This window comes from Virgibacillus siamensis (assembly GCF_900162695.1).
Classification (GTDB): domain Bacteria; phylum Bacillota; class Bacilli; order Bacillales; family Amphibacillaceae; genus Lentibacillus; species Lentibacillus siamensis_A.
In genome coordinates, this window is the sequence record NZ_FUIH01000006.1 from 172,673 (window position 1) to 230,343 (window position 57,671).

62 protein-coding genes, 1 riboswitch and 1 other annotated feature (1 of these 64 cut by a window edge) are annotated in these 57,671 nt (G+C 42.1%); of the genes, 39 read left to right on the forward strand and 23 right to left on the reverse strand.

The features are described from left to right. The 4 genes from B1K71_RS01765 to B1K71_RS01780 form a co-directional block, all read left to right on the forward strand. Positions 1-206 carry the 3' portion of an iron chelate uptake ABC transporter family permease subunit gene (locus B1K71_RS01765; protein ID WP_077324301.1) on the forward strand. It extends 745 nt beyond the left edge of the window, so 206 of the gene's 951 nt are visible here — the last part of the coding sequence; the start codon falls outside the window, past its left edge; the stop codon is at positions 204-206. Next, positions 200-958, forward strand: a complete 759-nt coding sequence (locus B1K71_RS01770) for an iron ABC transporter ATP-binding protein (protein WP_077324302.1) — start codon at positions 200-202, stop codon at positions 956-958. Before B1K71_RS01765 ends, B1K71_RS01770 begins: the two co-directional genes overlap by 7 nt. 15 nt (positions 959-973) lie before the next feature. Further along, on the forward strand, positions 974-1,912 hold the full coding sequence (locus B1K71_RS01775) for a siderophore ABC transporter substrate-binding protein (RefSeq protein WP_083954082.1): 939 nt from the start codon (positions 974-976) through the stop codon (positions 1,910-1,912). 247 nt (positions 1,913-2,159) lie between these two features. Further along, positions 2,160-2,879: a SurA N-terminal domain-containing protein gene (locus tag B1K71_RS01780; protein WP_077324303.1), complete on the forward strand. Its 720-nt coding sequence runs from the start codon at positions 2,160-2,162 to the stop codon at positions 2,877-2,879. A 70-nt stretch (positions 2,880-2,949) separates the two neighbouring features. Here the strand turns inward: B1K71_RS01780 and hisC are convergent, their stop codons facing one another. The 9 genes from hisC to hisZ form a co-directional block, all read right to left on the reverse strand. After that, positions 2,950-4,011, reverse strand: a complete 1,062-nt coding sequence (gene hisC / locus B1K71_RS01785; protein ID WP_077324304.1) for a histidinol-phosphate transaminase — start codon at positions 4,009-4,011, stop codon at positions 2,950-2,952. Then, complete coding sequence (gene hisIE / locus B1K71_RS01790; RefSeq protein ID WP_077324305.1) at positions 4,001-4,642, reverse strand: bifunctional phosphoribosyl-AMP cyclohydrolase/phosphoribosyl-ATP diphosphatase HisIE; 642 nt, start codon at positions 4,640-4,642, stop codon at positions 4,001-4,003. The genes hisC and hisIE overlap by 11 nt, the downstream gene beginning before the upstream one ends. After that, positions 4,642-5,406 carry an imidazole glycerol phosphate synthase subunit HisF gene (gene hisF / locus B1K71_RS01795; protein ID WP_077324306.1) on the reverse strand — a complete coding sequence of 255 codons (765 nt, stop codon included), beginning with the start codon at positions 5,404-5,406 and terminating at the stop codon, positions 4,642-4,644. The genes hisIE and hisF overlap by 1 nt, the downstream gene beginning before the upstream one ends. Then, positions 5,396-6,118, reverse strand: coding sequence for a 1-(5-phosphoribosyl)-5-[(5-phosphoribosylamino)methylideneamino]imidazole-4-carboxamide isomerase (hisA, locus tag B1K71_RS01800; protein WP_077324307.1), 723 nt, complete (start codon positions 6,116-6,118; stop codon positions 5,396-5,398). The genes hisF and hisA overlap by 11 nt, the downstream gene beginning before the upstream one ends. Further along, entirely contained in the window at positions 6,115-6,720 is a 606-nt protein-coding gene (gene hisH / locus B1K71_RS01805) for an imidazole glycerol phosphate synthase subunit HisH (protein ID WP_077324308.1), read from the reverse strand. Before hisH ends, hisA begins: the two co-directional genes overlap by 4 nt. An 80-nt stretch (positions 6,721-6,800) precedes the next feature. Further along, positions 6,801-7,385 carry an imidazoleglycerol-phosphate dehydratase HisB gene (gene hisB / locus B1K71_RS01810; RefSeq protein ID WP_077324309.1) on the reverse strand — a complete coding sequence of 195 codons (585 nt, stop codon included), beginning with the start codon at positions 7,383-7,385 and terminating at the stop codon, positions 6,801-6,803. Continuing rightward, positions 7,378-8,664, reverse strand: a complete 1,287-nt coding sequence (gene hisD / locus B1K71_RS01815; RefSeq protein ID WP_077324310.1) for a histidinol dehydrogenase — start codon at positions 8,662-8,664, stop codon at positions 7,378-7,380. The genes hisB and hisD overlap by 8 nt, the downstream gene beginning before the upstream one ends. Before the next feature lie 5 nt (positions 8,665-8,669). Next, positions 8,670-9,296, reverse strand: coding sequence for an ATP phosphoribosyltransferase (gene hisG / locus B1K71_RS01820; RefSeq protein WP_077324311.1), 627 nt, complete (start codon positions 9,294-9,296; stop codon positions 8,670-8,672). After that, positions 9,278-10,534, reverse strand: a complete 1,257-nt coding sequence (gene hisZ / locus B1K71_RS01825) for an ATP phosphoribosyltransferase regulatory subunit (protein ID WP_175631800.1) — start codon at positions 10,532-10,534, stop codon at positions 9,278-9,280. The genes hisG and hisZ overlap by 19 nt, the downstream gene beginning before the upstream one ends. 111 nt (positions 10,535-10,645) lie before the next feature. Between hisZ and B1K71_RS01830 the strand changes: the two genes are divergently transcribed. From B1K71_RS01830 to B1K71_RS01850, 5 genes are all read left to right on the forward strand, one after another. Beyond that, positions 10,646-11,440, forward strand: a complete 795-nt coding sequence (locus tag B1K71_RS01830) for a histidinol-phosphatase HisJ family protein (protein ID WP_077324313.1) — start codon at positions 10,646-10,648, stop codon at positions 11,438-11,440. 109 nt (positions 11,441-11,549) lie between these two features. Beyond that, positions 11,550-11,933, forward strand: a complete 384-nt coding sequence (locus B1K71_RS01835; protein WP_077324314.1) for a YbaN family protein — start codon at positions 11,550-11,552, stop codon at positions 11,931-11,933. A gap of 25 nt (positions 11,934-11,958) precedes the next feature. After that, positions 11,959-12,777, forward strand: a complete 819-nt coding sequence (locus B1K71_RS01840; protein WP_175631801.1) for an alpha/beta fold hydrolase — start codon at positions 11,959-11,961, stop codon at positions 12,775-12,777. Positions 12,778-12,806: 29 nt separating this feature from the next. Continuing rightward, complete coding sequence (gene murB / locus B1K71_RS01845) at positions 12,807-13,724, forward strand: UDP-N-acetylmuramate dehydrogenase (RefSeq protein ID WP_139343276.1); 918 nt, start codon at positions 12,807-12,809, stop codon at positions 13,722-13,724. Between the two features lie 180 nt (positions 13,725-13,904). Beyond that, entirely contained in the window at positions 13,905-15,593 is a 1,689-nt protein-coding gene (locus B1K71_RS01850) for a transglutaminase domain-containing protein (protein WP_077324316.1), read from the forward strand. Between the two features lie 273 nt (positions 15,594-15,866). Here the strand turns inward: B1K71_RS01850 and ehuA are convergent, their stop codons facing one another. The 4 genes from ehuA to ehuB all read right to left on the reverse strand — a co-directional run bounded on the left by ehuA (position 15,867) and on the right by ehuB (position 19,093). Further along, a complete protein-coding gene (gene ehuA, locus B1K71_RS01855) occupies positions 15,867-16,637 on the reverse strand; it encodes an ectoine/hydroxyectoine ABC transporter ATP-binding protein EhuA (RefSeq protein ID WP_077324317.1) in 771 nt (256 codons plus the stop codon). Between the two features lie 21 nt (positions 16,638-16,658). Beyond that, positions 16,659-17,369: an ectoine/hydroxyectoine ABC transporter permease subunit EhuD gene (gene ehuD, locus B1K71_RS01860; RefSeq protein WP_139343277.1), complete on the reverse strand. Its 711-nt coding sequence runs from the start codon at positions 17,367-17,369 to the stop codon at positions 16,659-16,661. Then, complete coding sequence (locus B1K71_RS01865; protein ID WP_077324603.1) at positions 17,366-18,028, reverse strand: amino acid ABC transporter permease; 663 nt, start codon at positions 18,026-18,028, stop codon at positions 17,366-17,368. The genes ehuD and B1K71_RS01865 overlap by 4 nt, the downstream gene beginning before the upstream one ends. 177 nt (positions 18,029-18,205) lie before the next feature. Beyond that, positions 18,206-19,093 carry an ectoine/hydroxyectoine ABC transporter substrate-binding protein EhuB gene (ehuB, locus tag B1K71_RS01870; RefSeq protein WP_077324318.1) on the reverse strand — a complete coding sequence of 296 codons (888 nt, stop codon included), beginning with the start codon at positions 19,091-19,093 and terminating at the stop codon, positions 18,206-18,208. A gap of 376 nt (positions 19,094-19,469) precedes the next feature. On the opposite strand from ehuB, the gene B1K71_RS01875 reads away from it, so the two are divergent. The 3 genes from B1K71_RS01875 to ytzI are packed head-to-tail and all read left to right on the forward strand — an operon-like array spanning position 19,470 to position 20,977. Beyond that, positions 19,470-20,384, forward strand: a complete 915-nt coding sequence (locus B1K71_RS01875; RefSeq protein WP_077324319.1) for a ketopantoate reductase family protein — start codon at positions 19,470-19,472, stop codon at positions 20,382-20,384. A gap of 3 nt (positions 20,385-20,387) precedes the next feature. Further along, complete coding sequence (locus B1K71_RS01880) at positions 20,388-20,825, forward strand: GNAT family N-acetyltransferase (protein WP_077324320.1); 438 nt, start codon at positions 20,388-20,390, stop codon at positions 20,823-20,825. Then, a complete protein-coding gene (gene ytzI, locus B1K71_RS01885) occupies positions 20,822-20,977 on the forward strand; it encodes a YtzI protein (RefSeq protein ID WP_077324321.1) in 156 nt (51 codons plus the stop codon). The genes B1K71_RS01880 and ytzI overlap by 4 nt, the downstream gene beginning before the upstream one ends. Here ytzI and B1K71_RS01890 read toward each other — a convergent pair. Both B1K71_RS01890 and B1K71_RS01895 read right to left on the reverse strand, forming a co-directional pair. Further along, complete coding sequence (locus B1K71_RS01890) at positions 20,974-21,954, reverse strand: ring-cleaving dioxygenase (RefSeq protein ID WP_077324322.1); 981 nt, start codon at positions 21,952-21,954, stop codon at positions 20,974-20,976. The two genes, ytzI and B1K71_RS01890, sit on opposite strands and share 4 nt — an antisense overlap. Before the next feature lie 84 nt (positions 21,955-22,038). Further along, positions 22,039-22,608 (reverse strand): M15 family metallopeptidase, encoded by a 570-nt coding sequence (locus B1K71_RS01895; protein WP_077324323.1) that lies wholly within the window; start codon positions 22,606-22,608, stop codon positions 22,039-22,041. Positions 22,609-22,754: 146 nt separating this feature from the next. On the opposite strand from B1K71_RS01895, the gene B1K71_RS01900 reads away from it, so the two are divergent. The 6 genes from B1K71_RS01900 (at position 22,755) to proS (ending at position 27,681) form a co-directional block, all read left to right on the forward strand. Then, positions 22,755-23,375, forward strand: a complete 621-nt coding sequence (locus B1K71_RS01900; protein WP_077324324.1) for a glycerol-3-phosphate acyltransferase — start codon at positions 22,755-22,757, stop codon at positions 23,373-23,375. A 13-nt stretch (positions 23,376-23,388) separates the two neighbouring features. Next, positions 23,389-23,874, forward strand: coding sequence for a DUF456 domain-containing protein (locus tag B1K71_RS01905; RefSeq protein ID WP_077324325.1), 486 nt, complete (start codon positions 23,389-23,391; stop codon positions 23,872-23,874). A 20-nt stretch (positions 23,875-23,894) separates the two neighbouring features. Next, entirely contained in the window at positions 23,895-24,731 is an 837-nt protein-coding gene (thiD, locus tag B1K71_RS01910) for a bifunctional hydroxymethylpyrimidine kinase/phosphomethylpyrimidine kinase (RefSeq protein WP_077324326.1), read from the forward strand. Then, positions 24,731-25,282, forward strand: coding sequence for a cysteine hydrolase family protein (locus B1K71_RS01915; protein WP_077324327.1), 552 nt, complete (start codon positions 24,731-24,733; stop codon positions 25,280-25,282). Before thiD ends, B1K71_RS01915 begins: the two co-directional genes overlap by 1 nt. A gap of 44 nt (positions 25,283-25,326) precedes the next feature. Further along, positions 25,327-25,869 carry a GNAT family N-acetyltransferase gene (locus tag B1K71_RS01920; RefSeq protein ID WP_077324328.1) on the forward strand — a complete coding sequence of 181 codons (543 nt, stop codon included), beginning with the start codon at positions 25,327-25,329 and terminating at the stop codon, positions 25,867-25,869. Positions 25,870-25,907: 38 nt separating this feature from the next. Beyond that, positions 25,908-26,129: a binding site (T-box leader), on the forward strand. A gap of 112 nt (positions 26,130-26,241) precedes the next feature. After that, positions 26,242-27,681: a proline--tRNA ligase gene (gene proS / locus B1K71_RS01925; RefSeq protein WP_077324329.1), complete on the forward strand. Its 1,440-nt coding sequence runs from the start codon at positions 26,242-26,244 to the stop codon at positions 27,679-27,681. Between the two features lie 488 nt (positions 27,682-28,169). Here the strand turns inward: proS and B1K71_RS01930 are convergent, their stop codons facing one another. Then, on the reverse strand, positions 28,170-28,649 hold the full coding sequence (locus B1K71_RS01930) for a glutathione peroxidase (RefSeq protein WP_175631813.1): 480 nt from the start codon (positions 28,647-28,649) through the stop codon (positions 28,170-28,172). Between the two features lie 248 nt (positions 28,650-28,897). On the opposite strand from B1K71_RS01930, the gene B1K71_RS01935 reads away from it, so the two are divergent. Continuing rightward, positions 28,898-29,905, forward strand: coding sequence for a TAXI family TRAP transporter solute-binding subunit (locus B1K71_RS01935; RefSeq protein WP_077324331.1), 1,008 nt, complete (start codon positions 28,898-28,900; stop codon positions 29,903-29,905). A gap of 72 nt (positions 29,906-29,977) precedes the next feature. Next, a complete protein-coding gene (locus B1K71_RS01940) occupies positions 29,978-31,927 on the forward strand; it encodes a TRAP transporter permease (protein WP_077324332.1) in 1,950 nt (649 codons plus the stop codon). A gap of 36 nt (positions 31,928-31,963) precedes the next feature. On the opposite strand, the gene B1K71_RS01945 is transcribed toward B1K71_RS01940, so the two are convergent. After that, positions 31,964-32,938, reverse strand: coding sequence for an oxygen-dependent tRNA uridine(34) hydroxylase TrhO (locus B1K71_RS01945; RefSeq protein WP_077324333.1), 975 nt, complete (start codon positions 32,936-32,938; stop codon positions 31,964-31,966). Between the two features lie 217 nt (positions 32,939-33,155). Further along, positions 33,156-33,257, forward strand: a riboswitch (SAM riboswitch). A 205-nt stretch (positions 33,258-33,462) separates the two neighbouring features. On the opposite strand from B1K71_RS01945, the gene B1K71_RS01950 reads away from it, so the two are divergent. The 12 genes from B1K71_RS01950 to B1K71_RS02005 all read left to right on the forward strand — a co-directional run bounded on the left by B1K71_RS01950 (position 33,463) and on the right by B1K71_RS02005 (position 43,454). Continuing rightward, positions 33,463-33,636: a YezD family protein gene (locus B1K71_RS01950; RefSeq protein WP_245799126.1), complete on the forward strand. Its 174-nt coding sequence runs from the start codon at positions 33,463-33,465 to the stop codon at positions 33,634-33,636. Positions 33,637-33,748: 112 nt separating this feature from the next. Then, positions 33,749-34,483 carry a phosphoadenylyl-sulfate reductase gene (locus B1K71_RS01955; protein WP_077324335.1) on the forward strand — a complete coding sequence of 245 codons (735 nt, stop codon included), beginning with the start codon at positions 33,749-33,751 and terminating at the stop codon, positions 34,481-34,483. A 293-nt stretch (positions 34,484-34,776) separates the two neighbouring features. Beyond that, positions 34,777-36,624 (forward strand): assimilatory sulfite reductase (NADPH) flavoprotein subunit, encoded by a 1,848-nt coding sequence (locus tag B1K71_RS01960; RefSeq protein ID WP_077324336.1) that lies wholly within the window; start codon positions 34,777-34,779, stop codon positions 36,622-36,624. A 39-nt stretch (positions 36,625-36,663) separates the two neighbouring features. Then, a complete protein-coding gene (gene cysI, locus B1K71_RS01965; RefSeq protein WP_077324337.1) occupies positions 36,664-38,397 on the forward strand; it encodes an assimilatory sulfite reductase (NADPH) hemoprotein subunit in 1,734 nt (577 codons plus the stop codon). An 85-nt stretch (positions 38,398-38,482) separates the two neighbouring features. Continuing rightward, on the forward strand, positions 38,483-39,259 hold the full coding sequence (cobA, locus tag B1K71_RS01970; RefSeq protein ID WP_077324338.1) for a uroporphyrinogen-III C-methyltransferase: 777 nt from the start codon (positions 38,483-38,485) through the stop codon (positions 39,257-39,259). Positions 39,260-39,274: 15 nt separating this feature from the next. Next, positions 39,275-40,018, forward strand: coding sequence for a sirohydrochlorin chelatase (locus tag B1K71_RS01975; RefSeq protein WP_077324339.1), 744 nt, complete (start codon positions 39,275-39,277; stop codon positions 40,016-40,018). 27 nt (positions 40,019-40,045) lie between these two features. Beyond that, positions 40,046-40,678 (forward strand): NAD(P)-binding protein, encoded by a 633-nt coding sequence (locus tag B1K71_RS01980; protein WP_077324340.1) that lies wholly within the window; start codon positions 40,046-40,048, stop codon positions 40,676-40,678. A gap of 267 nt (positions 40,679-40,945) precedes the next feature. Continuing rightward, entirely contained in the window at positions 40,946-41,143 is a 198-nt protein-coding gene (locus B1K71_RS01985) for a cold shock domain-containing protein (protein ID WP_077324341.1), read from the forward strand. 135 nt (positions 41,144-41,278) lie between these two features. Next, positions 41,279-41,968, forward strand: a complete 690-nt coding sequence (locus B1K71_RS01990; protein WP_428848849.1) for a class I SAM-dependent methyltransferase — start codon at positions 41,279-41,281, stop codon at positions 41,966-41,968. Position 41,969: 1 nt separating this feature from the next. Then, positions 41,970-42,272 (forward strand): hypothetical protein, encoded by a 303-nt coding sequence (locus B1K71_RS01995; RefSeq protein ID WP_077324343.1) that lies wholly within the window; start codon positions 41,970-41,972, stop codon positions 42,270-42,272. After that, positions 42,272-42,718, forward strand: a complete 447-nt coding sequence (locus B1K71_RS02000) for a GNAT family N-acetyltransferase (RefSeq protein ID WP_077324344.1) — start codon at positions 42,272-42,274, stop codon at positions 42,716-42,718. The genes B1K71_RS01995 and B1K71_RS02000 overlap by 1 nt, the downstream gene beginning before the upstream one ends. A gap of 76 nt (positions 42,719-42,794) precedes the next feature. Then, complete coding sequence (locus B1K71_RS02005) at positions 42,795-43,454, forward strand: TraR/DksA C4-type zinc finger protein (RefSeq protein WP_077324345.1); 660 nt, start codon at positions 42,795-42,797, stop codon at positions 43,452-43,454. A gap of 263 nt (positions 43,455-43,717) precedes the next feature. Here the strand turns inward: B1K71_RS02005 and B1K71_RS02010 are convergent, their stop codons facing one another. Beyond that, a complete protein-coding gene (locus B1K71_RS02010) occupies positions 43,718-44,503 on the reverse strand; it encodes a zinc ribbon domain-containing protein (protein WP_077324346.1) in 786 nt (261 codons plus the stop codon). A 127-nt stretch (positions 44,504-44,630) separates the two neighbouring features. Beyond that, entirely contained in the window at positions 44,631-45,977 is a 1,347-nt protein-coding gene (locus B1K71_RS02015; protein WP_077324347.1) for a S1C family serine protease, read from the reverse strand. A gap of 180 nt (positions 45,978-46,157) precedes the next feature. On the opposite strand from B1K71_RS02015, the gene B1K71_RS02020 reads away from it, so the two are divergent. From B1K71_RS02020 to B1K71_RS02050, 7 genes are all read left to right on the forward strand, one after another. After that, positions 46,158-46,844 carry a response regulator transcription factor gene (locus tag B1K71_RS02020; RefSeq protein ID WP_077324348.1) on the forward strand — a complete coding sequence of 229 codons (687 nt, stop codon included), beginning with the start codon at positions 46,158-46,160 and terminating at the stop codon, positions 46,842-46,844. A gap of 2 nt (positions 46,845-46,846) precedes the next feature. Next, complete coding sequence (locus B1K71_RS02025) at positions 46,847-48,160, forward strand: sensor histidine kinase (protein WP_077324349.1); 1,314 nt, start codon at positions 46,847-46,849, stop codon at positions 48,158-48,160. 77 nt (positions 48,161-48,237) lie between these two features. Continuing rightward, positions 48,238-50,067, forward strand: coding sequence for a translational GTPase TypA (typA, locus tag B1K71_RS02030; RefSeq protein WP_077324350.1), 1,830 nt, complete (start codon positions 48,238-48,240; stop codon positions 50,065-50,067). 256 nt (positions 50,068-50,323) lie between these two features. Then, positions 50,324-52,246: a PTS system trehalose-specific EIIBC component gene (gene treP, locus B1K71_RS02035; protein WP_077324351.1), complete on the forward strand. Its 1,923-nt coding sequence runs from the start codon at positions 50,324-50,326 to the stop codon at positions 52,244-52,246. 30 nt (positions 52,247-52,276) lie between these two features. Further along, positions 52,277-53,929 carry an alpha,alpha-phosphotrehalase gene (gene treC, locus B1K71_RS02040; protein ID WP_077324352.1) on the forward strand — a complete coding sequence of 551 codons (1,653 nt, stop codon included), beginning with the start codon at positions 52,277-52,279 and terminating at the stop codon, positions 53,927-53,929. A 12-nt stretch (positions 53,930-53,941) separates the two neighbouring features. Then, the gene (gene treR / locus B1K71_RS02045) at positions 53,942-54,646 is read left to right on the forward strand and encodes a trehalose operon repressor (RefSeq protein ID WP_077324353.1); all 705 of its coding nucleotides are present in this window, start codon (positions 53,942-53,944) and stop codon (positions 54,644-54,646) included. A gap of 128 nt (positions 54,647-54,774) precedes the next feature. Continuing rightward, a complete protein-coding gene (locus B1K71_RS02050) occupies positions 54,775-55,062 on the forward strand; it encodes a YkvA family protein (protein WP_077324354.1) in 288 nt (95 codons plus the stop codon). Between the two features lie 77 nt (positions 55,063-55,139). Here B1K71_RS02050 and B1K71_RS02055 read toward each other — a convergent pair whose 3' ends face one another. The 4 genes from B1K71_RS02055 to B1K71_RS02070 all read right to left on the reverse strand — a co-directional run bounded on the left by B1K71_RS02055 (position 55,140) and on the right by B1K71_RS02070 (position 57,591). Then, entirely contained in the window at positions 55,140-55,328 is a 189-nt protein-coding gene (locus B1K71_RS02055; RefSeq protein ID WP_077324355.1) for a hypothetical protein, read from the reverse strand. Positions 55,329-55,451: 123 nt separating this feature from the next. Beyond that, positions 55,452-56,396 (reverse strand): ABC transporter permease, encoded by a 945-nt coding sequence (locus B1K71_RS02060; RefSeq protein ID WP_077324356.1) that lies wholly within the window; start codon positions 56,394-56,396, stop codon positions 55,452-55,454. Next, positions 56,389-57,309: an ABC transporter ATP-binding protein gene (locus B1K71_RS02065; RefSeq protein ID WP_077324357.1), complete on the reverse strand. Its 921-nt coding sequence runs from the start codon at positions 57,307-57,309 to the stop codon at positions 56,389-56,391. Before B1K71_RS02065 ends, B1K71_RS02060 begins: the two co-directional genes overlap by 8 nt. A 135-nt stretch (positions 57,310-57,444) precedes the next feature. Next, positions 57,445-57,591: a YfhE family protein gene (locus tag B1K71_RS02070; RefSeq protein WP_077324358.1), complete on the reverse strand. Its 147-nt coding sequence runs from the start codon at positions 57,589-57,591 to the stop codon at positions 57,445-57,447. Positions 57,592-57,671: the final 80 nt, after the last annotated feature.

A 57,671-nucleotide genomic window follows, 5' to 3' on the forward strand; every position in this document is an offset into this window, starting at 1 on the left:
TGAATGTAGCGTATGAGTTTTTGAAGACGTACCGGCATGCTTATATTATTGCGGGTTCAATGCTAATCAGTATCATTGCATTGTTGGGAGGACAGTTCATTGTGGAAGAGGTTTTTACCTTCCAGACAACTGTCAGTGTCATTATTAACTTTGTTGGCGGAGTCTATTTTATATTTCTTTTACTAAAGGAGAATAAATCATGGTAGATATAAAGGGTGTATTTAAAAAATATAACCGGAAAAGTGTCATTGATGATGTCTCACTGAAGATTGAGAAAGGAACCATCACGTCCTTCATAGGGCCGAATGGTGCTGGCAAAAGTACGCTGATTTCGATGATCAGCCGGCTGATTACAAAAGATGCAGGTGCGATTACCATTGATGGTGAGGATATTACGACAGCGAAAAACAATGAGCTTGCCAAGAAGATTTCCATCCTGAAGCAGTCAAATGCGATCAATTTGCGCCTGACCATTCGGGAGCTGGTTTCCTTTGGACGTTTTCCTTACTCACAAGGAAGGCTTAAGCCGGAAGATTGGGAAATGGTTGATCAGGCAATTTCCTATATGGAATTGGAACCGATTCAGGATAAATATTTGGATGAACTGAGTGGCGGTCAGCGTCAGCGGGCGCACATTGCCATGGTTATTGCCCAGGATACGGAATATATTCTGTTGGATGAACCGCTCAACAATTTGGATATGCGTCATTCCGTTCAGATTATGAAGACACTGCGCAGGCTCGTAAATGACCTTAGTAAAACAATTCTGATCGTTATCCACGACATCAATTTTGCATCGTGCTATTCTGATCAAATTGTTGCATTGAAGGATGGAAAGATTGTCAAACAAGGACCGACATGCGATGTGATCGATGAATGTGTTTTAAAGGATATTTACGATATGGATATAGATATTAAAAACATAAACAACCATAAAATTTGTGTTTATTTTTCATAGAGGAGGCTGGATGAAGTGAAAAAGGTATTATTATTTTTGGTAATAAGTGCATTGGCAATATTCGCATCTGCATGCGGAAGTTCAGATGCAAGTGATGGGAAGTCAAGTGGAGATACAGAAATGGTAACGGTAAAACATGAACTCGGGGAAACGAAGGTGCCGAAAAATCCGGAAAAAGTTGTTGTGTTTGATTACGGTACGCTTGATACACTGGATAAATTGGGAATTAAGGTGACCGGTGTTCCACACGGCAGTATGCCTGATTATCTGTCAAAATATGAAAGTGATAAGTATGAAAATGTAGGAAGCTTAAAGGAACCTGACTTTGATAAACTGGCTGAAATCGACCCCGACCTGATTATCATTTCCGGCAGACAGTCCTCGTTGTATGACCAACTGCAGGAACTGGCGCCGACCATCTATTTGGGGGTTGATACAACAAAGTACATGGATTCATTTAAAGAAAACCTTGGAACAATCGGAAAAATCTTTGATAAGCAGGAAGCGATTGACAAGGAACTGAAACATATTGAAAAATCCATTGCTGATCTGAAAGAAAAAGCATCAAACATGGATAAAAAAGCACTGATTATTCTGGCTAATGATGATAAAATCAGCGCATATGGCCCGGAATCACGGTTTGGCCTGATTCATGATGTCTTCGGTGTGCCGGCAGTTGATAAAGGAATTGAAGTATCAACACACGGCATGAACGTTTCGTTTGAATACGTGGTTGAACAAAATCCGGATATCCTTTATGTAATAGACCGCGGGGCTGTTGTCGGCAGTGACTCATCAGCCAAACAGCTGGTCGAAAATGAACTCACCAAGAAGACAAACGCCTACAAAAATGATAACATCGTATACTTGGACCCGGACTACTGGTATCTTTCCGGCGGTGGATTGGTATCGGTTCAGGAAATGGTGGATGAAATAGCCGCAAGTTTGAAATAGTAAACAGATGGGGACAATCATAAGGGGTTGTCCCTTTTACATGGAATAAAACCTTAAACAGTCAGGTGTATGGAAGCCTTATTTACGGCACATTTTTGGAATGAAATGTAAATGAAATGTAAAAATACGGCTTAAACCTTGACGGGACATGTTTTACGGGCTTTTTGGCCACGTAATGATACTTGCTATTGCAAGTCCATTTATGTTTGAATAAAAGAACAATCATACGAAATGAGGGAATTTCTTAATGAAAAAGTTCATAATGCTGATGATGGCACTGCTGATTGCAGTAGTATTAGGAGCCTGCGGAGACGATTCAGCTAAAGATAAAAGTGAAGATAAGAATGCAGATAAGAAAACAGAACAAGCAGCTGATCAAAAGAAGGTAGAAATTACCGATAAGGAAAAGGTTAAAGATGATAAAGTTGTTTTAAAGGTAAACGACAATGATATTAACGGTGAACAGTACAATGCGATGTATGCACAAACAAAAATTATGATGCATCAATATGGACAGGATGTCAGCGACACGAAAAAAATAAAACAGCAGACGATGGATATTCTGGTTCAGCAGGAGCTTCTGAAGCAGGATGCGAAGGAAAAAGGGATAAAAGTATCTGATGATCAGGTACAGAAAAAGTTTGACAAAACTAAATCCCAAAACAAAGAACAGTTCTCTAAAGTTTTGGATCGCTACCATCTGACAGAAGAAGTGTACAAGAATCAGCTGGCTTTTGAACTGACACTTCAGAAGTATATTGACCAGGAAATCACAGGTACAAAAGTAACGGATAAAGAAGTAAAAGCACAGTACGATAAACTGAAAAAACAACGTAAACAGATTCCGAAGTTTAATAAAATCAAAGATCAGTTGAAGCAGCAGATGCAAACCCAGAAAGAACAGCAAAAGCTTCAGGCCAAGGTGAAAAACTTAAAAGATGAAGCACAAATCAAGGAAATGATTTAACGTAAAATGAAGCATGAATAAGCGAGATAAACAAATGGCAGCTGTCCCGTTAATTGGGGCAGCTGCCATTTTACGTGATCAATTCGTCTAATTTTTCCATTAGGTGTTGCATCTGAGCATCTGTTCCGATCGTAATCCGGAGATAATTATCAATGCCCGGTTTGCTAAAGTGCCTGACAAGAATATGCTGTTCTTTCAGGTTTGCATAAAGTTGTTCGGCAGTATGTTTATAGTGACTGACAAACACAAAGTTGGCACTTGACGGAAGAGCATGAAATCCCCGCTTTTTCAGTTCCCGGGATGTCCATTCTCTGGTTCGGATAATTTTATTGGCGGTATCCCGAAAATAATCGGAATCCGTAATCGCAGCTTTCCCCCCGGCTATCGCCAGACGGTCAATTGTATAGGAGTTGAACGAATCTTTTATCCGGGTTAGTGCTTCAATTAAATCAGGGTGGCCAAGGGCAAATCCAATCCGTAGGCCAGCAAGTGAGCGGGACTTGGACATGGTCTGCACAACCAGCAGATTGTCATAGTCATTCAACAGGGAAACTGCAGATTCCCTGGCAAAATCGACATAGGCCTCATCAACGATAACTACATTGTCCCGATTGCTTTCCAAAATGTCGCGAACCGATTCCAAATCCAAAAATATTCCGGTCGGTGCATTCGGGTTTGGAAAAATTACACCGCCTTCCGATTGAAAAAAACACTCCGGCTGTATGGTAAAGTCCCGGTTTAGTGAAACCGTTTTATATGGAATATTAAACAGTTTGGCGTAAACCGGGTAAAAACTGTAGGAAACAGCCGGGAAGCGAATTGCTTTTGACTGGCTGAAAAACGCCATAAACGAAAATGCCAACACTTCATCTGAACCGTTGCCGATGAAAACATTTTTGCTTTGCAAATTGAAGTATTCCCCTATCTGTTGACGCAAACCCTCGACCGTTGGCGAAGGATATAGTTGTAATTTACGGTTCAGTTCCCCCTGGATTGCATCACGGACCATCGGCGAAGGAGGGTAAGGATTCTCATTTGTATTCAGTTTCAGCAAATCAGGTATGTCCGGTTGTTCTCCGGGCACATAAGGTTCCGTGCGTCTGACGGTCTCACTCCAGAATTTACTTGTCATTGCTGTCAACCTTTTTTACATGACGGCTGTACAGTTCTTCTTTTATATCTTCTATCGATACATCCAAAAGTTCCATCAGCACAAGTGTGTGGTAGGTAAGATCCGCTACTTCCCATTTGATTTCATCTTTATCATTATTTTTAGCACCGATGATTACTTCACTTGTTTCTTCACCGACTTTTTTGAGAATCTTATCAATACCCTCCGTAAACAGGTAGTTGGTATAGGAACCTTCAACCGGATTTTGTTTACGCTCCCTTATTTTTTCTGCCACATCATGTATGACGGTACGGACGGAGTTTTCACCGGAAAAGAGGGTTTGATGAAAACAGGATTTCTCACCTGTGTGGCATGCTGGTCCTTTTGGTTCGACCTGTACAAGTAATGCATCTGCATCACAGTCATATTCAATCTGTTTGACAATTTGCTTGTTACCGGATGTTTCTCCTTTATTCCAAAGCTCCTGGCGTTTTCTGCTGAAGAACCACGTTTCCCTCGAATCCATTGTTTTTTGCAATGCCTCTTCGTTCATATAAGCGAGTGTAAGAACCTGACCCGTTGTTGCATCTTGCATAATTGCAGGGATAAGCCCGTTTTCATCAAAAGAAAGGTTGTTCATGTTTGTCTCCATTATTTTTCCCTCCTTACTAAAATACCTTCTTCGCTCAGATAGTCTTTAAGGCTGGCAATATTGATTTCGCTGTAATGAAATACGGATGCGGCAAGAGCGGCATCAGCACCACCTTCTTGCAGTACACTTGCAAAATGTTTCATTGTACCAGCACCACCGCTGGCAATAACTGGGATATTCACGTTTTCTGCAATCGCACGGGTTAATTCCATGTTATAGCCGTTTTTTTCCCCATCTGTATCAATTGCATTGATGACGATTTCGCCAGCACCGCGTTTTTCACCTTCGACAGCCCACGCGACTGCATCAATTCCGGTATTTGTTCTTCCGCCATTTATATATACCTGCCAGTTGTCTGCATCAACTGCTTTAGCATCGATTGATAATACAACACACTGACTGCCGAACTTCATGGCGGCATTGGTCAGAATTTCGGGGTGTTTAACTGCAGCACTGTTGATGGATACTTTATCAGCACCGGCCCGCAACGTCTGATGAATATCTTCAATGGTCCGGATTCCGCCGCCGACTGAAAAGGGAATGGCGATTTCCGCTGCAACATTTTCGACCACATCCAGAAAAATATTTCTTTCTTCATTGGATGCTGTTATATCGTAAAAAACCAATTCATCAGCGCCTGCTTGATTATAGGCCTTTGCCAGTTCAACCGGATCAGCCACGTCCCGGATATTTTGAAATTTACGTCCCTTCACAACCCTTCCTTTATCAACATCAAGGCAGGGTACAATCCGTTTAGCGAGCATTTACATCACCTTCCATTAAGGATGCAAAGTTAAGAGTTCCATCATATAGTGCTTTTCCAATAATCGCACCGTATAATTTCATTTCACTCAGTAATGCGACATCCGCTTCGGTCGTAATACCGCCTGATGCGATTACGTTCATGGAGGCTGCCTCATTAATTGTCTGCAGTTCTTTAAAATTGGGTCCTTTCAACATTCCATCTTTTAGAATATCTGTGTACACAATGGTTTGAACACCAATTTGTTCAAGCTCTTTAACAAGTTCAACAGCCTTTACATTGCTCGTTTCGGTCCATCCGTCTGTTGCCACGTATCCTTTCCTGGCATCAATGGAAACAGCGATTTTTGAACCGTATTCGGACACCGCTTCCTTCAGTAATGATTTGTCGGTAATGGCGGCAGTACCTAGGATGATGCGATCAACTCCGGCGCCAATATACTCGCGTATCTGTTTGAGGGAGCGGATTCCACCGCCCGCCTGTACCGGAATGTCAGCAGCATTGACAATTTGTGTAAGGGTGTCCAAATTAGTTGCGTTTCCTGTTTTTGCACCATCCAAGTCAACTACATGAAGATAGGATGCTTTTTTTTGCTGCCACTCACGTGCAACTTTCACAGGAGAATCATTGTAGACCTTTTCCTGATTGTAGTCACCTTGTTTGAGGCGTACGCATTTTCCATTTCGGATATCGATAGCGGGAAATAAAATCATGAAACCATCTCCCCATAATTTTTTAATAATTGCAATCCGGTTTTACCGCTTTTTTCCGGGTGGAACTGCATGCCAATAATGTTATCGGATTGAACAATAGCAGGAACAGTTCCGCCGTATTCGCTAGTGCTGACGAGATCCTCTGTATTCCCGTTGGTTACTGCGTATGAATGAACAAAATAGACATATTCATTCTGGTAAACGTTATTTAATAGTCTGCTTTTTCGATGATGCTGCAATGTATTCCACCCCATATGCGGTACTTTCACCGTATCGGGGAGGCGGCTGACGTTTCCTTTCAGCAGTCCGAGACCCTGCCAGCTGCCATTCTCAAAGCTTTGCTCGTAAAACAGCTGCATCCCAAGGCAGATGCCAAGAAGCGGCTTTCCCGCCGCGGCCTGCTGTTGAATCGTACCGGTCAGTCTTTGTTTATCCAGGGCGTTCATCGCATCTTTAAATGCACCGACACCCGGAAGAATAATCCCCGCTGCTTCCTCAATGGTCCGGTTGTCAGTTGTCAGGCATGATCCAAGTCCAATTCGCTGGCAGGCGAATTGCAGACTTTTGATATTACCCGCACCGTAATCGATGATTGCAATCATGGCGTATATCTCCTTTTCTTTTGCTGTGTTGAAGGCCCGTATTTCATCACGAAAGCTCATATATACTGTCGTAAAGCATGTCACAATGCCCCTTTTGTGGATGGTACACCCTCTATCCGCGGATTCTGGATACTCGCTTGATCAAGTGCTCTGCCAAACCCTTTGAATATGGCCTCAATCATATGGTGTGTGTTCTTTCCGTAAACAAGATTAATATGGAGTGTCAGTCTGGCATTACTGGCAAATGCCTGAAAAAATTCTTCCACCAGTTCTGTATCAAATGTGCCAACTTTATCTTTCAGTCCATCAACATGATAGACAAAATATGGCCGTCCGCTGATATCAATTGAAACGGTGGCAAGCGACTCATCCATAGGAGTGGTTACTGTGGCATAGCGTGTGATGCCTTTTTTGTCACCCAATGCTTTGTTAAACGCCTGTCCCAGGACAATTCCGATATCTTCCACGGTATGGTGCTGGTCCACTTCAAGATCTCCATTACAGGAAACTTCCAGGTCAAAGAGACCATGCCTGCTCATCAGTGTCAGCATATGGTCCATAAATCCAACACCTGTATCCACCTTGGAAGTACCGGATCCATCTATAGAAAAGGTCAGATCGACTGCTGTTTCGCTTGTATTCCGCTGAATGTGCTGTTTACGCATCATAATCTCCTTTCCTGATTTGAATGGAATTGGCATGTGCAGTAAGCCCTTCCGCTTTTGCCAATGTAATAATGCTGTCGGAAGTTTTCTGCAGTGCCTGTTCAGAGTAGTGGATAATACTTGACTTCTTCAGGAAATCATAAACCCCGAGCGGTGATGAAAATACAGCCGTCCCGCTTGTCGGAAGTGTGTGGTTGGGCCCCGCAACATAATCACCAAGCGGTTCGGGTGCATAATGACCGAGAAAAATCGCTCCTGCATGTTTAACCTGACTCAATTTTTCAAATGGATTTTCAACCATAAGCTGCAGATGCTCCGGTGCTAATTCATTAACCAGTCCAAATGCGTTTGCAAGATTATCCGCAATAATGATTTTCCCGTTTTCCTTTAGTGACTGCTGAATGATTTCCTTGCGCTCAAGCTGTGCCGCCTGTCGTATGATTGATGCTTTAACTTGTTCCGCCAGTACAGGGTCTGTCGCAATACAGATGGCACTTGCCCGTTCATCATGTTCGGCCTGGGAAAGAAGGTCGGCTGCCACATAATCAGGGTTTGCCGTCGCATCTGCTACCACACAAATTTCGCTCGGTCCTGCAATCATATCAATGTCGACATCGCCATAAACCCACTTTTTGGCTCGGGCAACAAATGCATTCCCGGGGCCGACAATCTTGACCACTTTATCAATTGATTCAGTCCCGTAAGCAAGTGCTGCAATTGCTTGTGCACCGCCAATTTTATAAACTTTGTCCACGCCCGTTAATTTTGCTGCAGTTAAAACTTCAGGGCTTATTTTTCCGTTTGCTCCCGGTGGTGTCGTAATGACAACTTTTTTTACACCAGCTAATTTTGCGGGTATAACGTTCATCAGTACTGTCGATGGATAGGCTGCTTTCCCTCCGGGTACATAGATCCCGACTTTCTCCAGAGGGGAGACTTTTTGTCCAAGCATGATGCCGTTTCCGGGATTTGTGAACCATGAATGTTCTTTCTGGTTTTCGTGAAATGCGGTAATGTTTTTATTTGCTTGTTCCAGTGCAGTCAAAAAACGATTACTGACTTTTTCTCCCGCTTCGGCAAACTCCGCTTGTGAAACGGTTAGTTGGTCAAGATTAATGCCATCAAATTTTTTGGTGTATTGAAACAAAGCGTTGTCCCCTGACGATCGAACATTTTGGATGATTTCAAGAACCGTCTTATCAATCTGTTCGTAATTTTCCGGGTCAGTTGAGACACGTTTGTTGTCTTGTCTGAACTGATCAATTGTCATCAATTTCATTTTTCTCACCCCACTACCGATTTCAGTTTATTGATGAGTGTGTGTGTCTCTTCAGATCGTGTCGTAAAACTTGCTTTATTAATAATCAGCCGTGTACTGATGTTCTCAATTTCTTCCATGATTTCAAGTCCATTTTCACGAAGCGTTGTGCCTGTCTCAACAATGTCAACAATGACGTCTGACAAACCAATCAATGGGGCAAGCTCCACAGACCCATTCAGTTTGATGGTTTCAGCCAATACTCCTTTTTTCAGGAAATGGTTTTTGGCTACTGTCGGATATTTTGTAGCGACTGTAATTTGATTGATATTGTCCAGGATTGTATCCGGTTTTCCAGCAACTGCAAACCGGCAACTGCCGATTTTAAGATCCAAAATTTCGTAAACATCTGCCTGTGATTCAAGAATCGTATCTTTTCCGGCAACACCGATGTCTGCTGCGCCATTTTCCACATATGTCGGGACGTCAACAGCTTTAACGCAGATCAGGCTGACTGTCCGATCGTCCGTATGGAAAATCAGTTTCCTGCTGTCAGGATGGAAATCAGGAAAATGGAAACCGGCATCTTCCAGAATTCTGATTGTACTGTCTGCTGTTCTGCCTTTGGCAAGTGCTATTGTGATTGGTTCCATTCTGTGTTTTCCATTCCTTTCCCGATAAGATGTACCAAGTCATGAACATTTCCGAAATCTATTTCTGTTCCTGCCATAACAAGTGAACTTTTTTCCGGTCTGAATGTTACCAGACAAGGTTGGTTCTGTTTCCGTGTTTCCGGCTTGGAAACAATAACGGAATAACCTGCTTCCCGCAGGCTGTTTGCTGCGGTCAATGCCTCCTTTTGCCGGCTGCGGCTGTAATCAATAATGATATTGTCCGCGGTTAGCTGATCCGGTTTTTGTTGTTTATGAACTGCCTGCAGGAGACTGTCAACGTCACAGGCAAAACCAATTGCAGGTAGGGCGGTGCCGAAGTGACCGGCAAGATTGTCGTATCTTCCTCCCATAAGCACCGGTTTGCCAAGCGCCGATACAAATCCCTGAAAAATGATTCCGGTGTAATAATTCATATTGTTGATCAGTCCGAAATCAAAAACAACATGATCAGTGACCGCATATGCCTCGAGCAGTTCATAAACGTTTTTCAGTTTTTCCAGCGTTTGTTTCATCGTTTCATTTAATGTTATGTTTCCCGCGCGTTCCATGACTGTTTCCGGTTTTCCATAAAGCAGCGGGATGGAATGGACAGCTTCAATCAGCTCTTTGTCAGCTTGTATGTCACCAAGACAGGCATCCAGTTCAGCAACATTTTTGGATTGAATGAATGTTTTAATTTGCTCCGTTTTTTCTTCGGGAACATTTAATTCATTGATTAGTGCTTTAAAAAATCCGGCGTGTCCTATTTCCAGTTTAAATGAGCGGAAGCCCAGGTCTTTCAGTGCGTGAACCGCAAGTGCAATAACTTCAGCATCATTCTCGGCCGTATTTTCCCCGAAACATTCGATGCCAGCCTGGGTTGTTTCTTTTCTGTCTGTCTGCTCAAAGGACTGGCGGAAAACATCCTGCACATAAAACAGCCGTGCGTCGTTTTGGGGCCGATTTTTTTCCGTAACAGCCATCCGTGTAATCGGTATTGTCATATCGGGACGCAATACGAGTACTTTGCCGGAACTGTCTACTACTTTTATCATGTCATCCCTATGAATTGTGCCGGGTATTGCAGCATATAAATCATAATCTTCAAAAATGGATGTTTGTACCTGTCTGTATCCATATGTGAAAAAGCGCTCTTTCAGGGCGGATATCGTACGGTCCCGCACCTTGAAGTCCGAAGCGCCCGTATCTTTAGAACAATCAAGTAAATATGGTTGCAAGGAAATTTACTCCTTTCTTTTACTTTATCACTTTATCGCTTTATTTAATTAAAGTTGTATAGTATTCTATAGATTAATAGAAATTCTGTCAACTGGAAAGGATGAATTTTAATGTTTGATTATCATATTCACAGTAATTTCTCTGCAGATTGCGAAGCGCCGATGGAAAGAACGGTTGAAAAAGCCATTGATATTGGATTGAAGGAAATTTGTTTTACCGACCATATTGATTATGATTATCCGGATGAATCCATTGTATTTGAGTTTGATCAGGAGGCATATGACCAAAAAATCAGGGAGGTTCAATTTAATTATGGCGACAGGATTCACATTAAAAAAGGAATCGAAATTGGTCTGCAGCCCCATTTACTGGAGAGGTATAATGAACTGCTGGAAAATAGGCGATTCGATTTTGTCATTTGTTCGATGCATACCGCGGAAGGAAAAGACCTTCATTCTGGAAATTTCTTTGCTGGAAGATCTGCAGAATCGTCCTGTGCAGCGTATTACAATGAATTGCTCTCCTGTGTGAAGGAGTTTTCCAACTATAGCATTCTTGGTCATATCGATCTGGTTAAACGGTATTTGAAAACCGAAAGCAGGGAAAACTTTCATGAGATTATTCGGGAAATATTTCAGGAAATTATTCCAAAGGGGAAGGGAATTGAACTGAATACATCCGGCAAACGATACGGTATGGAGCAGGGAATGCCAAGCCTGGATATACTGAAACTGTATAAGGAGTGTGGCGGGGAAATTCTGACGCTTGGTTCGGATTCACATGTGGAATCAACCATTGCCTATGATTTCCGGGATTCCATCGAACTTTTGAAAAAGGCCGGATTCCGTTATATCACCACATTCAATCAAGGATCACCGGAGTTTCACAAACTAAGCAAGCTGTAACATCATTTTAAAAATCTGACACAATTTTTCCGGATTTATAAAGCAAGAAAGGTAACAGGATGATATAATAGGAATGATGTATTAATTATTTTCAGTAGCTGGTGTAAACATGAAGGGATTAACAAAATTTTTATTAATTATTGCGGGATCTATTTCATTGGGACTGGGTCTTCTTGGAATTATTCTGCCACTATTGCCGACGACACCGTTATTGCTTCTCGCGGCAGCATGTTATGTCAGGAGCTCTAAACGGCTGTACGATTGGTTGATTACGAATAAATATTTTGGTTCCTATATAGAAAATTACCGGCAGGGCAAAGGAATTCCATTAAAAGCGAAAGTGACGGGCGTTACAGTGCTATGGATTACAATGGGATGTTCCATTGTATTTGTTATTCCATTGCCAGCAGTAAAGTTGCTCTTGTTCGGTATTGGTGCATTTTTTACATGGTTTATCTTAAAACAAAAAACATTGCATAGATCAGAGAAATAGGCAACAGAATAGCGGGGTCAGTTTTTTGAAGAAGAAACATATAATAAGTACAGCAGTTTTAGTAATGATTTTTATTATGGTTTTTTTGGTGACAGATGTGCCAAAAGCAGCAAAATCGGAAAACAAAATCGAAACCCCCACCGTGTTTGTCCATGGATATAAAGGAACGGTCAACTCGTTCGGCAACATGCTGAACAGGTTTGAAAACATGTATGGCTGGGGAAATAAGGCAATTGTCTACGATGTATCCCGAACAGGTCACATGACCGTTTATAATCTTGGCAAAGGCAAAAGGGAATCTGCCTTTGTGCAAGTTATCTTTGAAGATAACCGTGCCAGCATTGAGGATACGTCTGAATGGCTTGCAAAAGTTTTGGCGCATATGAAACGGGTATACCGGATCGATACGGTTAATCTGGTAGGTCATTCCATGGGAGGGCTCGTTTCCGTGAATACGATACAGACATATCAGGATCCCTCTAAATATCCGCGTGTCGAAAAGCTGATTACGATCGGAAGTCCTTTTGATGGCATATACAGTAAGGAATACTTTCAAATAAATCGTGACCCTGCCACTGTTGATTTGAAGCCGGGGGCAGGTGCATTGAAGCTGATGCGATTAAATAAAGCAGCTGTTCCTGATAATCTGCAGGTACTAAGTATCGGAAGCACCGGCGATATGGTAGCAATGCCGGAAAGTGTGCTTGCTATCCGAAAAATCATCAGTCAGGATCAGTTGACAGTTAAAATGATTACAGAAAAAGCGCTTGGCCATAGCGCTTTACATGAAAATGAAAAAGTTGACAGGATGGTCTATTCGTTCCTGACAGACGGAAACAATTGATTTGACTATTTATAAAAGGATTGGTTTTAGTGGTAAATTATCATCATGTGTATGATCAATTAATTGCAATTACATCAGAGAAAAATGTGATGGTTGATGAACACCTGAAAAATCATACGTATACACGATTAGGCGGCAAGGCTGACTTGTTTGTTACGCCGGAAACATATGAACAGGTGCAGGAGATTGTGAAGTTATCCAACAGGGAGGATATACCTTTTACACTTCTCGGAAACGGATCCAATCTGATTGTAAAAGACGGTGGAATCCGGGGAATTGTTTTGAACCTGAAACAGCTGACAGACCTATCTGCAGATGGAACGGTACTTGTAGCACAGAGCGGCGCAAGAATTATTGATGCCTCGAGACGTGCGTTATCAATGTCGTTAACCGGACTCGAATTCGCCTGTGGAATACCCGGTTCGGTCGGCGGGGCTTTATTTATGAATGCCGGTGCATACGGCGGGGAAATCAAGGATGTGCTGGAAAGTACAATTGTTGTGGACCGAAAAGGGAATCTCCTGAATCTTTCCGCCAGTGAACTCGATTTAGAATACCGTTCCAGTAATATTCCGGATAACGGCTATATTGTTTTGGAAGCGACATTTTCGATGAAACACGGCGATTATAAAGAAATTAAAGCTATTATGGATGATCTGACGTTCAAACGCGAATCCAAGCAGCCGCTTGAATATCCATCCTGTGGAAGTGTTTTTAAACGTCCACCAGGATATTTTGCCGGAAAACTGATTCAGGACAGTGGTCTTCAGGGAAAACAATTGGGCGGTGCGCAAGTATCACAGAAACATGCCGGATTTATCGTAAACAAGGATGAAGCTACGGCAGATGAATATATCGGGCTGATTCATTTTGTACAGGACACAGTCAAAGAAAAATTTGGTGTCAAGCTTGAACGTGAAGTTAAAATAATTGGAGACGATCTTTAATAACTTTGATAAAACTTGAAATGGTACCCCTTTGGCAGCCAATTGGCCAAAGGGGTATTTTATGGTAACTGTTTTTCTCATAATTGGTTACCTGACTTATATGCAGCTGGATAATTGTGCTAAAATTATAAAAGCGGAAAATGTGAAAAAGGTAACTAGGAATATTGAGGGGTTGGGGAAATGATACTGAAAAAATGGTTACGTTGGATGCTGATCTCGTTATCGGCGCTAATATTGTTAAGCGGCTGTGCAAATTCAGAAGAGTCTGCTGACAAGACAAATCAGTCAGGGATAAAGAATGGTGAATCCGATACTAAGGAGGCAAATTCTGAAAAGCAGCAGCCTATGTCTTCTACCGGTCAGCCGATTGAATTATCCTCCTATGCAAAAGAAATCGGAGCAACACTCTCAAACCCGGAGAGCAAGGAATTCGCTGTTCAATCATCTTTTATGCTGGAAGGAGTAATAGAGGAGGTATCCGGGCTGAATGACCGCTTTATTTGGGTGGAATTATACGGTCCACAAGGCGGGGAGTTTACCTATTATGTACCGGTTAAGGACGGAAAATTCAGTGAGAAGATTAAGCTGTTTGAGGGGAAGGGGGAATATGACATTACAGTACGCTTGCCCGATAAAAGTCAGGACAATCATTTTTATGAGATGACATCATTTCAGGTTGAAAATGAAAGTTCAAAAACGACCCGTGATATATTCATTGGGCGTAAAGCGTTGGAAAACGGGCTGACCATAACACAGCCTGCGAGCGGTTTGACGGAAACGGAAGGCTTTTTACATCTGGAAGGAACAATTGACAATACGTTTAACGGAAAGAATTTAATGGTTAAAGGTGAAAAAGGGTCGGAGTCATGGAAATTGCTTGTCCCCGTTAAAAATGGCGGTTTTGAAACAGAAATTCCTTTGCATTACGGCGGGGGAAAGCATAAAGTAACCGTTATGGTACCTGATCCGAATCGTGAAAATTATTATTTGGAAGCTGCTAAGCTATTCGCAAAAAATACTTCGTCAGCAAAAACAGAGCCGATAAAATTTTATCGGGCATACCATGAAAATGAATTCCAGCTTGATTATCCGAAAGCAGGAGGGAAGCAAGCAGACAGCACTTTTCGAATTGCCGGCACGTATGATTCAAGTGTGTCCGATAATAAAAAAATAGAGCAAGTGATTGTAACGACGAAAAAGGGTGACCTTGAAGCAAGTTACCTTGTTCCCGCAGCTAATGGTAAATTTGAAGGACAATTCTGGCTGCGGTTTGGTCCGGGGGAATATGAAGTAACTGTCAATATCCCGACTGATCCTGGTGCATACAAGTCTTATTTCAGATATACCGGCATAGCAAGTTTTACCGTAAAAAGTAATGCGAAAGATAAACGTGAATTGCTGCCGTCCAGGGGAATTCAATCTGACTCGCAAAACATAAAAGATCTTGCTGCAAACTTAACAAAAAGGGTGAAAAGTGAACGAAAGCAGGCCAAGGCCATCTATGATTATGTGGCAAAAAATATCACCTATGATGTTGGGAAACTGGAAAATGATTTATTTAAGCTGAGTGACAGTGCATTAAAAACGTTAAAAACAAAAAGCGGAGTTTGTCAGGATTATGCCTTTTTGACCGTCGCACTGTTACGTGCGGCTGATATTGAATCGCATTATATCAGCGGTCGTGGCAATCTTGCCCGTCATGCTTGGGTGGAAGCAAATATTAATGGAAAATGGGTGCTTATGGATCCAACATGGGGTGCCGGATATGTACAGGATGGAAAATTTGTGCCGCATTATAATGATAAATATTTTGATCCAAACCTTAAAGCGTTTAAAAAGAATCACACCCGTGAAGAGATTGTTTATTAAAAAAAGGAAAAAGGCTGGGACATATCAGAAACGTGTAATCCAAAAGACGAACAATAAGGAATTTAGCGGAGGAAATACACATTCGGGATAATAATTGTGAACATTATCATATCGATCGTGAACTTTAGCATTTTGACCATGAACTTTATCATTTAAGCTGTCAACTATGAGCGAAAATGCCTTCTGCTTTATCATTTCAGTGCGTCTAGCAAAAAAACTGCCCGCTCCCTCTCAGGAAGCAGACAGACACTTTTGTCCCAGCCTTGTTTTGAATTAAGTTCTGAATCTATGCAGGAAGCTTTGCAGGCGGTCGTTTGTTGAATTTTCCAGAACTTCCATTGGCGGTCCCTGTTCGGCAATCACACCGTTATCAAGGAAAAGAATACGATCAGCAATGTCACGGGCAAATTCCATTTCATGTGTTACAAGCACCATTGCCATTTCGCCTTCTTTTGCAATATCGCGGATTACTTCCAGAACCTCACCAACAAGTTCAGGGTCTAATGCGGAAGTGACCTCATCAAACAGCATGATTTTCGGACGCATAACAAGTGCTCGTGCCATCGCCACACGCTGTTTCTGTCCCCCCGATAGTTGACTTGGATAGTTATCCAGTTTGTCACCAAGTCCGACTTTCTCCAGCATTTCAATTGATCGTTTCTTGGCAGATTCTTTTTCCTCTTTTTGTACATTGATTGGAGCAGTCATACAATTTTCCAGAATCGTCATATGCGGAAACAGGTTGAAATGCTGAAACACCATTCCAATATCGCCTCGTACCTGTCTTAAATGTTTTTCATTTGCGGGCACAAGTTTACCGTTTTTCTCCATGTGCCATAAATTTTTTCCGTCAACAATGATATTACCGGATGTTGGTTCTTCCAGCGTCATCAGCATGCGGATTATCGTTGTTTTACCGGATCCGCTTGGGCCTATAACGGCCACTTTTTCAGCAGGTTTTATATCCAAATCGATGCCTTTTAATACTTCGACATCACCGAATGATTTGTGCACATCCTGGTAACTTACTATCGGTTCACTCATTCCATCACAACCCCTTTTCTCTTAGTTTGCCTTACTTTCGGTAACGGCTTTTTTATCAAATCGTGTATTGAATTTCTTTTCCAGTTTATTGATAAGAAGTGCAGAAGGATAACTTAGTACCAGGAACAGGATTGCCACAATGGTAAGTGGTTCCAGGTATCTCCAGTGCTGGGCACCATAATCATTGGCCAATGCCAGGATACCAAGGAATCCAATGGTTGATGCCAGTGGAACTTCCTTAAACATGATAATCAAATAATTTCCAAGCATTGGAATGGTTGGCGGAATTGCCTGTGGAAGTATAATCTTTGTCCACTTTTTCCGCTTGGAATAGTTAAGCGCTGTGGCAGCTTCCCACTGTCCCGACGCCACTCCATCAATACCAGATCGGTACACCTCTCCAACATATGTGCTGTAATGAATGCCAAGACCGAGTACTGCACTTGTAAATGGATCTAGCGCCATTCCGACAACAGGTACCATTGGCCATGCATAATATATGAAAAACAGTTGTACCAATGGGGGGGTAGAACGAATAAATTCCATTATACCCAGCAGTGGAAGTCTGATGACGGCAATCGGCAGTCTTTTAACTGCTGTCCAGAAGAACCCGAAAATTAAAGCAAACAGGTAGCAGGACAGGGTGAGTGCGATGGTAATGCCAAGCCCTTGTAAAATAAGAGGGAACGCATCAAAAAATGTTTCCCAGCTCCAGTTACTCAAACCGCTCATGAGCTAGCCACCCCTTTCTTGGATGCAGCTTCCATTTTTTTCGTAAGCCAGATAAACGGAAGTGCCAGAATAAAGTAGAATATGAGCACAAGAAAGTATACTGTCGGTGCTTGTGACAGATTGGAACTGCGCAAAATATCACCGTAGTATAAAATATCAGTCATACCAATTAAGGAAACCAATGATGTCGATTTTAGCATCAGGATCAAATAGTTACCAAATTCCGGAAGCATCATTCGGACAGCCTGCGGAAAAATCACGAGACGCATCCGCTGGAACCGGGACATGTTCAGAGCAGTTGATGCCTCATACTGCCCTTTGGCCACAGACAAAATAGAGCTGCGGACAATCTCTGACATGTACGCACCATAGTTTAAAGAAATTGCCAATACACCAGCCCAGAAGTTACTGCCAATCTCCCAACCAAATAAAATAGGTAATGCATAATAAAACCAGAATAATTGAACGATCAGTGAGGTACCACGAAACACTTCGACATAGAAGCTGGTGAATTTTCGAAGGATGACATTATTGGAAAGCTTGCAAAAGCCCGCAATAAACGCCATCAAATACCCAAGAACAATTGAAGCAAGCAGAACTTTAACAGTAATTTCCACCCCTTTTAAAAGGACGGGAAAAATATCCGCTATTGCATCGATGGTAATCACTCCTTTTGTGTTTTCTACTACCTTATTAATATCGTATTCAGTTTATACACCTTGTACCATTAAAACATTTATAACATAAGGATAGGGTCAGACCCCCTGGGTGAGGGAGCCGGACCCTATGGAGTCGTTGTCGTAGTTCTTTAGCTGGACATTCTTATATGTGTTGTTCTAGTATTGTTCGCCGCTGCAAACTCCTTCTGCAGTAATATCTTCAGGAACGGAGTTGTTCTCAGCACTGAATCCATTTTTCTCCAGCAGCTCTTTAACTGTACCGTCTTTTTTCAATTTAGCCAATGCTTCATTATATGCTTTACGCAATTCATCAGCATCTTTATGGAATGCGGCAGCACCATAGCTTGGAATACCTTCAATTTCAGGCTGTTTGAAATCCGAAACAAATTCAAGTTTATCATTGCCGGAAGATTCCAATGCCATTTTTACCGTCATTTCAGTACCTGTTGTTGCGTCGGCACGTCCGGATGCTACAGCAGAAAATGTTGCCGGAATGTCAGATGCTGTTTGGACTTGACTTTCTTTAACCCCCATTTTTTGCACGTACTCAATTTCAGTGGCACCTTGCATGATGGAAACCGTTGCACCTTTTTCAGCAATATCTTCGTAACTGTGCAGGTCCATTGGATTTCCTTTAGGTACAATTAAACCTTCCCCATACATCATGGACGGTTCAGCAAAATCAGCGTTTTTACAACGATCCGGGTTGATTGCCATTCCCGCTGTAATAACATCAAATTTTCCCGCGTTCAATCCGGGAATCAGCTGACTGAAATCCGCCAATTTACCTTTCACATTTTCAATTCCCATTTCCTTAAATGCTGCTTGTGCAATATCAACTGCAGCCCCTTTTAATTCTCCACCATCCTGGTATGCATACGGTTCCTCGTTTGCGAATCCAACCGTAACGGTACCTGATTCTTTAAGTTTTGCCAATTTGCTTTGGTCACCGTCACCGCCTGATTCTTCATCAGAACCGGATCCACAGGCTGCCAGCAGAACAAGCAAAAAACCAACTGCAGCTACTGCCAATAATTTTTTCATTCTCTAAATGACCTCCCTTTAATATTTTGTTTCTCTTAAGACTTTATTACTAGAAATTGGATAACCTAAACCCATGAACATTCGGGTTTTTAAAATAAAGAGTAAATGGTGGGGAATTTCTTTCAAACAGTCATACTATAATAGTATAGATTTTGGCCTATTCATTCAAACTGGGTATTTTTAGATAATTTTAAATTTAAAAGCGTATACAGCGCTCAGTCTTATAAAGCTTATATATGCCAATATATGCTTGTTTATAATGTGTTAAGCTTTTATTTCCTTGATAATTGCTCTAATTGTCTAAATAATCTAATGGACAAATGAAGCCTGGAAAGCTACTATGGAATTAATAGATATTTTTAATGGAGGGGACGTCATGCATATTACTGTACTTGGTGCAGGAGCGTTAGGTGGTTATTTTGGATCACGTTGGGAACAGGCCGGTGCAAACGTGACTTATCTTGTACGAAATAAGCGCGCAAAACAGCTGGAGCGGAACGGTTTGAATGTTTCAAGCCCAAGGGGAGATTATCAAAATAGTGAACCAACTATTATAACGGATGCCAATCAGATTGATCATACCGACCTTGTTTTTGTGAGTGTGAAGGGGTATCATTTGGACGGTATTATGGATCAATTGAAAATATTAACGGAAAAAGGGGCATTTGTACTACCTGTCTTAAATGGAATGGAGCATATCCCCGTATTAAAAAAAGAACTTGGTGAGGAAACTGTATTAGGCGGGCTTTCCTTCATTATGGCTACATTGGATGATGCAGGACATGTTGTTCATTCAAGTGATTTTCATCGTCTCATTTTCGGAAAACTGCATGCAGCCCAAACGGAAGTGTGCGGACATTTGGAAAAACTTTGTGAAAAAACAGATCTGGAATTTATCAATAGTGATTCCATACTTCATGAACTATGGAAAAAATATACGTTTATAAATGCATTTTCCGGCATTACCACTGCAGTCAATCTGCCAATCGGACCAATCCTTGAAAAACCGGATACATTCCGGGTAGCCAGGAAAATTCTGCTTGAAATGCAGCAATTAGCCGGGAAATATGATATAAAGATAACGGATGAGGAACTGGAAGAAGCAAATCAAAGTTTCTTAGAATTGAATTCTGAGGCAACTTCATCCATGCACCAGGACCGTCGAAAAGGATTACCGCTGGAAGTGGACCATCTTCATGGCGGAGCGGTTCGTCTTGCAGATGATAAGGGGCTGGAGCTGCCATATATAAATGCAATCTATGGGATAATTAAGCCATTTGAAAGGGTTTAGCAGATGTATAAAATACGTGAAATAAAGCAGTCAGATCAAAATGCCATTAATGAATTGGTTCAAAATGAAAATAATATGCATATTCACCAGGTCGAAACTCCCATCAGCGAGGAAGACTTTACAAAGATTCTTAATGGTAATACGGAAAGGCTTTATGTAATTGAAAAAGATGCAGCAATTCGCGCTTTTATCCAGTTTCAGCTGGATGATGATGCAAGGAAGATAGAGATTAAAAAGCTGACAGTGGAGAACAGTTATATCAAAAAGGGCTTGGATGAACACTTATACAGTAAAGTGGAGCGATTGGCAAACAGGAAAGGCTATGAAAATATGCACACCGAACTGACAACATCCAATGCAGTCGTCTGCACCTTTTTTGATGAAAAGGGCTGGCAGCGAATACAGGACAGTAATGAATTTTATAAAGGGGTAAACGGATGACTTTTTACGTAGTACTTGGTGTTGCCATCGTTTTAGCAGTTCTAATTATGACATTGGTTGCCATTTCTAAAGGCTATGCGTATCAACATTCCATTGATCCTTTACCGGATGATGTACAGAATGACTTGGAAGAAGAGGACCGCACCGATTAGGAGTGCGGTCCTTTTGTGTCCAAGGGTTTCAATTTTGCTTCAATCTCATCGCGTTGGTTTTCAAAAAATGGCGGCAGTGCAAGCGTTTCTCCCAGGTGGTCGGGATCCTCATCCGTTGTGAAACCTGGTCCATCTGTGGCAAGTTCAAATAAGATACCGTTTGGTTCTCTGAAATAGAGAGACTTGAAATAAAAGCGATCAACCAGTCCGGAGTTGGGGATGCGTGCTTCTTTAACCCTGTCCCGCCATACAGCCAATTCCTCTTCGTTATCAACACGAAAAGCTACATGATGTACACTTCCGCGGCCGGGTCGTTCACGTGGGAGATCAGGTTGGATTTTCAAATGAACCTCGGCTCCTGTTCCGCCTTCACCAGTTTCAAAAACAAGAACATCTTCCTGATTGCCTTCTGTTGACGAATAACTTCCCGTCTGTTTGAACGTAAGCAGGTCCGTTAAGACGTTAAACGTTGGTTCCGGGTCTTTTACGGTCAATGTAACCGGGCCAAGGCCTACGATTCCTTTTTCGTTGGGGACAGGGCTCTTATCCCAAGGGGTCCCTCCTGCAACACCGTTATTTTTTTCATCGGAAACAAGTGCAAGCCGCTGGTCTTCCGGATCACGGAAAGATATCAATTTTCTTCCGTATTGTTCTGTTATACCATCGTGATCAACGTTATAGGAATCAAGCCTATCAATCCAGTATTCAAGCGACTGGTCATCCGGAACCCTTAATGCAGTAGTTGAAATACTGCTGTTGCCGGCATAGGTATGACCGGCATTCGGAATCTCAAAAAAGGTAAAATCAGTGCCCGGATTTCCTTGCTCATCCGCGTAAAATAAATGGTAAACGGATGGATCGTCCTGATTTATCGTTTTTTTGACAAGCCGCAGCCCAAGTACTTCGGTATAAAAGCGATAGTTATTTTTCGCATTGGCAGTAATTGCTGATACATGGTGAATGCCTCTTAAATTCATAGATGAAACCTCCTTCAATAAATTATTATTAATTCAAGATAATTTTATTATAATCCAAACAAATGCATGCGTCCATTTTAATGCTTAGACTTGGTTGCAGGAATGATCCGGGCGTATCCCTTTTTGCAATTCCTGAATACTTAACCCAAAATCCATCTGCAGATGCGGGTAATCGGGACTGCGCCAGTCACCACCCCATTCAAACCCAAGTTCTTTTGCGATTTCCGCCACTTCAAACCAATCGGGATGCCCGTTGCGATTCCCATCATACGCTGTGCTCCAGATAATTTCTCCCTTGTTATTACGCAATGCATAATCAATCGCCAGCCCGTAATTATGGTACGATTCGCCCCCTTTGGCAAAGGTTACGATGCTTCCGGCAACAGTACGTCCCCGGGCATATAATGCATTCTGTTCTTTCTTTGAGCGGACTTTATCTGTTATGGCTACGTTGATTCCGCGTTTGGAGGATTGTTGGATCAGTTTTTCTGTTTTTTCAGCAACAGTTGGATCCAGTCCTCCTGATGGGCGAGTGTACCGCGCAGTATTTTTGCATGGATCTGTTTGCTGATCCTGATTATAAAGAATGAAAAGCAGCCCGACGAATAAAATGATCAATATCCAGGCTGTGATGTCTTTACGATAAAATTTCAATGTTACGTCTCCCAAGCTGTAAGTTATACCTATTATATCGCATGTGTACAATTGGTTGGAAAGAAAACATGGCGATAGTTTCAAAAACAATCTGTCTTGCGATTCCGTGGGGGCGTATATAGAATAAGACTAAAGGAGGGGGAAGAATGTATGTGCTTTTTGTCATGCTGATTGGCTACCTGGCCGGCTGTATTCATGGTTCCCAGCTTGTCGGAAAAATAAAGAAAGTAAATATAAAAAAGAGCGGCGTTAAGAACTCCGGTGCCTCCAACACGACGATTTTACTTGGCTGGAAATTCGGAATCATTGTCGCACTGATTGATATTTTCAAAGCTACTTTATCGGTATTATTCGTTTTATATATTCTCAATGGGCAAGGCATTACCGAAGAGATGCATACATTGCTTGTTTATATAAATGCCCTATTCATTATTATCGGACATAATTATCCGGTCCAGATGCGGTTCAGCGGTGGGAAAGGTACGGCATCATTGATTGGTGTCTTGCTGGCAATAGATTGGAAAATTGCATTAATCGGTATTGCGATATTGCTTTTATTTACATTGGCCACAGACTATCTGGTGGTTGGTGTTCTGTTTATGTATATTTCTTTTCTGGTTACCACTTATTTATTCTTTGGAATCGAACCGGCAATGGTTGTCGTGTTATTATCGGTTATGAGCATACTGAAACATATGGAGAATTACAGACGTATTATCAGCAAGGAAGAAACAAAGCTTTCCAGTATGTTCCGAAAAGAATCATAGATGGAGGAAACAGATGCTTGATATTATTATGTGGATTATAATCATTGCGTTGTTTATTTTAAGTTTTGTCGGGATTATTTTTCCGATTATCCCGTCACCGCTTGTTTTGTGGATTGGCTATCTCCTGTATCACTTTGTCATTAATAACAGTGAACTCACGGTTTTATTCTGGATTGGAATGGTTATTTTAACCATTATTCTTATTGTGTCTGATATTATTGCCAACAGTTATTTTGTGAAAAAATTCGGCGGCAGCAAATGGGGCGAACGTGGTGCAGCTGTGGCAGTTATTATCGGTTCGTTTATTTATCCGCCGTTTGGTATTATCGTGCTGCCATTCATTGTTGTGATTGTAATTGAAATGATGCAGAAGCGTTCTGCAAATGAAGCGATTCGTGCATCAGTCGGATCATTGATTGGATTTCTCGGCGGGGCTGTTGCGAAAGTGGTGCTGCAGCTCGTTATGATCGGCTGGTTCGTTGTTGACGTTATTTTTTGATATAGAAAGGGTTTTGGTTTATGAATTATCCATCACGTGTTATGACAATTGCCGGATCCGCAGCTGGCGGGAGTGCTGGTATTCAGGCGGATCTGAAGACATTTCAGGAATATGATGTGTACGGAATGAGCGCCATTACGGCAATCGTGGCATACCATCCGAAAACCGGAAAAAACGTTCATCCGCAGTCAATTGAAGCGATTGAAGCACAATTTTCGACTGCGGTTAAGCAGGTTGGAGTGGATGCGCTGAAAACGGGAATGCTTTTTTCAACAGAAGTAATTGAATTAGTGGCAGCTATCATTTCTGATTCAAATGTGGATACCGTAGTAGTCGATCCGGTGATGGTAGGAAAGCTTGATTCCAAATTGCTTGAGGATGATGCCATCGAGGCATTAAAGGACAAGCTTATACCGCTGGCATCCATTATTACACCAAATATTCCGGAAGCATCCATCCTGCTTGGAGGACGGACACTGGATACAGTGGAACAATTGAAGCAAGCCGCGGTTGACCTGCATCAGTATGGACCAAAATATGTTTTGGTAAAAGGCGGCAGACTGAAAGGGCCGGCAGTTGACGTACTGTATGACGGCGAAACATTGATAACATATGAAGCACCAAGGATTGATACAGTAAATACGAGCGGTGCAGGATGTACCTACTCTGCAGCAATTACGGCGGAAATGGCAAAAGGAAAATCAGTTTCAGATGCTGTGCATGCAGCAAAAAGCTTCGTAACCACTGCTATTGCGAATGGCTTCTCCTATACGGAAATGGTTGGGCCCACATATCATGCGGCTGCCCGTAAATTCGGTGAAGCTCATCAAATTAAAGTTAAAGGGGAAGAAGAATAATGGCAAAGCGTGCTCTAATTAATGTGGATTACACGGTTGACTTTGTTGCGGAAGATGGAAAACTTACTTGCGGCGAACCCGGGCAGGCTATAGAAGCAAAGGTGGTATCAATGACGAAGGAATTTATTGATGCCGGGGATTATGTTGTGTTTGCAATTGATGCGCATGAAGAAGGGGATACGTATCACCCGGAGTCAGAATTGTTTCCGCCGCATAATATTATTGGTACAACGGGTCAGGAACTATACGGTGACCTTGCTTCTGTTTATGAAGCAAATAAGAAGAAGGACAATGTCTATTATTTTGATAAAACCAGGTATAGTGCATTTGCCGGAACCGATTTGGAGCTGAAGCTGCGGGAACGTGGAATTGAGGAACTTCATTTTGTCGGGGTATGCACGGATATATGTGTACTGCATTCCGCCGTTGAGGCATATAACAAAGGGTTTAAAATCGTTGTTCATAAAGATGCAGTGGCCAGCTTTAATGCTGCAGGGCATGACTGGGCACTTGGTCATTTTGAACATACGCTTGGTGCTAAGGTTTTATAGGTTTCGGAAATACAGGTGTTCATAAAAAAGGGGAGTGGTCACTCATGGTGTCTTTTAAATCGTATCAGTTTGAAAACTGCACGGTACAACAGGCTGTGGATACTGATGCAGATATGGTAATCGCTGTTCTGAAAGGGGCAGCGGAATGGCTTGAATCGAAAGGTATCCAGCAGTGGGAGTATTTGCGGAGCGGAGGGGAAGACACCGAGATTAAAGCGGATATCCTGGCCGGAGCAACGTTTTTGGTGAAAGATAGTGATGGTCAGGTTGCAGCAACGTTTAATCTTTCATCAAAGCAAAATGAGTGGGATATAGATGTGTGGGGAATCCGGACCGACCGTGCTGTATACTTGCACCGTTTGGCGGTTAATCGGAATTATCATCGTGCTGGCATCGGTAAAAAGACACTTGCCTGGATCATGGACAATATTGTGCTGCCGGATGGGTATATTCGATTGGATTGTGTCGGGGATAACCCTGTTTTGAATGAATATTATCTGGAGGCGGGGTTTGCATTTGCCGGTTATACTGATATCGATGCCGGCAAATTTTCCAAATATGAAATAGCAACGGACAGTGAGGCTTGACTTTGCCTTCTGCTCGATATATATTGTACAATACAATACTCGAAACGTTGAATAAGGATTAGTACAGTTTGAACGTCTTTTACAGAGAGGAAATGGTCGGTGGAAATTTCCGAAGACACGAATTGGAACCTGCCTTGTAGTTCGCCATCGGAAAAGTGTTTTGCTGTAAGATGTGCGCGGTTCATGACCGTTATCATGCCAAGTGTGCAGGGTTACTCCTCTGCAAACAAGGGTGGTACCACCAAGCCTCGGTCCCTTAGCAGGATGGAGGTTTTTTTGTGTCTCAGTATAAGCACAACGGAGCCAATGTTATGATGATTTATCGATGGCCGCGTTTTTCAATATATAAATTTTTAAATAGAGGTGTTTGGATTGGGCAAAAAAAATAAACAGTTTGTTGAGAAAATCACAGCTATGGAAGAGGACTTCGCACAGTGGTATACCGATGTAGTCAAACAGGCAGAACTGGTTGATTATGGTGCAGTCCGCGGAACAATGGTAATTAAGCCGCATGGATACGCAATTTGGGAAAATATTCAGGCTGAATTGGATCGGAAGTTTAAAGCAACGGGTCATACGAATGTATATTTCCCGTTGTTTATTCCGGAAAGCATGCTGCAAAAGGAAAAAGATCATATTGAAGGTTTTGCACCGGAGGTAGCCTGGGTCACACACGGCGGCGAAGAAGAACTGGCTGAGCGGATTTGTGTCCGTCCGACTTCTGAAGTTCTATTCGGTGAATATTATGCTAAAAATATTCACTCCTACCGTGATTTGCCAATGCTTTATAACCAGTGGAGCAATGTTGTCCGCTGGGAAAAGACAACACGTCCTTTCCTCCGCACATCAGAATTTTTATGGCAGGAGGGGCACACATGCCATGCTACTGCTGAAGATGCACAGGAAGAAACTGCAAGAATGCTTGGTGTATATAAAGATGTTGCCGAAAATTACCTGGCCATTCCCGTTATCAGCGGTAAGAAAACCGAGAAGGAAAAGTTTGCCGGGGCTGATTATACGTTGACAATTGAAGCGTTAATGCATGACGGAAAAGCACTGCAGTCCGGTACATCGCATTATTTAGGAACAGGTTTTGCCGAGGCATTCGATATCCGTTATTTGGATAAAGAAGGGGACCAGCAGCCGGTTCATCAAACATCATGGGGCATGTCGACCCGTATCATGGGTGCACTAATCATGGTTCACGGTGATAACCGCGGGCTTGTTATTCCGCCGCGAATTGCACCGACCCAGGCGATGATTGTACCGATTGCTCAGCATAAAGAAGGCGTACTGGATAAAGCGTATGACTTACGTGATCAATTGAAGGAACTGGTTCGCGTAGATATTGATTCCAGCGATAAAATGCCAGGCTGGAAGTTCAATGAATATGAAATGAAAGGAATTCCGGTTCGTATTGAAATGGGACCGAAAGATATTGAGAAAGAACAGGTCGTTCTTGTTCGCCGGGATACCGGGGAAAAAGAATTTGTGGAACTGGATAAACTTGAACTCCGTCTGCCGGAACTTCTGGAAGAAATCCAACAAGGCCTTTATGACAAGGCGCTTGCACACCGCAATGAAAAAACGACAATCGCAGCGAATATGGATGAATTCAAAAAGAATCTTGAAGAAACACCTGGATTTATCAAAGCAATGTGGTGCGGTGACATCGAATGCGAAGAGAAAATCAAGGAAGATACTGCCGCAACATCACGCTGTATACCATTTGAACAGGAAACGGTTTCCGATCAATGTGTCTGTTGCGGAAAAGAAGCAAAAGAACTTGTTTACTGGGCAAAAGCATATTAAGGTTAAAAATCGAGCGCGTTTATCGCCGCTCGATTTTTAATATTGGCGTTCGAATGAGTTGGTCGGAAAATAACTTTCGCGGGCGGGGAATCAACCGTCAAATGCGGGAATCAACCGTCCCAGTGAGAAATCAACCATCCTCAGCAGGATATCAACCATCGCGGGCGAGGAATCAACCATCAAAATGCAGTAATCAACCATCCTCGGCCGGGGAATCAACCGTCAAATGTGGAAATCAACCGTCCCAGTGAGGAATCGACCATCCTCGGCAGGGTATCAACCTTCGCGGGCGAGGAATCAACCTTCAAATGTGGGAATCAACCGTCCCAATGAGGAATCAACCATCCTCGGCCGGGTATCAACCTTCGCGGGCGGGGAATCAACCGTCAAAATGCAGTAATCAACCATCCTCAGCAAGATATCAACCTTCGCAGGTAACAAATCAATAAAAATAACACTCAATAGGTGAGCCTATGAGTGCTGGAGAATTATGCGCCAAGGGCGGTTTCTATTTCTTTTGTAATAGTTTCCGGCTTTGTTTGCGGTGCAAACCGGTTAATAACTTCACCTTCCCGATTCACGAGGAATTTTGTGAAGTTCCACTTGATTTGTTTTGTTACCATGCCTTTCGCTTGGCTCGTCAGATAAACAAATAAAGGATGGGCGTGTTCACCTTTTACATCCACTTTGCTGAACATGGGGAAGTTCACTCCGTAATGTTTCCGGCAAAAATTGGATATTTCAGCATCGGAACCGGGATCCTGGTTATGAAATTGATTGCATGGGAAACCGAGTACTTCAAACCCCTGATCTTTATATTTATCATATAATTTCTGAAGTCCGTCAAGCTGGGGTGTGAATCCGCATTCACTGGCAGTATTCACAATAAGAAGTACCTTACCTTCATATTCGGCCATTGATTTCAAGTCACCGAGGATTGTCATAGCGGAAAATTCATGGACACTGATAGGAATCATCCTCCTTTATCCAAATAATAGCAATTTTAGTGTATATGTGTCAAAGGGGGATAATATTATTACTGTAATAATATTAATTTTCTTAAAACTTGAATCCCAGCCCGATAAAAGGTAAAATACTAAATAAAACGTTTTCTTAATCTTGTACAGTCGGAGGAAAACGTCTTCATTTAGGATGAAGCACGCTGTTCTATCGACAGCATGTTTCCTATAAAATTTTATAAAAGGGGGAGTTTATTTTGAAAAAGAGAACTCTGATTTCATTTATTTTAGTTCTTGCTATTGGCATGATCCTAAGTGCATGCGGCGAAAGTGGCAAAGGTTCCGGTTCCTCGGGTGGTGGCGACAAAGGCGAAACTACTAATCTGACAATGGGAACAGGAAGTGTCGGTGGAGTTTATTACCCGCTTGGCGGTGAAATGGCTAATCTTTGGAAAGACAATATTGATGTCAAAGGATTTGACGTCAGTTCCGTTGAATCTGGTGCATCTGTGGAAAACATTGCAAAAATCCAGGCTGGTAAATATCAGCTCGGGATTGCACAAAACACCACAATGGTAAATGCTGTTAATCAGCAAGGTGAATTCGACGGGAAGGAAATCAACAAAGTTGGTGTTATTGGTTCCCTTTATCCGGAAGCACTTCAAGTTGTTACACTTGAATCTACCGGAATTGACTCCATCGAGGATTTGAAGGGCAAAAAGGTTGCTATCGGACCTCCAGGTGGCGCTACCCGTGAGGCAGCAGAACTTGTACTGAGAGCCTATGGGATTGAAAAAGGTGACTTTACGGCATACGAGGAAGGCTTTGGCGATGCCAAAAGTAAACTGCAGAATGGTACCATTGATGCTTCATTTGCAGTTGTAGGTGTTCCATCTTCAACAACAAACGAACTTGCCAGTGCATCCGGAGAAGTTAAATTCCTTAACATTGAAGGGAAGGCATTGGACAAGATAGTGGAAAAAAGTAAGTATGAGGCATATACAGTGAAACCAGGAACGTATGACTGGCAGAAAGAGCCGGTTCAAACCATCACAGCAATGGCGTTATTGCTTGCATCCACTGATCAGGTAAGTGAAGACCTTGGTTATAAACTGACCAAAACACTATACGAGAAATCCGGCAATATGACAATCGCTCAGGCAAAGCTAATAACAAAAGATGGTGCTTTAACCGGTGTCAGCGATGATTTGCCACTGCATCCTGGTGCTGAAAAATACTTTAAAGAGATCGGTCTAATTGAGTAAATGGGGGAACCGGACAACGTTGTCCGGTTCTTTCTCCTCAATATCCGGGAAAGTCAGATAGGAGGGGAAAGAATGACTATGCAAGATACACAACAAATTGACAAAGACGAACTAATGGCGAAGTACGACAAGGAAAGTGCTTTTCGGACAAATCTTGGACCATGGGGCTGGATAACACTGATTTTAGGTGGCGCACTGACGATTTTTCAACTTTATACAGCACTCCGCGGTGCATATGTTTCAATGATTCAGGGAGCAATCCATCTTGGATCGGCACTATGTCTTGTTTACTTGCTTTATCCCATAAAGTCTTCCATGACAACACGAAGAGGGGTTCCGTGGTATGATGCAATTCTTGCAATTGCCGCGCTGCTTTCAAACTTTTACATTGTGTTTAACTATGAACGTCTGATTAACGACGCGATTATTTTTGGCTTTACTGCATTAGATCAGATTGTAGCAACGATAGGTATCATTTTATTACTTGAAGCAACGAGGCGTGTTGTTGGATTGCCTATTGTAATCATTGCAATTATAGCACTACTTTATGGATTATTTGGTGCATATATTCCTTTTATCGGCCATGCAGGCTATGATTGGCCGTCATTGGCAACTGAAACATTCTTCAGTTCCAGTTCTATTTTTGGTATTCCAATTCAAATTTCATCCACTTATATCTATCTTTTCCTATTCTTCGGGGTAATGTTGGTAAAAACCAATATTGGACAGTTTTTTAATGATATTGCTTTGCGTTTGACAGGGAGATATACAGGTGGTACGGCGAAGGCAGCTGTTGCCGCGAGTGGCCTGCAAGGAATGGTAAGCGGCAGTTCAGTAGCCAATACAGTGGGGTCCGGCTCGTTCACGATTCCGATGATGAAAAATGCGGGTTTTAAACCGCATTTCGCTGCAGCAACTGAGGCATCGGCATCAACAGGTGGACAGATTATGCCGCCAATTATGGGTGCTGCTGCATTTATTATGGCGTCATACACTGGTGTCGCGTACAACGATATTATCGTAATTGCAATTATTCCGGCGGTTCTCTATTTCTCTGGTGTGTTTATGGGAACGCACTTTGAAGCGAGGAGACTGGGTATTCTTGGTTTGGCCAAAGATCAGCTGCCGAAACTGAAAAATCTTGCCAAACGACTCGATCTTTTTGCGCCGCTCGTTTTGATTATAGGTATGCTGCTGATCGGTTTCACGCCGACATATGCGGCATTGTATGCGATCGGTGCAGCATTTATTATAAGCTTTTTCCGGAAAGATACGAGAATGTCCTTTAAGGAAATCATTAAAATTCTGGAGGAAGGTGCCCGGACAGCATTGCCTGTAATCGCAGCCTGTGCTACGGCAGGTATTATTGCAGGTACAGTAACGACTACAGGGCTAGGGCCAAAGATCGCAGGTGGAATCATTGATCTGGCACAGGGACAATTTTTCCTTGTCATGTTCTTTACGATGATTGCTTGTATTATTCTTGGCATGGGGCTGCCGACAACTGCAAACTATGTTGTTACCGCAACAATGGCAGCACCCGCATTATTGGCATTTGACGTTCCGGTAATTGCCGTTCATATGTTTGTATTCTATTTCGGAATTGTCGCGGATATCACACCGCCAGTTTGTTTAGCTGCATACGCCGGTGCAGGTATTGCGGGGGCAAATCCGATGAAAGCGGGTGTAACTGCAGTTAAACTGGCGATTGCAGCATTTATCATCCCATATATGTTCTTGTCGCAGCCGATTCTGCTTCTGCAAGGTGATGCCAACGTGGTAAACGTTTCAATTGCCGTCGTAACTGCCATGCTTGGGATGGCAGCCATCAGCTCCAGTATGATTGGTTACTTCGTCAGCAATTTAAGCTGGATTGAACGGATCATTTTAATTGTGGGCGGGTTAATGCTCGTATACCCGCATCTCATATTCTCATTGATTGGTTTGGCGTTGTTTGCAGTGATTACTGTCATTCAGTTCACGAAAGGAAAGCCAGACAAGTTAAAAGAGCAAACTTCCTAAAAAATGGGCAGGCGATATATCGCCTGCCCATTACCTTTATGCTTCCTGTTTCACTTTTTCTTTTTCAATCACTTTCAATCTGCGCTGGATTTCCTCTTCGGAAAGTTCGTGTTCCTTCACATACATGTTCCGCGGACTGATCCTGCACTCATGAGAGCAGCCCCGCAAGTATTTATGCTCATTTTCCTCGGAGCAGATCATTTGTCTGTTGCATTCAGGGTTTGCGCAGTTGACGTAACGTTCGCACGGTTGTCCGTCAAAGTAATCTTCACCGACGATAACGTGTTCTTTTTTGTTGATTGGTACGGATATCCGCTCGTCAAACACATAGCATTGTCCATCCCATAGCTCGCCTTGCACTTCCGGGTCTTTACCATATGTGACGATTCCGCCATGCAATTGACCGACATCTTCAAAGCCTTCTTTAAGCAGCCATCCGGAAAATTTTTCACAGCGGATTCCGCCGGTACAATACGTTAGAATGCGTTTGCCTTCAACAAGGTCCTTGTTTTTCTCCACCCATTCAGGCAGATCCCGGAATGCCTCAATATCCGGACGAATCGCACCGCGAAAATGCCCAAGATCATATTCGTAATCGTTGCGTGCATCAAGGACGACAGTATTTTCATCCTGCATTGCCTCAAAGAATTCCTTTGGTTCATAATACTGCCCTGTCGTTTGATTTGGATTGATATCATTTTCCAGACGAAGGGAAACTAATTCATTACGTGGTCGCACGTGCATTTTTTTAAATGCATGACCATCATGTGGATCAATCTTAAACACCATGTCCGCAAAACGCGGATCATTGTGCATGCTTTCCATATATTTATTGGTCTGTTCTACTGTACCGGAAACAGTGCCATTGATTCCTTCATGTGCTACAAGAATTCGTCCCTTCAGTTCAAGATCATTGCAGAATTGCAGATGCTCACTGGCATATTCAGCCGGATCTTCGATAAAGGCATACTTGTAGTACAGTAAAACCTGATATTCATTGTTGTGTGTCATTTTGTTACCACCTGTCATTCATATTTGCAAGATATCAATGTATGGCAGTCGATATTTATTTACAATCTTGCAAGAAAATATTTTATCATGTTTTGCGTGTTTTAGCCAATTGTAATTCATTATAGTTAATTTGACCCAACTTTGAATTTTTTATAAAATCTGTTGACTTTTCAGTTTTCGCATCGTAAAATGTTTGGCAACAAGTTAATCACAATTTATCTTATCCAGAGAGGTGGAGGGATGGGCCCATCGAAACCTCGGCAACAGGCTGTGCAGTACTGTGCCAAATCCTACAAGCGAAATGCTTGAAAGATAAGAAGAATGAAGTTTTTAATTCTATCTCTTCTTAATCTTGAAGGGATTTTTTTATTTTCCAACCCTTAAACTGGATTGACAATGTGTGACAGCTTGAAACAGGGAAATTGTCATGCAAGAAAGGCGCCATTTATTGTATAAAGACGATTTATAAGTCATGATGATTCCGTTTCTCTGTAGGAAATTCTACAAATACAGGGGTGGTTTTCGTGAATGAAGAAAGGGAAGTTGAGTCAATCATTCAACAAATTACCGAGACGTTAAAGAAGTTACGGTATGGTTCAATTGTAATTACTGTACATGATGGAGAAGTTACACAAATAGACACAACAGAGAAGCAACGTTTTTCATTAACAGGAAAGCACCGCAAACAAAAAAGATAATATATTGCCCATTAGACAACTAAAGGCATCCTTTTATTCGGTTTAAAAACTGTTTAATTGTGGTGTTTTTTTAGTAGGTAATGAAAAATCACTGTCTGTCAGGAGGGAGAAGATGACAACGCAAACGGTCACATACCGCGATTTTACTGGTGACCCATTTAAAGACTTAAGCCCTTCAGATGATACAAAAGGTGCCTCAAGGATTTTACAGTGGGCTTATGATTCATATGGGGATTCTATAGTTTATGCATGTAGTTTTGGTGCGGAGGGAGTTGTTTTAATTGATTTAATTTCCAAGGTGAAACCAGAAGCGGAGATAATTTTTCTGGATACGGAGATTCACTTTCAAGAAACTTATGATCTTATTGACAAAATAAGAAATAAATATCCGGAGCTTCATATCCGAATGAAAAAGCCTGAATTAACGTTGGATAAGCAAGCTGAAAAATATGGTTCTGCCCTTTGGGAGCGTGATCCTAATCAATGTTGTTTCATCCGAAAAATTAAACCACTTGAAGAAGCATTAACAGGGAAACCAGCATGGATTTCAGGCCTTCGAAGGGAGCAATCTCTTTTTCGCAGTAAAACAGATTTTGTTAATAAGGACGACCGATTTAAGTCAATTAAAGTTTGTCCGTTAATTCACTGGACATGGGAAGATGTCTGGGCGTATATACAGGAAAATGAAATACCGTACAATGAGTTGCACAATCAGGGGTATCCGAGTATTGGCTGTATCCCATGTACACATTCAGTCACAGATTCCGAGGATCCTCGTGCAGGCAGATGGACTGGTTTTAATAAAACAGAGTGTGGAATGCATACTGCAGGATCGAATTCAAATTAAATATGAGCAGTCAACTAATAATTTTTTTAAGCGTATGCCTTTTGACTTGCTTCTGAATTCCCTCCAGTCAGCATTGGGGGTATAAAAAATACCATTAACCCAAGTAATTTTATCAATTTAGGGTTAATTAATCCACTTTGCGTTTCCGGATCAACAGTGATATCGGGGAACTAAAAATGGCAAGAGGAGGTTATTGTATGTCAGGAAAGGTTTGATGAATCATATAAGTTTTCAAAACAACAGTTCATAGAGCTTGTACTATAAAAAAATTTTCCAATGTGAGGTGGATATCTTTGGAGTTATTAGTAACAAATAGTCCTTTTAATCAGGAACAGGCAGATAGTCTTAACATTCTGCTGCCGACATTGACGGAGGCACAAAGAACTTGGTTGAGCGGATACTTAGCTGTACCACAACCTGCAGGCCCGACAATAGCAGTTGATCCTGCTGTACAGAATGCCTCCGGTAGCTCTCCCCAAAATGTTGTTAAGGCTGTTTCAAGGGATGTAACAATACTATTTGGATCAGAGACTGGAAATGGGCAAACATTGGCAGAGGAATTCGTGCAGAAATTGGAAAAACTGGATTTAAACGTAACAATTGCTGCGATGGATGATTTTAAACCGAAAGAGTTAAAGAAAGTTCAGGATTTATTCATTGTGTCAGCGACCCACGGGGAAGGGGATCCGCCTGATAATGCTCTCTCATTCTATGAATTCCTGCACAGTAGAAAAGCCCCCAAACTGAAAGGTGTAAGGTTTTCAGTACTTTCACTGGGTGATGAGTCCTATGAGTTTTTCTGTCAAGCTGGTAAAGATTTTGACAACCGTTTGGAGGAATTGGGTGGAGAAAGAATCCACCCACGGGTTGATTGCGATTTAGATTACGATGAAAATGCAGCAAAATGGTTTGAAGGTGTGTTAGGAGTATTGCGTGAAACTCAGGGAGTTAATACCGTCAATGCTTCTGCCCGGATGGGTCAGACAACAGCTGAAACACTGACAGCGGAACAACCTAATTATTCAAGAACAAATCCATATCATGCCGAAGTCCTGGAAAATTTAAACTTGAATGGTTGTGGTTCGAATAAAGAAACGCGCCACATTGAACTTTCACTCGAAGGATCGAATTTAAGCTTTGAACCCGGTGATAGTTTAGGAATCGCACCTAAAAATGATCCGAATCTTGTTGAAGAATTGATTGGTGAGTTGAATTGGGACCCGGAAGAAAGTGTTCCGATTAATAAACAGGGTGAAGTTCTTGCATTGCGTGAGGCTCTGCTATCCAATTTTGAAATAACGGTATTAACGAAGCCATTATTGGAAAAGGCAGCAAAACTTTTTCAAAATGATGAATTGAAAAAGCTTGTTGAGGCGGGAAAAGATGAAATAAATGCATATCTTGAAGGCAGGGATTTGCTTGATTTAGTGAAGGAGTTTCCACCTGAAAATGTGGGTCCTGAAGAATTTATACAGCTTCTAAGAAAGATTCCGGCTCGCTTATACTCAATTGCGAGCAGTTATCAAGCGAATCCGGATGAGGTACACCTAACAATTGGGACGGTTGCTTATCAAGCTCATGGCAGGGATCGGACTGGCGTTTGTTCCGGACAATGTTCGCAACGAATACAACCTGGCGATACATTGCCAATTTATATTCAACGCAACCGAAATTTTAATTTTCCTCCTGATGCTGAAACACCAGTTATCATGGTAGGTCCTGGTACAGGTGTAGCGCCATTCCGATCGTTCCTTGAAGAACGGGAGGAGACAGAAGTAACAGGGAAAACCTGGTTATTTTATGGTGACCAACACTTTGCAACAGACTTTCTCTATCAGCTTGAATGGCAGAATTGGCTGAAAGATGGGGTGTTAACTAAATTTGATGTTGCGTTTTCTCGTGATACTCCTGAAAAAGTATATGTACAGCATCGAATGCTGGAACATAGCAAGGAGCTTTACCAATGGATTACAGAAGGCGCCCATGTGTATGTGTGCGGCGATGAGAAACATATGGCAGCAGATGTTCACAATGCTTTAATAACAATCATAGAGCAAGAGGGCAATATAAGTCGTGAAGAAGCGGAGAGTTATTTGAAAGAGATTCGGAAACAGAAACGTTATCAGCGTGATGTGTATTAAATCAATGTAACTTTTTTAAAAAAAGAAAGGGGCTTAAACATGACAGACAGTAAGTTTTACGAGCAAGAAGGACCGCCAAGTGATCTTGAACATATAAAAAAAGATAGTAATTACTTAAGAGGAACAATTGCCGAAGGGCTGAATGACCAGATTACCGGGGCAATTTCTGATGACGATACGAAGTTGCTGAAGTTCCATGGAAGCTACCAACAAGATGACCGGGATGTACGTAATGAACGAAGGCGTAAAAAGCTGGAACCGGCATATCAATTCATGGTTCGTGTGCGTGCTCCTGGTGGTGTAACGACACCGGAACAATGGCTTGTTATTGATGATATATCCCAAAAATATGGCAATCAAACACTGAAGTTGACGACCCGGCAGTCATTTCAATTGCACGGTATTCTGAAGTGGAACCTGAAGAACACATTTCAGGAAGTGAATGAAGTATTAATGAGTACTCTTGCAGCCTGTGGTGATGTAAACCGGAATGTAATGTGCAATCCAAATCCTTATCAATCGGAAGTCCACAGGGAGGTTTATGAATGGGCTGAAAAATTGAGTGAGCACTTTTCACCACAGACAAATGCATACCATGAGATTTGGCTGGATGGTGATAAAGTAGTGGATAGTCGGGATAAAGGCGAGGTTGAACCCATATATGGGTCATATTATTTACCAAGAAAATTCAAAATCGGTATAGCTGTACCGCCTTCCAACGATATTGATGTCTTTTCCCATGATTTAGGATTGATTGCGATATTGGAAGAAGGACAACTGAAGGGTTTCAACATTGCCGTCGGAGGAGGGATGGGAATGACCCACGGGGATACGAAAACCTATCCACAGTTAGCCCGGGTCATTGGATTCTGCCCAACGGATAAGATTTTGGACGCAGCAGCAAAAGTAGTATCAATTCAGCGGGATTATGGTAACCGTTCAGATCGAATGAATGCACGATTCAAGTACACGATTGATGCCAGAGGGCTTGAGTGGGTTAAAAAAGAACTGAACGAACGATTAGGATGGAGACTGGAAGAAGCTCGTCCATATCAGTTTGACCATAATGGTGACCGCCTTGGTTGGGTGAAGGGTGATGGTAAATGGCATCTTACGCTTTTCATTCAAAATGGCCGGGTCAAGGATTTTGAAGATTACAAGCTCCAGACAGGACTAAGGGAAATTGCCAAAATTCACACTGGAGATTTTCGACTTACCCCAAATCAAAACGTGATTATCGCAAATGTAACGGATCAAAACAAGCAAAAAATTGTTGAATTGGCAGAAGAATACGGACTTACTGAAGGAAAACACCATTCGGCATTAAAGAGAAATTCCATGGCTTGTGTAGCCTTCCCGACATGCGGGCTGGCGATGGCTGAATCAGAACGCTATCTTCCTTTATTGGTGAACAAGATTGAAGACATACTGGATGAAGCAGGGTTACGTGATGAGGAGATTGTGATTCGCATGTCAGGATGCCCTAATGGATGTTCACGTCCCGGATTGGCTGAAATCGCCTTTATAGGTAAGGCGCCTGGGAAATATAATATGTATCTTGGCGGGAGCTTCACTGGTGAACGTTTGAACAAGCTTTATCGAGAGAATATTGGAGAAGAAGAAATATTGGAAACCCTTCGTTCAATGCTGATTCAGTATGCTAAGGAGCGGCGGGATGGTGAACACTTCGGTGACTATGTCATACGTGCCGGTTTTGTGGAAGAGGTACATTCCGGACTTGATTTTCACACGACAAACGCTGTCAAAAATTAATTAATTTTTGACAGTAAATGTAAAGGCAGCTAAAGGATAAGCTGATTATACCAGTTAATTTGAGGTGCAACGAGGAGGTAATATATTGGGAAAAGTATATTTAGTTGGAGCTGGTCCCGGTGATCCCGATTTGATCACAGTTAAAGGGTTGAAAGCAATACAACATGCAGATCTTATTTTATATGATCGACTAATTAATGAAGAATTATTAAACTTTGCGGCTAAATCAGCGGAATTAATTTTTTGTGGAAAGCGTCCCAATCATCACTCTCTAACGCAGGACAGAATAAATCACATACTCTGCAAATTTGCCAAGCAGGGAAAAGTTGTAACTAGACTAAAAGGTGGTGATCCCTTTATTTTCGGGAGAGGAGGCGAAGAGGCGGAAACATTGAAACAAAACGGGATTTCATTTGAAATTGTCCCTGGCATTACTTCCGGTTCAGCAGCCCCTGCTTATGCGGGAATTCCATTAACCCATCGGAATTATAGTTCGTCGGTTGCTTTTATCTCCGGCGTAAGTAAAACCGGACAAAATGATGAAACCAACTGGAAACATCTTGCACAAGGAGTTGATACACTTTGTGTATACATGGGTGTTGGTCAGCTTCCCTTTATATGTGAAAGTTTAATCCGCCATGGCCGTAATTCGAGTACGCCAATCGCCCTGGTACATTGGGGAACAACCCAAAGACAGCAGACAGTGGTTGGAACACTGAAGAATATTGTGGAGAAGTCCCATTCAATCAAGAATCCGTCCATGATTATTATAGGAGAGGTTGTACGGCTGCGGGAAAAAATTCAATGGTTTGAGCAGAATGCGTTGGAAGAATCCGTCGCTGCACACGCCGTTACTGGGTGATAAGGGGGGGAGCGTATGCAAGGTATTTTATATGTCAGTCATGGAAGTCGGATTTCAGAAGCAACTTCTGAAGCAGTTTCCTGTATCACTTCAGTACAAAAAAAGGTTGATATTGCGCTTCAGCAAATTTGCTTTTTAGAGCTGGCTGATCCGAACGTCATGCAGGGGATTGACCAATTAGCAGATAAAGGGGCAACAAGGATTGCCATTGTACCTGTTTTGCTTTTAAGTGCTGGACACTATTATACGGATATTCCTGAAGAAGTAAGACGAGCAAAATGGAAATACCCCCATATTTTATTTACTTATGGTCGGCCTTTGGGTGTACAGAACCGCTTTATAAACGTGTTGGAAAAGCGGATAGAGGAAACGAATATACCGATAAGTCCCGATGCAAAGATATTGCTTGTAGGTCGCGGCAGTCGTAATCCCCAAACGAAAAAGGACATCGAATGCATTGGGAAAAAGCTTCAACGGGAAACGAATGCCAACCGTGTTAATGTCTGTTTTTTAGCTGCCTGTGAACCTTCATTTGAAGAAGCGTTACAGTCATCACTGGATCATGAGGAGTCGCCAATAATCATCGTTCCCTATTTATGGTTTACAGGAATACTTATGCAGTTTCTGCAAAAAACAGCAAAGAATACTAATGGCCGCGTTGTGTTATGTCAGCAGCTTGGTGATCATCCGGCAATGAAAAAGGCGCTGGAAGAGAAAGTGTATGAGTCTTTTGACATTCGGAGTGCAACAAAAATTTAATCTGAATATGGGTAAAGGATGTTACATATGGCACTAACACCGCTCATGGTGGATTTAACTAATAAAAATGTCATTATTGTTGGAGGTGGGCGTGTCGCTGAACGGAGGATAAAGTCACTATTGGAAAGTGATGCTGTTTTAACCGTGATTAGTCCGAAAATTGGAGATGGAATTTGTGCGCTTTGGAAAAACTGCCAAATAGCTTTGAAACAAAAGCATGTGGAGGAACAAGATTTAAAAGGGGCTTTCTTAATCATTATTGCAACGAACGATTCAGATGTAAATAATAAAGTAAGAAAAACTGCACCAAAAAATGCATTGATAAATGAAGCAACAGACGCTTTCCGGGGAAATGTACAATTTCCTTCCACCTTTAATCGCGGTAAATTGTCGATAAGCATATCGACCAATGGGGCAAGTCCGATGTTTTCAGCAAAAGTAAAACGAGATCTTCTTCGTACATATGACGAGAGATACGGGGATTATATAGATTTTTTGGATGAAAGCAGGCAGCTTGTGAAGAATTCCTCTCTTGCTGAAAAAGAACAAATATTTCTTTTAAAGCAACTATTGACAGATCATTTTCACGATATTCGAATACAGAAGGAAGCCATCGATTGGTTGGAAAAGTTAATCGGTAAATCAACAAAATCCAATTAAATTTTTTTCAAATGATTCGTAATAATAAATGTTTAGTTGGATTTTGCACGATAATTTTATATCGTTTTGCCTTTTATTATCTAACTTGACAAACAAAAAATAAAATTATTTGCGGAATTACTTGCTTTTTACGATTAGAAAGGGTAAAGTTAGAAGTGCAATAGGAAATTGAAGTTTGTAATACTTTACGATCTCTTTAACAAAGTGGTGTAAAAGTATTTATGATTCAATTACTTTGCACGATATTTGTATAAGGAGGTCATCTTCATGACTGGTAAAGTAAAATGGTTCAACGCTGAAAAAGGTTTCGGTTTCATCGAGCGCGAAGACGGAGACGACGTATTCGTACACTTCTCAGCTATCAATGCTGAAGGTTTCAAAACGCTTGAAGAAGGTCAAGACGTTGAATTTGAAATCGTTGAAGGAAACCGCGGACCACAAGCAGCTAACGTAACTGCTCTATAATAGAAGGTTCCAAAAGACTTGTCTCATTCGTGAGATGAGTCTTTTTTGTGTTTAGGACAAATTTTATCAATTCGGGAATAGCAACAGCGGCTGGTTTTCGTTTATAATGAATGAAACTGAATGAGGGGGGATTTCGTGACAGGGTCGTTTGATTGGCATAAGGAAGCGGAAGTGCAGTGGGATGGACGTGCAGGATTCTGGAATGAACGGAGTAAAAAGATGTGGGATGACGGCAGCAGAAAAGATATACTTCCGTTCATTGAAAGTCATCTGCAGAAAGGAAGTTCCATTCTTGATATTGGCTGTGGGGACGGGTATGGCACATACAGGCTGCATAAATCGGGGTATGACGCAACAGGAATGGATCTGTCCAAGGAGATGATCAATAAGGCGAAAAGCCGATTGGATGAGAATGAAATCGGATTTTTCCAGGGAGATATCTCAGGGATGCCGTTTGATAACGCCAGTTTTAATGCTGTTATGGCGATAAATGTATTGGAGTGGACGGAAAATCCGGGAGCAGCGCTTTCCGAATTACACCGTGTTTTGAAAAAGGACGGCACTTTGTATGCAGGGATCCTTGGGCCGGCCGCGGGTCCGCGCGCAAATAGTTATCCGCGTCTGCATGGTGAAAAAGCAATTTGCAATACGATGATGCCATGGGAGTTTCAGAAATTAGCCGCAGACTTTAATTTTACATATGTGGACGGATTTGGTGTTTATAAAGAAGGGGTAAAACAACACCATCATCAAGGTCTGCCGCTTGATTTAAAACAGGCATTATCATTTTTGTGGGTGTTTAAGCTGCATAAAGAAGGTGAATGATATGAGCAGAGAAGATATGGAGAAAAAGATTATTGAAAGTTATCGGCAAGATGAAAAAATGATGATTTTAGTGTTTGCACAATGGTGTGTGAACCATGATCTTGACCCCGAAGAATTGTATAAGAAAGCATACCCTGACCAAATGAACAATCATGCACTGCAAGAGGCGCTTGAGTTGACCGTTCCCAAAAAGGAGTCGGAGGATATTCCTGATCCGACTGTGCTTCAGGTTTTGCAGTTGTTTGGAAATGATGATTTGGCATTTATCGTTCAGGAACAAATTGAAAAGCGGGGAAATAAGTAGTGGAATGGATAATTAAATCTTTTTCAGACCTGTCCACGCAGGAGTTATATGCACTGCTGAAAGCGAGAGTGGACGTTTTTGTGGTTGAACAGGAATGTCCATATCCGGAATTGGATAACTATGACCAGCAGGCAATGCATTATTTTTTGAAAGTAAATAATGAAATTGCGGCAAATGTCCGTATTTTGCCGGCCGGTTCAAAATTTGAAGATGTTTCTATTGGACGTGTGCTGGTAACTGAAAAATTTCGGGGAAATGGATATGCAAAGCAGCTGATGAAGCGGTCAATTGAATTTGCGGCTGCGGAATGGAATGCTCCAAAAATCCAAATCCAGGGTCAGGAATATTTGAAAAAATTCTATAGGGAGTTGGGATTTAAACAAGTATCGGCTTCTTATTTGGAGGATGGAATTCCCCATATTGACATGAATTGGGAAGGCAATTAAGGTATCAACTGTTTTGTTTTACACATAGTATAATTAGCGGTCTTATTAATTTCTGATGAGATGGAGGCTGAATGCTATGATTACAAATGAACAGATGAACCAGTGTAAGGCTGCTTTACTTGAGCGGCAGGATGAACTTATAAACCTTGTGCATGATCACTTCGGATTGACACAGGCTTTCTGGAAAGAATCGATGCATGAATTATCAAGCTACGATAATCATCCCGGGGATATGGGAACCGAGATGTTTGAACGCGGAAAGGATATTGCATTGAACGAGCATGCTGAGAAGGAACTGGAAGATATTAATGCAGCACTGCATGCTATTGAGAATGGCACTTACGGAATCTGTGCTGAATGCGGGAGAGACATTCCTTATGAACGCCTGGAAGCCATCCCAACTGCTGATAGGTGCATGGAGCATGCTGATCACAGCAATCCAATGGATGACCGGCCGATTGAGGAGCAGGTGTTCAGTCCAAATATTAATCCGGATGAAGTAACCCCTGAGGAACAGACAGCTTATGACGCCGAAGATACCTGGCAGGCAGTAAGCAGGTATGGTACATCAGAGTCACCATCCGATATTTATGGCGATCAGGATAATTATAATGAGGTGTATCCGAACAGTGATGAAAATATTGGAAGTGTTGAAGATGAGGAAAGTTTTCTTGCGGCAGATTTGGAAGGGAACTTTACCGGTGTTACCCCAAACCATAAAAAATATGAAGAATAGACATGAGGCTGGGACACATCAAAAAAGTGTAATTCAAAAGACGAACAATTAGAAAATTAGCGTAGGAAATATACGGAGACTCCGGCGGGAGGAAAAGCCTAGGTGAGACCCCGCAGTGCGTAAGCACGAGGAGGCTCAGCAGCTGCCCGCGGAAAGCGAAGTATATTTCCGGAGCGGCTATACGCAGCATTTTCTAATTTGTTTGTTCGACTTTTTCTTTTGATAATACACTTTTGTCCCGGCCTCATGTTTTATTTGAACTCCTAAAAGCCGCCCATAATGGAATTCATAAGTCTCCCCATAATCGTATCCAGAAAAAAGCGGATGAAAAAGCCGTACACCAAAAAGATGATAATATACAGCCCAAGCAGTATATAGATTCTGTCAAACCCATCCGACGGTTGTTCCAGCAGAATAAATGTTGGTGCGATAATAAGCATTCCGAGGATGCTTAATGATATAACCAGTAACGAAATACCCGGGAGACCGACCAGGATACATACAATACCTGCTGCATAAAGAATGAAAAACGGTACCAGATATGCTCCATATTTTGCAACAACATCCGGAAATTTCACTGCCTGAACAGTCAATTTTGAACATAAAAATGTCAAGCCTGCAATCACGAAATACAACACGAACATCAACAGAAACGGTATTATGAAACTATCCAAAAATGATATATCAATCATAAATGAAAATCCCATGGATCCAAATGAAAGCGAGTTGATGATGAAATGGTAGCTAAGCGCCAGAAGCAATGCATAAAGGATAAACATAATGATACCTGAACTGAAGTCTGATTTATTCGCTTTTCTTGCTTCGCTCGGGTTTCGAATCAGTGCAAGTAAAAAGTGACCAAAATTAGCAACGGTCGTTTTTATTTTTACAGCCGTCTCATTGGATTGCTGTTTATTCTCATCTGATGTCTGTTTTTCGGAAGTTTGATCGTCAGTTGAATCCTCGTTCCCGAAAGCAGCCAATTCTTCTCCGCAGTTGGTGCAATACTTGCCTTCTTCTGATTCAAGGCCGCAGTTTGGACATTTCATATAATCCACTTCCTTTCTAAATTCATTCTGAGTCTATTTTACCTATTTTTTGCAATGATAGCCAATATCCTTTGAGCATATAAAAAAACCTGCAACGGAATCCGCTGCAGGTTTTGACAGGCAAGTTTTATTTTTGTTGTTCCCGCTCGGCCAGTGTCAATTTAACTGTATGGGCCTCACCATTGCGGTATACTTCCATTTCGACAGTTTCGCCGATTTTTGTTTCCGTGTACATATACTTCCGTAAATCCAGGATGGAAGTTATTTCATGTCCATTAATTTTTGTGATGACATCAAATTGCTCCAAATCCGCTTTTTCAGCGGGTGAACCCGGCTCAACCTGTGCAATGACCATACCGCCTTTAACAGAATCCGGAACCTGTACTTGCTGACGGTATTGCGGTGGAACCTGCTGGATTGCCACTGTGCTGATTCCGATGAATGGGCGTGCCACTTTTCCATTTTCCTCAAGCTGCTTCATAATTGGTTTGGCTGAATCAATCGGGATTGCAAAACCAATTCCCTCTACTTCACGGCGGGCGATTTTCATGGAGTTAATGCCAATAACCTTACCTTCCGAGTTTAATAATGCACCGCCACTGTTACCAGGGTTAATAGCGGCATCAGTTTGGATAACTTCGGTCACCCAGTCAGGTTGCTGATCGCCATTAGTATCAATGCTGACAGACCGGTCAAGTCCGCTGATAATTCCTTTTGTTACCGAATTGGCAAAATTCATACCAAGTGGGTTGCCAACCGCGATAACTGTTTCGCCGACTTTCAGCTTTTTAGATGAACCAAGGTCCGCAACTGTGCTTATTTCTTTCCCGTCAACCTGAAGTACTGCCAAATCTGTCAATGGATCGGAACCAAGAACTTTTGCATTAATCCGATCACCATTATTCATGACAATTTTTACTTCTTCAGCTCCTGCAACTACATGGTGATTGGTTACGACATATGCCTTTCCATCTTCTTTTTTATAAATAATTCCTGAACCGGATCCCGCCTCTTTACTTTTTGTCCAGATATTTTGCTGCTGCATGTTCAGAACACCAACAACTGCTTTGGATGCCTCATCGATTGTCGATGCGACATTGACGTTACTGGAGGCGACAGTCTGCGCAATCTCAGGTGTTTGGGATTCATGTCCATTGGCTGCTTCCGTGCTGCTGCCGTTATTTGTGCTGCCTGTTGGAATAACGTTTGTAATAAACAATAACGCAACGATTATTGCAGCGATAACGCCACCAGCCAAACCGCTGATCAGTGAAGAAAAGCCTGATCTTTGCTTTTTCGGTTTCGGCTCTTTTGCTTTTGCGTTCGCTCTGGCCGTTTCAGCAATCCCTCTGTTGTCATTTTCCTGTTGGGGAGCACTTTTCTGCTGAGATTCATGAGGTATTTCTGCTTCGGTACGATCCTGATTATCTGAGGAATGATGTTCAAATTCATGATTATTATCGTTGTGTTCCATGTTTATGACCACCTTTCTATCGTGTTGGAATATGATTACAGTATTCAGTATAGCCGTTTGATTTGGTAACCTATCGGCATAAATATGTAAAAAGTGTGTAATTTACCTTTTTAGTGTTCACTACCCTCTTTTTATGTAAAAATAACAGTAAGATTACATTATGACAAGGAGTACGGGTTTATGAGCAAACACTTAGGCGTTGTGGAAGATGATGCAAATATCCGGAATATCGTGTCCGCGTATTTAAAGAAGGAAGGCTATCAGGTAACATTGCTTGAGAATGCGGAAGATGCATGGGAATTATGGGAGACTCAGCCGCCTGACATGTGGATTTTGGATATCATGCTTCCCGGAATGGACGGATATGAGTTTTGCAAAAAAATCCGGAACGAAAGTGATGTCCCAATTATTATTATTTCGGCGAAAGATGATGAAATTGACAAGATACTCGGACTGGAACTGGGCGGAGACGATTATTTGACGAAACCATTCAGTCCAAGGGAATTGCTTGCACGAGTGAAACGTGTTTTTAAACGGGTGCACCCAAAAGCTGAATCACTGGATTCCCCCGATGGCAGGCTGAAAGTGGATGATCTGCTGATATATGAAAATGAACGGCGGATATTCTGGAAGGGGGAAGAGCAGGAAGTAACCACAAAAGAGTATGACATGATTTTGTTGTTGGCGGAAAACAGGAACCGTGCTTTTTCACGTGAGGAGCTTCTGGTGAAAATTTGGGGAGAAAATTATTTTGGCAGTGACCGTGCCGTGGATGATCTTGTTAAACGGATACGTAAAAAATTGACCGGTATTTTAATTGAAACCGTCTGGGGTTTTGGATATCGGCTGCGCAGTGATGAGGACTAGTTATGAAACTTCAATCACAGCTAAATTTGGCATTTTCAGCTTTATTACTTGTTATTCTGACAGCTGCCGGCTTTGTTATTTATTCGTTGATTTTGGACATGCTTATTGATGATGAAAAGGCCGAGCTGAAACAAAAAGGGGAATTACTTGTCCAAGTAATTAACGAACAGTACGGATCGATGCAGGATGTCCAGGAATTTAGTGATTTCCTGGAAGAACAGGACCTGCAATTATTTTTATATAACCGCAAGCAGGACAGGGTATTGTATTATACAATGCCCCGGCAGTTTGTGGAGGGCTTTTCCAGACAGGACTTTTTCAAAGATAATGAGGAAGATTTGTGGGAAATCGGCAGCAGAAAATACGTGGCATCACGTATTTTGTTTTACCCGGAAAGCTCTGGTATGGAGTTGATTCTGCTTACGCCCTTGAATGATTTGCAAAAAGTGCAGCAGGACTTTTTCAGACGAATGCTGTTTGTATTCATTATTGGAGCCATTGCGGCATTACTGCTTAGTTATTTTTTAACAAATAAACTGGTTACCCCGCTTAGCAGGCTGAAACACCAGCTGAAAAAAATTGAGAAACGTAAATTTGATGAAATCAGACCGATTAAGGCAAGCGGTGAAATTCTTGAAGTGGCCCAAAGTGTTTATGATATGGCAACTGAATTGCAGCGCTATATGAAAACACAGCAGGTATTTTTTCAAAATGCCAGCCATGAACTGAAAACACCGCTAATGACCATTCAGGGGTATGCGGAAGGTATCCGGGATAAAGTGTTTGATGAGACAGATCAGGAAAAAGGGCTTGAAATGATGGTGACGGAAGTGAATCGGCTGAAGGTCATTATCAATGAAATGATTTTGCTTGCCAAGCTGGATAGTTCCCAGGCTGAATATGAGCCTGAAAATATTTATACAACTGTAATGGTTCAGCAAGTACTGGACCGGACACTGCCGACCCGAAATGAAAAAGGAGTCGAAGTAAGATTTGATGACGATCCGGATAGTATGCTGTTTGTGGATCAGGAAAAATTATTGCGGGCATTGCTGAATGTTACTGTGAATGCAATCCGTCATGCGAAGGAACAGGTTAGAATTTCCGTTAATGCTCAGACAATCACTATTGAGGATGATGGAGAAGGAATTTCCGAAAACTTGATTCCGCATATTTTTCACCGGTTTGTGAAAGGTAAAAATGGAGAAACAGGACTGGGGCTTGCAATTGCCCGGGCGATCATTGAGCAATCCGGCGGTAAGATCATGGTCAATAAATCGGAGCTTGGCGGTGCAAAGTTCACCATCCAATTTTAGATGTTTACAAACTGACATTTTATGATATAATAGGATGGTTTGATTCATCTCGAAATCACAGAGGAGCGTACTTTTTTATGCAATTAAGAGAAGATATCCGCAATATCGCTATTATTGCTCACGTTGACCATGGTAAAACGACACTTGTTGATCAGCTTTTAAAATATTCCGGAACATTCCGGGAAAATGAGCAGGTGCATGATCGTGCCATGGATTCGAATGATATAGAACGGGAACGCGGGATTACCATATTGGCGAAAAATACTGCGATCAAATATAACGATACATCCATCAACATTCTCGACACCCCGGGACACGCTGATTTTGGCGGGGAAGTTGAACGGATTATGAAGATGGTTGACGGTGTGATTTTGGTCGTCGATTCTTATGAAGGCACAATGCCGCAAACACGTTTTGTGTTAAAGAAAGCATTGGAACAAAAATTGACCCCGATTGTTGTTTTAAATAAAATCGATCGGCCGAATGCACGTCCTGATGACGTTGTTGATGAAGTTCTGGACTTATTTATTGAACTTGGAGCAGATGATGACCAGCTCGAATTCCCGGTTGTCTATGCCTCTGCACTAAACGGTACTTCCGGTACAGAACCGGATAACCAGGCTGAAACAATGGATCCGGTATTTACGACTATCTTGGATCACATCCCTGCACCGGTTGACACTCAGGATGATCCATTACAGTTCCAGATTACGTTGCTGGATTATAATGATTATGTCGGAAGAATCGGTGTCGGCCGTGTTGTCCGGGGAAAAATCAGTGTCGGTCAGCAGGTTGTTGTTATGAAAAAAGACGGATCGACGAAAAACTTCCGTATCAGTAAGCTGTTCGGCTTTATCGGGCTGAAACGGATTGAGATTCAGGAAGCAAAGGCCGGCGACATTGTGGCCATTGCCGGAATGGATGATATTAATATCGGTGAAACCATTTGTGCGCAGGATCATCCGGAGGCGCTGCCATGGCTGCGGATTGATGAACCGACACTGCAAATGACATTTTTGGTTAATAACAGTCCTTTCGCCGGGCGGGAAGGTGACTATATTACATCACGCCGGATTGAAGAACGCCTGCTGAAGCAATTGGAAACCGATGTAAGTTTGCGTGTGGATCCGACAGAGTCACCGGATGCATGGGTCGTTTCGGGACGTGGTGAACTTCACCTGTCTATCCTGATTGAAAATATGCGCCGGGAAGGCTACGAACTGCAGCTTTCCAAACCACAGGTGATTATCAAGGAAGTTGATGGTGTGAAGTGTGAACCATACGAGCGTGTACAGGTGGATGTGCCGGAAGATTATACAGGCGGTGTTATGGAATCACTCGGCGCACGAAAAGGTGAAATGCTCGACATGGTGAACCAGGGAAACGGACAGGTTCGTCTGGAATTCAAAGTGCCATCACGCGGCCTTATAGGTTACGCCACCGAATTCATGTCCCAGACACGTGGTTATGGTATTTTGAATCATACGTTTGACGCATATGAGCCAATTGCGAACGGACAGGTCGGCGGTCGTCGCGAAGGTGTTCTCGTAGGACTTGAACATGGCAAGGCATCGACTTATGGTATCATGCAGCTTGAAGACCGTGGTGTGATTTTTGTTGAACCCGGAACTGAAATTTACGCAGGGATGATCGTCGGTGAACACAACCGTGAAAATGATCTGACCGTTAATATTACTAAAGAAAAACATTTGACTAACGTTCGCTCGGCAACCAAAGACCAGACAGCAACAATCCGAAAAACACGTCAAATGTCACTGGAAGAAGCGATTGAGTATTTGAACGATGACGAATATTGTGAAGTAACACCGGAATCCATTCGACTCCGCAAAAAGATATTAAATAAAAATGAACGCGAGAAAGCGGCTAAAAAATCCAAACTTGGGTAAAAACTATGGCTGTAAGAAACGGGAGTACATTTGTAAATGTGCTCTCTTTTTTTATGGCTTTGCGGCAGGGGGCGATTTACAAGCCTAATTATCCAAACCGAGTTGTCATGGTGAAAAGCTGCTTGTGCAATACCTGCATAACAGTTTTTTATCAATTAATTTGTAAGCCCTTGCAAAACATGTATATACAAGTTATACTAAAAATGAAACATGTATATACAAGTTGAAATGCTATAAAATAAAGGGAGGCACTCCTATGGTTAAACCGGAAAAAATTTATGCGCCGCTCAACGGTCTGATTTCACCGCTTGAAGACGTTCCGGACCCGACATTTTCACAAAAGATGATGGGTGACGGCATTGCCATTGAACCAACAGATGGGAATGTGGTTGCACCGCTGGATGGGGAAATTGTTCAGATTTTCCCGACAAAGCATGCTGTTGGAATTCTTAGTAATGCAGGTACGGAAGTTCTCATTCATATTGGTTTGGACACTGTTAATTTAGATGGGGAAGGCTTTGAAGCACATGTCAAACAAGGTGATAAAGTCAAAGCCGGTGATCTGCTCGTTACGTTTGATCTGGAATTTGTTCGTGAAAAAGCTGCTGGTGTAACCACACCGGTTATCATTACTAATGGTGAGCAGGTCGGTTTTTTGGAAAAGTCAAACGAAACAACGGCCGCTGCGGGTGAGACTGTGCTGCTGACAGTTGAAGGAAGTTCTGAATCAGGCAGCGGGAAAAAAGAGGCTTCACCGGATTCATCAGGTTTGGCGTACAGCAAAGAAGCTGCTGAAATAGTAAACGCACTTGGCGGGGAAGAAAATATTAATGTGGCAACTCACTGTGTTACCCGTCTTCGTTTTGCGCTGAATGATGAAGATAAAGTTAGCCAAGAAGCCCTTGAAAATATGGATCTTGTGAAAGGTTCATTTTCTGCCAACGGACAATTCCAGGTTGTTATTGGACAAGGTACAGTTGATAAAGTATACGATGCAATGGTGCATCAGACTGGTATTGGTGAAGCAACGAAAGATGATGTGAAAGCTGCAACCGGTGAAAAACAAAATCCGCTGCAGCGCGGTATTAAAGTACTGGCAGATATTTTCATTCCAATTCTGCCTGCAATTGTAACAGCCGGTTTACTGATGGGGATTAACAATATCCTGGCAAACCCGGGGATTTTTTATGATGATAAATCATTTATTGAGGTACACAAGAACTGGGCTGGTGTAGCCGGTATGATCAACCTGATTGCCAATACTGCATTCGTCTTTTTACCGGGGTTGATTGGTTGGTCCGCTGTGAAGCGATTCGGCGGAAACGAACTGCTTGGGGTTGTACTTGGTCTGATTATGGTTCACCCGGACTTGCTGAATGCGTGGTCATATGGTGATGCACTGAAATCCGGAGATATTCCGACATGGAATCTGTTCGGTCTGGAAATTGACAAAATCGGTTATCAGGGACAGGTGTTACCGGTATTATTTGCATCATGGGTACTGGCGAAAATTGAAATATTCATGAAAAAACGAGTGATGGATTCATTGCAGCTGCTCATTGTGGCACCAGTTGCACTGCTTGTAACCGGGTTTCTAACATTTATCATAATTGGTCCGGTTACATTTGCTATCGGAAATTGGATTACAGACGGACTTGTTGCGGTATTTGATCAATTTGCCATTATTGGTGGTCTTGTTTATGGAGCTATCTATGCACCGCTTGTCATCACCGGTATGCACCATACTTTTCTTGCGGTTGATTTGCAGCTGATTGGAAGTACCGGGTCAACATTCCTGTGGCCGATACTGGCACTGTCCAATATTGCCCAAGGTGCAGCTGCGTTCGCGATGATGCTGGCTGCAAAAGATGAAAAATTAAAGGGTTTATCCGGCACATCGGGTCTTTCGGCATGGCTGGGCATTACCGAGCCGGCGATGTTTGGTGTTAACTTACGGTTCAAATATCCATTTATTGCTGCAGTTATCGGTTCATCCATTGCGGGTGCATTTATAACGATGCAGCATGTAAAAGCAACATCGATCGGTGTTGGCGGTGTACCTGGTTTCTTATCGATTATACCGGATGGAATGATTTCATTCTTTATCGGAATGGCTATTGTCATTGTTATTCCGTTCATCATTACATTCATTATCGCTAAACGGAAACTGTCACAGTAAAACAAGAACAACGATAAAGAGGTGTTTGAGATGCAAGAGGCATGGTGGCAAAAAGGTGTTGTCTATCAGATTTATCCGAAAAGCTTTCATGATACGACAGGAAACGGAATCGGTGATATTCAGGGGATCATTCAGAAGCTGGACTATATCCAAAAACTCGGTGTTGATGTGATCTGGCTGACCCCTGTGTATCAATCGCCACAACACGATAATGGATATGATATTAGTAATTATTACGATATTGAGCCGGACTACGGCACAATGAATGATTTTGAAGAATTGCTTAAAGAGACACACAAGCGTGATATGAAGCTGATTATGGATCTGGTCATAAACCATACATCGACAGACCATGAGTGGTTTGAACAGGCATCAGCTTCCCGGGAAAATCCGTTCAGAGACTTTTATATTTGGAAAGATGGTCCTAAACTGCCGAATAATTGGCAGTCTAAATTTGGCGGTCCTGCCTGGGAATGGGATGAACAAACAAATCAATACTATTTGCATCTGTTTGATACGACCCAGGCTGACCTGAACTGGGAAAATAAGCAATTGAGGGGAAAATTGTTTGACATGATGCGGTTTTGGGCAGAAAAAGGGATTGATGGATTTCGGCTGGATGTCATTAATCTGATTTCCAAAAATCAGGATTTCCCTGATGATTATAGTGGGGACGGCCGTAAATTTTATACCGATGGACCGCGGATTCATGAATATTTGCATGAAATGAATCAAGCAGTGTTTTCACCGTATAACATGATGACAGTTGGTGAGATGTCATCGACGACATTGGAAAGTTGTGTGCTGTACACACGTCCGGGACGTCAGGAACTGGATATGACATTTCAGTTTCACCATCTGAAAGTGGACTATGCAAATGGGGAGAAGTGGACAAAGGCCCCATTTGACTTTATTAGGCTAAAACAAATTTTATCTGACTGGCAAATTGGCATGCATGAAGGTGGGGGCTGGAATGCGCTTTTCTGGTGCAATCATGACCAGCCCCGTGTCGTTTCCCGGTTTGGCGACGATGAAAAATATCACATGGAATCAGCAAAAATGCTTGCTGCAACATTGCACATGATGAAGGGAACACCGTATATTTATCAGGGTGAAGAGCTTGGGATGACAAATCCGGGTTTTCAGGATATACGTGCGTACCGGGATGTGGAATCGTTGAATGCGTATGAAAAGATGAAGCAGGAAGGAAAATCAGAAGCGGAGGCGTTGGCCATTCTGCAGGAGAAATCACGTGATAACGCGAGAACGCCAATGCAATGGTCAAAGGAGAAACATGCCGGCTTCACCTCGGGAGAACCATGGATTAAACTTGCCGATAATTATCAAACCATTAATGCGGAAAATGCGGTGCAGGATCCGAACTCCATTTTTTCCTTTTATCAGGAACTTGTCACACTACGGAAGAAATATGCTATTATTACGTATGGTGACTATCAGCAGTTGTTAGCCGAGGATGAGCACATTTTTGCCTATACGCGCAACTGGAACGGAGAGACGTTGCTTGTTGTAAGCAACTTTTACCCGGAAACAACCACCGCAAAGATTACACGTAAGGATAACTGTGAAGCGGAAGTACTCATAGCCAATTATAATGATCCGGTGCAGCTATCCGAACGAATCAGGCTTCGGCCGTATGAGTCGGTTGTGTATTATCTAAAATAATGGGGACTTGCAATGCAAAAATATTTATCCATTTATCAGGATTTAACAGAAAAAATAAAGTCAAACTATTGGCCGAAATCAACGATGCTTCCATCGGAAAATGAATTGACGATGATGTACCAAACCTCACGTGAGACGATTCGGAAGGCGCTGAACCTGCTGGCGCAGGAAGGATTTATTCAAAAAATCCGCGGGAAGGGATCTGTCATCATTGATATAAACAAATTTGATTTTCCGGTATCCGGAATTGTCAGCTTTAAGGAATTGGCTGTTAGACTTGGACTTGATACAAGCACAATTGTTAATGAATTAAATATGGTTAAAGCAGATCAGCAGCTGCAATCCAAATTGGATGTGAAGCACCATGCACCAATCTGGAAAGTAGTACGGATCCGGAAAATCACTGGTGAAAAAATTATTCTTGATAAAGATTATTTCAATCCGGAATTTGTACCGGAATTAAATTTGGAAGTATGCGGGGATTCCATTTATGACTACCTGGAAAAGGAGTTAGGGCTCAACATCAGTTTCGCACGCAAAGAAATAGTGGTGGAAGAACCAACCGAAGCGGATCGGGAACTGCTGGATCTTGAAGGCTACTCCAATGTAGTTGTCATAAAAAGCAAAGTCTATCTCGAGGACGCCAGCCTATTCCAATACACCGAATCCCGCCACCGGCCGGACAAATTCCGATTCGTCGATTTCGCCCGGCGCTAAATTTGATAGGTGCCAGACACCACTCGGATTTTATCGAACAATATGTGCGGCTTTGTCCGCTTGGTATGAAGCCGTTTTACTTCTGGTAAAGCGGCTTCAATGCGTATAATGTGGGAGAGGTGAGGTTCATGAGTCGCTTTTTGAAACGGCTTCGATTTCTGTTAAAGTTCCATAAATCAGTGCCTTTTGTGAAAGATTTCTTCGTATCTAAAGAAGTCAGAACCGGAAACAAACTGTTGTTTTTCGTTCTGATTATCGGATATATTTTAATTCCATTTGATATCATCCCTGACTTTTTGTTTTGGTTCGGAGTTTTGGATGATATCACCATTGCTGCATTTCTGCTGCAATGGATGGTCAAAATAGCCCCCGAATCCCTGAAAAGAAAACATCAACTGCTTGAACAGGATGAATAAAATTCGATAGGTGTCAGGCACCACCAGAACTTTATAGAAAAATAAAAGTCGGAAGGGGGATTTTCCTTCCGACTTTTTCATGATTTTTTTCCGTTTTTTTCGTGTTTATCATTTGGAATATATTTGGTATAGTAAGTTGCAAAAATGAGGCTGATGAATGCCAGACCCCAGGAGGCAATGCTGCTCCATTGCTGGTTTATTTGAAGACCAAATACCAGTATGACTACACTCAGGATTATAAAAAACAGCGTTAAATATCGTTTCATTCTGAACACTCCGGTCAAAAGTTGATTCCCATCCCCGGTTGAGGCATCTGGTATAGGATGACCAAGTCTGCCCCACATAATAGTTATAACATAAAAATGTGGAAAAATTGAAGGGAATAAACTTTACAATCCTGCAACATCCCTTTTTGCAAAAAATACCCAGGTCAGCACCAAAAAGATTATATAGTACACGGCTAATACTGCAATGGAAAAGCCCAGGGACATTCCCTCTGCGGCTGTATTATTGGCGTACTGCTGCAAATCTGTATTGGCAAAAAGTATAAATTTCGACCAGTCATATTTTGCAAGAAATGCCACCACTGCATTACCGGCAAACATAAGAAAAATTGCCAGCCCTATCGCAAGTGCGCTCTGGCGGAAAATCGCCGAAATCATAAATGCGAATGTCGCCATCATCAATAATGTCACTAACTGATAACCGTACCCTTCAACAATCCGCTCTATAACAGAAACATATGCATATCCTTCATTTGTGTGCATGACGATATGCGGATCCATTCCATTCATTCCAAAGAACACCAGTCCAACGAGCCAGGAAAACAAAAGGACAAAAACCAGTGTCAACAGCGCGAATATCAACACAGATACATATTTGGCAGCAAGAATTTTGGTGCGGGAAATTGGCCGGATCAATAGAAGTTTAATGGTCCCCCACCTGAATTCATTCGCAATAATTCCTGCAGCGACAATAATCGTAAACAGGCTTACCAATGACAGCAGAAATTCATTTTCCATTACAAACTGCCATGCATCATAGGCTGCCGGCTGGATGTCATTCTTCAAAAAGAAATTGTTTCTCTCAATTTGCCCGGAATAGAAGCTTTGCATCATACCTTCTTTGTCTGCCTCTTTTTTCATTTCGGCATTTTCATCTTTCAGCACCTGCTCCCAGTTGTCTACCTGGTATTTTTCATTCGGTGCTGTAAAATTGGACATGAAAGCCAAACCAATAATAATAGCAGCTGTCAAAATATACATAATCCAAGTTGATTTTCGGATATATAGTTTAAATTGCTCATTGATCAGCAAATTCATAAAGTTACCCAATCGTATTCTCTCCAATCAAATCAAAGAATTTGTCTTCCAGTGTTGTTTTTAAAGTCGTTACCTGATAAACAAGCACATCGTGATGAATCAATGTTTTGATAATACCTGGAATTTTGTCTTTCTCACAGCGGATGGTGATCCCGTCATCCGTCACCGCTGCTTCCAGAACAAGTTCATTCTTCAGAATGTCAACTGCATCGTCGATAGGGGTAACTTCCATCAAAACCTGTGTCGTCTTCTCCTGTGCAGTCACGTCATTAACATGCTGTATGGTAACCATCTCGCCGTTTTTAATTAGTCCAATCCGGTCGCACATCTGCTCAACTTCCGACAGAAGATGGCTTGAAATAATCACTGCCACATTTTCTTCATTTGCCAACTTGCGGATATATTGACGAATCTCCCGTATTCCGGCCGGGTCAAGACCGTTTGTCGGTTCATCCAATATAAGTACTGATGGGTTATGAAGCAATGCTTGAGCGATTCCCAACCGTTGACGCATTCCAAGTGAATATTTTTTCACTTTTTGTTTAATTGGTTTTTCAAGACCAACAAGTTTAATGACCTCGTGGATGCGTTCCTTTGTCACGCCCGGTGTCATACGGGCATAATGTTTCAAGTTTTGCAACCCGCTCATAAATGGATACATCTCCGGGTTCTCGACAATCGCTCCCACCTTAGCCACTGCTTTCTTGAAGTCGGATTGAACACTTTTTCCAAGAATGCGCACATCACCATCTGATATTTGCATTAAACCGACCATCATACGGATAGTCGTTGTTTTACCGGCGCCATTCGGGCCGATAAAACCGAACACTTCACCCTTGTTGATGGAAAAGTTCAATCCCTTAATAATGTGTTTACTGCCAATATTTTTCTTTAAATTGACCAGATCCATTGCGGTTTCCGACATTATGTAATTCCCCCAATTTTATTCGCTGACAGTTATGTACGTCCCAAAAGGACAAGAAGTTTCATTTAACGACACTTTTTAGAGGAAATTAAAAAAGCACCCCATTTTTAAGAGGTGCTTTCATTCCATTTTTATTTAATTTCTTTCACCTTTTGCTTCTTTAACGCGAGATTGACGATAACCGCCTGCAATATCTGCGTGTTTAAATTCCTTTGCATAATGAACTTCCTGAGCATCTGTCAGCTGCTTATTCTTTGTTGGCTGGTATTGCGTTTTTCGCATTCATGACTTCCTTTCCATTGATAGATTATCAGTCTCTTTCTATTTTCCCTCTGTGCAATCAGATAAACATTACCCTCTTA

Coding starts and splice junctions, on each gene's coding strand:
- B1K71_RS01770 (WP_077324302.1), top strand. CDS start 200: ATGGTAGATATAAAGGGTGTATTTAAAAAATATAACCGGAAAAGTGTC.
- B1K71_RS01780 (WP_077324303.1), top strand. CDS start 2,160: ATGAAAAAGTTCATAATGCTGATGATGGCACTGCTGATTGCAGTAGTA.
- hisC (WP_077324304.1), bottom strand. CDS start 4,011: ATGACAAGTAAATTCTGGAGTGAGACCGTCAGACGCACGGAACCTTAT.
- hisIE (WP_077324305.1), bottom strand. CDS start 4,642: ATGGAGACAAACATGAACAACCTTTCTTTTGATGAAAACGGGCTTATC.
- hisF (WP_077324306.1), bottom strand. CDS start 5,406: ATGCTCGCTAAACGGATTGTACCCTGCCTTGATGTTGATAAAGGAAGG.
- hisA (WP_077324307.1), bottom strand. CDS start 6,118: ATGATTTTATTTCCCGCTATCGATATCCGAAATGGAAAATGCGTACGC.
- hisH (WP_077324308.1), bottom strand. CDS start 6,720: ATGATTGCAATCATCGATTACGGTGCGGGTAATATCAAAAGTCTGCAA.
- hisB (WP_077324309.1), bottom strand. CDS start 7,385: ATGCGTAAACAGCACATTCAGCGGAATACAAGCGAAACAGCAGTCGAT.
- hisD (WP_077324310.1), bottom strand. CDS start 8,664: ATGAAATTGATGACAATTGATCAGTTCAGACAAGACAACAAACGTGTC.
- hisG (WP_077324311.1), bottom strand. CDS start 9,296: ATGGAACCAATCACAATAGCACTTGCCAAAGGCAGAACAGCAGACAGT.
- B1K71_RS01830 (WP_077324313.1), top strand. CDS start 10,646: ATGTTTGATTATCATATTCACAGTAATTTCTCTGCAGATTGCGAAGCG.
- B1K71_RS01835 (WP_077324314.1), top strand. CDS start 11,550: ATGAAGGGATTAACAAAATTTTTATTAATTATTGCGGGATCTATTTCA.
- B1K71_RS01850 (WP_077324316.1), top strand. CDS start 13,905: ATGATACTGAAAAAATGGTTACGTTGGATGCTGATCTCGTTATCGGCG.
- ehuA (WP_077324317.1), bottom strand. CDS start 16,637: ATGAGTGAACCGATAGTAAGTTACCAGGATGTGCACAAATCATTCGGT.
- ehuD (WP_139343277.1), bottom strand. CDS start 17,369: ATGAGCGGTTTGAGTAACTGGAGCTGGGAAACATTTTTTGATGCGTTC.
- ehuB (WP_077324318.1), bottom strand. CDS start 19,093: ATGAAAAAATTATTGGCAGTAGCTGCAGTTGGTTTTTTGCTTGTTCTG.
- B1K71_RS01875 (WP_077324319.1), top strand. CDS start 19,470: ATGCATATTACTGTACTTGGTGCAGGAGCGTTAGGTGGTTATTTTGGA.
- B1K71_RS01880 (WP_077324320.1), top strand. CDS start 20,388: ATGTATAAAATACGTGAAATAAAGCAGTCAGATCAAAATGCCATTAAT.
- ytzI (WP_077324321.1), top strand. CDS start 20,822: ATGACTTTTTACGTAGTACTTGGTGTTGCCATCGTTTTAGCAGTTCTA.
- B1K71_RS01890 (WP_077324322.1), bottom strand. CDS start 21,954: ATGAATTTAAGAGGCATTCACCATGTATCAGCAATTACTGCCAATGCG.
- B1K71_RS01900 (WP_077324324.1), top strand. CDS start 22,755: ATGTATGTGCTTTTTGTCATGCTGATTGGCTACCTGGCCGGCTGTATT.
- B1K71_RS01905 (WP_077324325.1), top strand. CDS start 23,389: ATGCTTGATATTATTATGTGGATTATAATCATTGCGTTGTTTATTTTA.
- thiD (WP_077324326.1), top strand. CDS start 23,895: ATGAATTATCCATCACGTGTTATGACAATTGCCGGATCCGCAGCTGGC.
- B1K71_RS01915 (WP_077324327.1), top strand. CDS start 24,731: ATGGCAAAGCGTGCTCTAATTAATGTGGATTACACGGTTGACTTTGTT.
- B1K71_RS01920 (WP_077324328.1), top strand. CDS start 25,327: ATGGTGTCTTTTAAATCGTATCAGTTTGAAAACTGCACGGTACAACAG.
- B1K71_RS01940 (WP_077324332.1), top strand. CDS start 29,978: ATGACTATGCAAGATACACAACAAATTGACAAAGACGAACTAATGGCG.
- B1K71_RS01945 (WP_077324333.1), bottom strand. CDS start 32,938: ATGACACACAACAATGAATATCAGGTTTTACTGTACTACAAGTATGCC.
- B1K71_RS01955 (WP_077324335.1), top strand. CDS start 33,749: ATGACAACGCAAACGGTCACATACCGCGATTTTACTGGTGACCCATTT.
- cysI (WP_077324337.1), top strand. CDS start 36,664: ATGACAGACAGTAAGTTTTACGAGCAAGAAGGACCGCCAAGTGATCTT.
- B1K71_RS01975 (WP_077324339.1), top strand. CDS start 39,275: ATGCAAGGTATTTTATATGTCAGTCATGGAAGTCGGATTTCAGAAGCA.
- B1K71_RS01980 (WP_077324340.1), top strand. CDS start 40,046: ATGGCACTAACACCGCTCATGGTGGATTTAACTAATAAAAATGTCATT.
- B1K71_RS01985 (WP_077324341.1), top strand. CDS start 40,946: ATGACTGGTAAAGTAAAATGGTTCAACGCTGAAAAAGGTTTCGGTTTC.
- B1K71_RS01995 (WP_077324343.1), top strand. CDS start 41,970: ATGAGCAGAGAAGATATGGAGAAAAAGATTATTGAAAGTTATCGGCAA.
- B1K71_RS02005 (WP_077324345.1), top strand. CDS start 42,795: ATGATTACAAATGAACAGATGAACCAGTGTAAGGCTGCTTTACTTGAG.
- B1K71_RS02010 (WP_077324346.1), bottom strand. CDS start 44,503: ATGAAATGTCCAAACTGCGGCCTTGAATCAGAAGAAGGCAAGTATTGC.
- B1K71_RS02015 (WP_077324347.1), bottom strand. CDS start 45,977: ATGGAACACAACGATAATAATCATGAATTTGAACATCATTCCTCAGAT.
- B1K71_RS02020 (WP_077324348.1), top strand. CDS start 46,158: ATGAGCAAACACTTAGGCGTTGTGGAAGATGATGCAAATATCCGGAAT.
- B1K71_RS02025 (WP_077324349.1), top strand. CDS start 46,847: ATGAAACTTCAATCACAGCTAAATTTGGCATTTTCAGCTTTATTACTT.
- typA (WP_077324350.1), top strand. CDS start 48,238: ATGCAATTAAGAGAAGATATCCGCAATATCGCTATTATTGCTCACGTT.
- treP (WP_077324351.1), top strand. CDS start 50,324: ATGGTTAAACCGGAAAAAATTTATGCGCCGCTCAACGGTCTGATTTCA.
- treC (WP_077324352.1), top strand. CDS start 52,277: ATGCAAGAGGCATGGTGGCAAAAAGGTGTTGTCTATCAGATTTATCCG.
- treR (WP_077324353.1), top strand. CDS start 53,942: ATGCAAAAATATTTATCCATTTATCAGGATTTAACAGAAAAAATAAAG.
- B1K71_RS02050 (WP_077324354.1), top strand. CDS start 54,775: ATGAGTCGCTTTTTGAAACGGCTTCGATTTCTGTTAAAGTTCCATAAA.
- B1K71_RS02055 (WP_077324355.1), bottom strand. CDS start 55,328: ATGAAACGATATTTAACGCTGTTTTTTATAATCCTGAGTGTAGTCATA.
- B1K71_RS02065 (WP_077324357.1), bottom strand. CDS start 57,309: ATGTCGGAAACCGCAATGGATCTGGTCAATTTAAAGAAAAATATTGGC.
- B1K71_RS02070 (WP_077324358.1), bottom strand. CDS start 57,591: ATGCGAAAAACGCAATACCAGCCAACAAAGAATAAGCAGCTGACAGAT.